The sequence below is a fragment of the Rathayibacter tritici genome (assembly GCF_002932875.1).
GTDB lineage: Bacteria > Actinomycetota > Actinomycetes > Actinomycetales > Microbacteriaceae > Rathayibacter > Rathayibacter tritici.
Genome location: NZ_PSWS01000003.1, coordinates 1 through 57671 on the forward strand (window position 1 = coordinate 1; position 57671 = coordinate 57671).

Here is a 57671-nt window from a genome sequence, read left to right on the forward strand (position 1 = left end):
ACACACTGCCCGCGAAGGCCGCCGCGTGGAAGCCACCCGATCCCGAGTACCAGACGGGATCCGCCACCCCCGCCCGAGCTGCCGCCGCCACCCGCGCCGCCGCTCGACGAGCTCGACGAGGACCCGACGTAGCTCGACGCCGACGACGAGAACGACGACACACTGCCCGCGAAGGCCGCCGCGTGGAAGCCACCCGATCCCGAGTACCAGACGGGATCCTCGCCGGTGCGCTCGTAGGCCGACGCGAGCTCGGCCGACCATTCCTTCTCGAGCCCGAACAGCACGGCCCACGGCAGCAGCCGCTCCGTCACCTCCACCACCTCGACCGGCCCGACGGAGCGCCGGTTCGCCCCGCGAGGCGACTGCACCATCGCGAACCGGTCGGCCTCGGCGAGGCGGAGATAGAACTCGAGCCCGCGCAGGTGGTCGCGCAGCTCCGCTCCCACGGCCGTGAGCGGCACCCTGGACACCAGCACCACCCCGACGATCCCCGCCGCGAGCCCCACCACCAGCAGCACCAGCGGCAACGGACCACCGAAAGATCGGGTCAGCAGGACGATCGCGCTGACGAACACGGCCAGCACACCGAGGAGCAGCACCGCGACCACGGCGACACTCCCACCGACCGTCCCCGGCCGCCTCAGCCCCGCCTCGGTCACTCGCTTGCCGAGCGCCGTCTGGAACGCCGCGACCTCCTTGCCGAACTCCCTGTCCTTCCCCGAGAGCACGCGCACCGCACCCGGCACCCGGCCGACGGCAAGGTCGAGGAAGCGGCGGTCGTCGGAGGAGACGGGTCGCGGCCGCTCGGCCCGTCGCGGCGGCGTCGTGGCCGGGTCGAGGACCCGCACAGCGTAAGCGGGCTTGCGCCCGTCCCCCGTCTCCTCGATCCGCACGAGACCACGGACCGCGGCGTCCAGCAGGCCGGCCGCGGGCGCCCTCGTCGTCCTCCGAAGCAGCGCCGCCGAGAGAAACAGCCCCTGCTCCGGCGGGTCGTACTCGGCCACGATCGCCGACCGGCCCGGAGCGTCGCGCAGCACGGTGCGACGTCGCCGCACCGCGAACCCGAGGGCGACCAGCACCAGGGCAAGGCCTGCGAGCTGCACCCACGACCAGCCCGAGGCGACGTAGCGGTCGTCGCGCGGTGTGAAGGTACCCGGCGCGAAGCCGATCGCCACGCTCACGTTCTCCCCCGGAGCCAGCGACTCCCCCACCGCCGTGACGACCCCACCGTCGCGGCCGATCGAACACGGTGTCGTCGAACCGTCCGGCCCGCGAGAGCAGCTCACCGTCCCCGTCGCGGCAGAGGCCAGCGAACCGGCGAGCTCGACCCGGACGTCGTAGCGGTCGAACGGTTGACGCCAGGCCGTGCCGTTCACGTCCCAGTAGAACTCGTCCTCGCCGCTTCTGGTGCCGGAGCCCGGAAGGGTCGTGTTGTGCTGGGTGTAAGTGAAGACGTACGTCTGACTGCCGCTGACGAATTCGTCCGCCGCGCTAGTGACGAGGAGGAAGCCGTCCTCGCGCTCCGTGTCGATAGGGCGCGGCGATCCATCGCCGTCGGTGACGGACACCAGATCGAGGTCGGTCGGGTGCCCCTCGTACTCGAGTGGGATCGCCCGCTGCATGCCCCGGTTCTGCGAGGGCGGGAAGTCGGCGACGAAGGTCTCGACGGTGCTCAGGATCGAGTGGCCCTCTGCATCGCGGTCGAGGCGGAAGTCGGCCGAGTACTGCGAGAAGCGGAAGTCATCGACCCCGGCGCGCACGACAGAAGCCACGGGCTGAGCCGCCACGGGCTGAGCGGCCGCGCCCGCAACCAGGAGGGGAACGGCGAGAGCGAGTACCGCCGCTCGCCTCGCGATCACCACCGCCCGGCCGGCCGAGGCGGACAGGATCGTGCCGAGCAGCCCGCACATGGCAGTGATGCTACGCCGCACCGCTCATCCGACACGTCCCCCGGGCGGACTACTGAAGCAGGAACTGCGTCGGCGACCCCGAGGCGATCCCCGCGACCGACACCGACAGATTGTAGGCCGCGCCGCCCGCGGCGACCGCCTCGCGGCCACCCGAGCAGGTGTCGGCGGAGGAGCGGGTGCGGTCCCAGGTCAGCCCGCTCCCCGTCACCGAACGGCCGGCCTGGAGGAGCACGGAGAGGTCGGCGGCGCCGGTCTGGCAGTCGGTCGAAGTCCAGATCTGCTCGGAGCCGCTGGTGATCGTGAAGACCTGCGTGCTGGTGCCCGCGTCGATCACGCAGTCGGTGCTCGAGGTGTTCGTCAGTGAGAGGGAGAGCTGCGGATCCTCGCCGGGCGCGTAGCTCGTGGCATCGGTGACCGCGGTCACGGCGACCGAGTCGGCCGTGCAGGCCGGAGCCGCACCGGGCGAAGCGCCGGGCGAGCCATCGGGCGAGGTTGTCGGGTAGAGCGTCGGCAGGGCAGCAGTCGGCGTGGAGCTCGACTCGGCGTCGGACGCGCCCATCCGCGGAAGCATCGAGAGGAGGACCGCCAGGCCCGCGACGATCACGACGAGCGCGAGCAGCGCGGCGGCGCGGCGTCGCCGGTAGACCCGGGAAGGCAGGCGGCGGGGCGGCGGAGTCACCGGGACAGGCTACGACGTGCCGACGGTCACAGCGTCTTCAGCATCCGAGTGTTGCCGAGCGTGTTCGGCTTGACGCGGGCGAGGTCGAGGAATTCGGCGACTCCCTCATCAGGTGAGCGGAGCAGCTCAGCGTAGACATCGGGATCGACGACCTTCTCGCCGATCGGCTCGAAGCCGTGCCGGGTGAAGAAGTCGACCTCGAAGGTGAGGCAGAACAGGCGCTTCAAGCCGAGCGCGCGGGCATCGTTCTCGAGGCGCTCCAGGATGTGGTGGCCGACCCCCTTGCCGAGCCAGTCCTGCGCGACCGCGAGGGTGCGCACCTCCGCGATGTCGTCCCACATCACATGCAGCGCTCCACAGCCGATGGCGGTGCCGTCGCCGTCCTCCGCGATCCGGAACTCCTGAACAGCGCCGTACAGCACCACGCGGTCCTTGCCGAGGAGCACACGCTCGTTCACGAGCGGCTCACTCAGCTCCTGGATGAACGGGACATCGCTCGTGCGCGCCCGGCGCACCGGGTACTTCCAATCAGCCACCCGTCCAGCCTAGGGGCGCGGGACACCGACCCCATCGCGAGGCGCCGCCGTACGAGCGGTGTCTTGCTACACAGGGTGATCTCGACCGCAGCGGACCCGGGAACGACGCCGTGCCCGCCCCTTCGCGAGCAGGGACGGGCACGAATCGGTCGGGACGCCGCTATGACATCAGGTCGGGCGTCGCCGGGCCGGCCGTGGCCGCTCCGGTCGATGCACCGGCGCTGATCGAGATCAACCGCGGAGTGGTGGTGAACACGAAGCCGTTGTCGACGAAGTCCACGTGGATGTGGTCGCCGGCACCGAGCTCGCCGTGCAGGATCCGCTCGGACAGCTGGTCCTCGATCTCACGCTGGATGGCGCGGCGCAGGGGGCGTGCTCCGAGGGCCGGGTCGAACCCGACCTCGATCAGGCGCTCCTTGGCCGGCTGCGTCAGCTCGACTGTCATGTCGCGGTCGAGCAGGCGGTCGCCGAGGCGCTTGATGAACAGGTCGACGATCTGCAGCAGCTCGGGCTTGGACAGCTGCGGGAAGACGATGACGTCGTCCACGCGGTTGAGGAACTCGGGCTTGAAGTGCTTCTTCAGTTCCTCGTTGACCTTGCCGCGCATCCGGTCGTAGCCAGTCGCGCTGTCGCCCTCGATCTGGAAGCCGACGGGACCACCGGCGATGTCACGAGCACCGAGGTTGGTGGTCATGATGATGACGGTGTTCTTGAAGTCGACGACACGGCCCTGACCGTCGGTCAGGCGCCCCTCCTCCAGGATCTGCAGGAGCGAGTTGAAGATATCCGGGTGCGCTTTCTCGATCTCGTCGAAGAGAACCACGCTGAACGGCTTGCGCCGCACCTTCTCGGTGAGCTGGCCGCCCTCTTCGAAGCCGACGAACCCGGGAGGGGCGCCGAACAGCCGCGAGACGGTGTGCTTCTCGCCGTACTCCGACATGTCGAGCGAAATCATCGCGTTCTCGTCGTCGAAGAGGAACTCGGCGAGCGCCTTGGCCAGCTCGGTCTTTCCGACGCCGGTGGGGCCGGCGAAGATGAACGAGCCGGAGGGGCGCTTGGGGTCCTTCAGGCCGGCACGGGTGCGGCGAATGGTGCGGGAGAGTGCCGCGATTGCCTCCTCCTGACCGATCACGCGCTGGTGCAGAGCCTTCTCCATGAAGACGAGCCGCGAGGACTCCTCCTCGGTGAGCTTGAACACCGGAATGCCCGTCGCCTGGGCGAGGACCTCGGCAATCAGGCCCTCGTCGACCACACCGGTGGCCTTGACGTCGCCGGACTTCCACTGCTTCTCGAGGCGCAGGCGCTCACCGAGCAGCTGCTTCTCCTCGTCACGGAGCGAGGCGGCCTTCTCGAAGTCCTGGTCCTCGATGGCGGCCTCCTTGGCCGCGCGGACGACGGCGATGCGGTCATCGAAGTCGCGCAGCTCCGGCGGTGCCGACAGGATCGAGAGGCGCAGGCGCGCGCCGGCCTCATCGATCAGGTCGATCGCCTTGTCGGGGAGGAAGCGGTCGCTGATGTAGCGGTCCGCCAGGTTGGCCGCCGAGACGATCGCGCCGTCGGTGATCGACACCTTGTGGTGCGCCTCGTAGCGGTCGCGCAGTCCCTTGAGGATGTTGATGGTGTGGGGCAGCGACGGCTCCGCGACCTGGATCGGCTGGAAGCGACGCTCAAGCGCTGCGTCCTTCTCGAAGTGCTTGCGGTACTCATCGAGCGTGGTCGCGCCGATGGTCTGCAGCTCACCGCGGGCGAGCAGCGGCTTGAGGATGGAGGCGGCGTCGATAGCGCCCTCCGCGGCCCCTGCGCCGACAAGGGTGTGGATCTCGTCGATGAAGGTGATGATGTCGCCGCGGGTGCGAATCTCCTTCGTGACCTTCTTCAGGCGCTCCTCGAAGTCTCCGCGGTAGCGGGACCCGGCGATGAGCGAGCCGAGGTCGAGCGTGTAGAGCTGCTTGTCCTTGAGCGTCTCGGGCACGTCGCCGCGCACGATCGCCTGGGCGAGGCCCTCGACGACGGCGGTCTTGCCGACGCCGGGCTCGCCGATCAGCACGGGGTTGTTCTTGGAGCGGCGGGAGAGGATCTGCATGACCCGCTCGATCTCCTTCTCGCGCCCGATGACCGGGTCGAGCTTGTTGTCGCGCGCCGCCTGCGTGAGGTTGCGTCCGAACTGGTCGAGGATCTGCGATCCTCCCTGAGGCTGCTGCTGCTCACCGCCCACGGCGACCTGCTCCTTGCCCTGGTAGCCCGAGAGCAGCTGGATGACCTGCTGGCGCACGCGGTTCAGGTCGGCGCCGAGCTTGACGAGCACCTGGGCCGCGACACCCTCGCCCTCGCGGATGAGGCCGAGCAGGATGTGCTCGGTCCCGATGTAGTTGTGGCCGAGCTGCAGCGCTTCGCGCAGGGACAGCTCGAGGACCTTCTTCGCCCGAGGCGTGAAGGGGATGTGGCCGGTCGGCTGCTGCTGCCCCTGGCCGATGATGTCCTGCACCTGCTCGCGCACTGCATCGAGCGAGATGCCGAGGGATTCGAGCGCCTTGGCGGCTACTCCCTCACCCTCGTGGATCAGGCCCAGCAGGATGTGCTCCGTGCCGATGTAGTTGTGATTGAGCATCTTGGCCTCTTCCTGGGCCAGGACGACGACGCGCCGCGCGCGATCGGTGAATCTCTCGAACATGCTGTCACTCCCTACGGAACCCGCAGGGGTGGGCTCCGATACGTCGACTGTAGCCAGCGCTCCCCTCGGTGCGGAGGGCTGTTCGCCCTGGGCGTGCAGTAGGCGAGGAAGACGAGTGTCCGGCCGGCGGAACCGGCAGGAAACGACACGTTTGCGGCGGCAGAAGAGTTTGCGCCACGATGACTGAGCGCCCTCGCAGTGAGGGTGCCTCGACACTCTCTGAGGACGCACCACGTGACAGCACACCCACGCCCCTTCCGCGCCGCGGCCGTAGCCGCAGCAGCGCTCGGTCTCCTCCTCGCCACCGCGGCTCCGGCGTCGGCCGGTTCGAACGTCAGCGAGGACATCCTCCAGTACAACGGCGGCGGGATCACCGTCGACGCGGGCCCCGCCTACGCGGGCTACGACGTCTTCGTTCAGTCGCAGACGCCCCGCTCGGCCACCCGCTCGGGCGGCGTCTGGACGGTACAGAAGGCGTCATTGGACGCCGAGGGCTCAGCCCGAGTCGTCAACCTGGCCGGCCCGGTGAACCTGTACTTCTTCAGCCCGAGCGCGGTCAAGCCCTCGCTGGAGCTGCCGCCGGCGAACGCGACGGCGGCGATCTACCGCGGCCAGGAGGTCGAGTACACCGTCGACCCCGCCGCCGGAACCGCTGTCCTCGAGGGCGACGTGCCGACGGCTGTCGCGCCTGATTTGCGCGACTACCAGTCCTCCATCATGCCGTTCACGCCCGCCGATATCGCGCCAGCGACGTACACGAAGGGCGAGCCCTTCGACCTCACCTTCTCGAACCTCTCCTGGGCGACCGAGAACGATCTGGACGGGCTCTCGACCAGCGTGGTCATCTACTCCGACCCGACCACGCTCGGCACGCCGACGATCACCGACGCTGCCGTCACCCAGACCATCGGCGCCGAGTGGACGACGGATCCGCACACCGTCGCCCTCATGGACTCCTACGGCCGGATCCTCGCCGTCGCGACGCTTGACGGCGGGGCGACCGCCGAGGAGACCCCGGCCGCCACTCCGGCCGAGACGCCCGCGGCCGCGGTCCCTGTCGTCGACACCGGCTCGAAGCCGACGTCGGCCCAGCCCCACCTCGCCGAGACCGGAGTCGAGGCGGGCGGTCTCGCCCTCGTCGCCTCCGCGCTGCTCCTGGCTGGAGCCGGCGGACTCGTGATGGCGCGTCGCCGCCGCGCGAGCGCCTGAGGCTTCGGAACGTGACTGAGGGAACGGGCGGACCGGGGAGCACCTCTCCCGGCTCGCCCGTTCCTGCGCCCGGCCCGACGAGCACCAGGCGGATCCTCGCCGCGGTCGTCGTCTCGGTGCTCGTCCCGGGGCTGGGGCACCGCCTCCTCGGCGCACGCCGGTCGGGCACGACGCGCCTGGGCATCGCGGCGGCCGCAGTCGTCGGCGTCCTCGTCTTGGGCGCCCTGATCGCCTCCGACCCGTCCTTCCTCGTGCGACTGGCCACCGACCCTGCCGCTGTCGCCGTCGCCGGCGGTCTCGGGGCCGCGCTCGGCCTCTTCTGGCTCTCGGGCCCTATCGCAGCAGCGTTCCTCGCCCGTCCTCCTCGACAGGCGCGAGCAGCGCTCGCCCTCGTCACCGCACTCGCGGCGGCCCTCCCGCTCGCGGGGACCGCCTGGTGGACGTCGACCGCTGTCGCTCAGCACGACCTGCTCACGTCCGTGTTCGCCGCGGGCCGAGGTCCGGTGCCGATCGACGGACGCTACAACATCCTCGTGATGGGTCTGGACGCCGATCCGATCCGCGACCAGATCCTCCTCCCCGACTCGCTCACTCTCGTGAGCATCGACGCCGTCACCGGCCGCAGCGTCCTCTTCGGCATTCCGCGGACCGCGTCGAACTACCGCTACCCCGAGGGGTCCGCCCTGGCCCGGGCTCTGCCCGAGGGCACCCGGTGCCTCGTCGGCTGCGGCGTGAACCACCTCTACCAGTACGGTGCGACGCACCCGGAGCTCTACCCGGACGACACGGATCCGGGCGCCGCAGCGATGCGCGACGCCGTCGAGGGATACACGGGCCTGCCCGTCTCCGCCTCCGTCTCGATCCGGATGAGCGGCTTCATCGACCTCGTCGACGCGCTGGGCGGAGTGTCGGTGATCAACACCCGCCCCGTGCTGCGAGCGGGAGTGCCCGATGACGGCAGCGGACGTCCGGTCGATTACGGGCCGCCGATCCCCGCCGGTCTCCACCATCTCGACGGCTCCGAGGCCCTGTGGTTCGCCCGATCGCGGGTGAACACCTCCGACGCCGACCGCTCGGAACGCCAGGCCTGCCTCCAGGCGGCGCTGTTCCGCCAGGTCGACCCGCTGAGCGTCCTGACCCGCTTCACCGCGATCGCGCGGTCCGGCTCCGAGAACGTCGCGACCAGCCTCCCGACGAGTGCTCTCCCATCCCTAGCCCGGCTCGCGGAGGCGGCGCGCACGCACCCCTTCGTCCGTGTCGAGCTCGGAGAACCGCTGACGCTGCCGGAGCAGCCCGACACCGCCCTGGTGCAGCGCACAGTCGCGGCGGCGATCGCAGGCGGCGACGATCCCGATGCGCTCCAGATCAACGTTCCCGACCCGGAGACGCCGATGAGCGGACCCGCGGTCTCGTCACCGCCGGCCGAGGCGGCTTCCGAACCGGCCTGCACCGTTCCCTGACCCGTCGAGGGTCCATGCGAAGGCATACACTTCCCGCATGAGCAACCTGGAGGAGCATCCCGACGAGCTCTCCGTCGCCGCAGAGCCGGCCCTGCACGCGCCCGGCGCGGTGGAGATCCTCACGGCGCGGCTGGTCCCGCTCGGCGGTCCGCGCGCTATCGAGGTGCGCCGCACCCTCCCCCAGCGCTCGCGCTCGACCATCGGCGCGTGGTGCTTCGCGGACCATTACGGCCCCGTCCGGCTGGGCGAGGAAGCGGGGATGGACGTCCCACCGCACCCGCACATCGGCCTGCAGACGGTGAGTTGGCTCTTCGAGGGCGAAATCGAGCACCGCGACAGCGTCGGCAGCCGGGCCGTGGTGCGGCCGGGCGAGCTCAACCTGATGACGGCCGGGAGCGGCATCTCCCACTCCGAGGTCTCGACCGGCTCCGCCCCGGTGCTGCACGGGGTGCAGCTCTGGGTCGCGCTGCCCGAGGAGGCGCGGCTCATCGATCCGTTCTTCGAGCACCACCGCGGCGTGCCCGTGCCGCTGACCGGTGCGCTGGTGCGCGTCTTCATGGGAGCGATGCTGGGCGCCTCGGTGCCCGCGAGCACTTTCACTCCGCTGGTCGCCGCGCAGATCGACTGTGAGCCCGGCGCCCGGATCGAGCTGCCGGTGGAGGAGGCGTGGGAGTACGGCGTGCTCGTCGACGCGGGGCCGGTGTCGGTGGAGGGCACCGAGATCCCGCGCTCGGATCTCGCCTACCTGGCGCCCGGCCGTTCCCGACTGGGGCTGACGGCCGGCGCCGAGGGCGCGCGGGTGGTGCTGCTGGGCGGCGAGCCGTTCGCCGAGCAGCTGGTGATGTGGTGGAACTTCGTCGGCCGCAGCCACGACGACGTGGCCGCCGCACGCGAGCGCTGGCAATCGGACGTGATCGCCGGCGCCAACCCGACGGGTCCGTTCGGCACCGTCGACGGCTACGACGGCCGCGCGCTCCCCGCCCCCGTGCTGCCGACAGTGCGGCTGAAACCCCGCCGCCGGATCTGAGCCGGATCCGGAGCCGGAGCGTCAGGACCCGTCGGACTCCTTCTTCTTCGCAGCGGCGGCAGCGGCGGCCGCGCGGTCGGTGGCCTCGGCGCTGTCGCGGAAGGCGCGCCGTGGATCCTGCAGCGCACTCATCGGCGAGAGATCGCGCGGAGTGACGGCGTCGACGAGCCAGCCCGAGATGATCCGCCACTTGCGGTCCAGGGTCGGCATCGCCGCTCCATGGTAGGCGCGGTGGGCCAGCCACGCCGGGAGGCCGCGGAGTTTCACTCCCTTGATCAGGCCCGCACCCTTGCCGATGCCGTACTCGGCCACCGTGCCGACGGAGGCGTGCCGGTACTCCTCCACCGTGCCGCCGGTGAGGTCGGCGATGATGTTGCGCGCCACCAGCTTGGCCTGCCGGACGGCGTTCTGCGCGTTCGGCGGGTAGTAGGCGGGCTGCTCGTCGGCGGTGAGATCCGGCACCTGCGCGCCGTCGCCGGCTGCCCAGGCTCCGCCGACCGGCTCGCCGTCCTCGCGGATGACGCGCAGGCGGGCATCGGCCATGACGTGGCCCTTGGGTCCGCGCGGGGCGTCGGTGGCATCGAGGATCGGGTTAGGCTTGACGCCCGCGGTCCAGACGATCATCGCGGTCGGGATGCGTTCGCCCGACGAGAGCTCGACCACACCGTCCTCGCAGGTGGGCATCGTGGTCTTCAGGTGCACGTGCACGCCGCGCGAGCGGAGGTGGTCGAGCGTCCACGACGAGAGCTCGGGGCCGACCTCGGGAGCCACCCGATCCAGGGCCTCGACCAGATGCCAGGTGACGTCGCCCATGGAGAGCGAGGGCTGCACCGCGAGGGTCTTCCGGCTGAGGTCGAGCAGCTCGCTCAGGGCCTCGACGCCGGTGTAGCCGCCGCCGATGAAGACGAAGGTGAGCAGGCGGCGGCGCTCGGCCGGGTCGGTGGTCAGCGCGGCCTTCGCGATGTTCTCGATGACGCGGTCGCGCAGGTGCGCCGCCTCCTCCACCGTCTTGAAGCCGATGCCGTGCTCGGCGAGGCCCGGGGTCGGGAAGGTGCGGGTGACGGCTCCGAGTGCGAAGACGACCTGGTCGAACTCGATCGTGCGGGTCGTGCCGTCCATCGCGGCTACGGTGGCGCTGCGCTCGGCGAGGCTCACACCGGTGATCGCGCCGCGGACCACTCGCGTGCGCTTCAGTGCGGAGACGAGCGGAACCGTGACGTGACGCGGTTGCACATGTCCACCGGCGACCTCGGGCAGCAGCGGCTGGTACGTCATGTAGGGGTTCGGCTCGACGACGGTGACGTCGATCGGCGCCTCCCCCCGCCGCTTCTCCAGCCCCCACGCCGTGTACAGGCCGACGTAGCCCCCGCCGAGGATGAGGATGCGCGTCGTACGGGATGCCGTCATGTCCGTTCCCTTCTCGCACCCGGCGCCGGACAGGCGGAGCCGGATAGTACTGAGGACGCTCTGACGCTACGCGCGCCGCGGTGGCGCGCACAGGGACTTGCGTGGCGCGGCGGGTCGCGACACTCTCCGCACCTCGGCCAGACCCGCCGCGGCCGCCGACCGCTCAGCCCACCTCGCGCCCGTCCGGCTGGAGTCGCCTGCGGTACTCGGATGGCGACAGACCCGTCTCGGTGACGATCGCGCGCCGGAGCCGGTCCGGCGAGGTGAACCCGGTGTTCCGGGCGATGTCCGCGAGCGGGATGTCCTCACCGGCCGCTTCGACGAGGCGGAGGGCGTTCCTCGTGCGGACGCTCTGCAGGAGGTCGCGCAGGGTGGTGTGACGCTCCTCGGCCACGGCTCGTTGCAGAGAGCGGAGGCTGACCCGGCAGCGCTGCGCGATCACGCTCGGGTCGAGCCGCGGGTCGGCGAAGTCGGCGAGGACCACCTGCACCGCCGCCTCGACCATGTCGCGCGGGCCCGGCCGGCCGAGCGCGTCGTCCTGCCGCTCGGCGCCGAGGACCCGGCCGAGGCGCAGCAGCGTGCCCTGGAGGTACTCCGCCTGCCCCGCGTGGTCGATATCGAGGTCGGCGAGGAACGCTCGGAGCAGGGTCCGCGCGGTTGCCGTGACGGGTGAAGGCGGTAGACGCCGCGACGCCTGATTGCGGTGCATCCGGTCACCTCCGATCTCGTCGATGCAGAGCACGAGGAATCGCACCGGCCGCTCGGCCTGCAGCACCACGGGCTCCTGCTCGGAGAGGGCGAGCGCACCGTCGCTCACCACGACGACGCCCGCCTCGGCCTCGACCGTGAGCGCCCCTTCCATCGGCAGCACGAACACGGAGACGTCGCCGCCGGCACGATCGCCAGGCCAGCACGCCGAGAACGCGGTAGAGGCCACGTGCAGCACGCGCACGCGATCCACCGAGCCGACCAGAAGGTCCATCCGGAACCCCTGCGGCGGCTCGGCCGTCAGATCGAGCGTGCGCCGCACCGAGGCCAGCCCGTCCGCGCCGCGCAGGCGCACCGAGCGCACTCCCGTGCCCATCGGCACGCTGACGGGGTTGAGCAGGGTCGAGCGAGGGATCACCGTGACTCCGTTCCTGATGCGGAGCCCCCTGCGCCGCGCAGCGAGCCTACAAGATGTGAGGCTTGCTCGCGACATCCGTTGTGGGGGTCTACTGCAACGCGGAGGTGAGTCGCGCCAGATTGTCGAGCAGGGTCGAGCGGAGCGGCTGCTGCCGCCACTCGCGCAGAGTCAGCTCCCGGGAGTGCTCGCGGTAGTCCTGCTGCACCTGCCGCAGGTCCTCCACGAACTCCGAGCCGCGCACCATCAGCGAAACCTCGAGGTTGAGAGTGAAGGAGCGCATGTCCATGTTGCTCGAACCGATCACGGCGACGTCCTCATCGATGGTGAAGTGCTTCGCGTGCAGGATCGTGGGCTTGCGGTACATCCAGATCCGCACGCCCGCCGTCAGTAGCGTCTCGTAGTAGGAGCGCTGCGCGTGATAGACCACTGCCTGGTCGCCGATCTCGGAGACGAAAAGCTCCACGTGCACGCCCCGCCGGGTTGCCGTCGTGATCGCGTAGAGCATCGCCTCGTCCGGCACGAAGTACGGGCTGGTGATGATGATCGACTTCTGCGCCGAGTAGAGCAGCGTCAGGAACAGGCGCAGGTTGTTCTCGCCCTCGAACCCCGGCCCGCTCGGCACCACCTGGCAGTCGATCGTGTCGCGCTGCTGCAACGCCTCCATCGGCTCCGACTCGCGCAGCAGCAGTTCGTCGGTCTCGCTGTACCAGTCGGTGATGAAGATGGCGTTGATGCCCTGCACCACCGGCCCCTCCAGGCGCACCATCAGATCGTGCCAGTGCAGGCCGCGGCGGATATTGCCGCGCTTGTTGTAACTGGAGTCGACGACGTTCTGCGACCCCATGAATGCGGCGTTGCCGTCCACGATCAGCAACTTGCGGTGATTGCGCAGGTCCGGCCGCTGATACTGCCCGCGCCACGGCCGCACGGGCAGCATGTACGACCACGTCGCGCCCGCCCGCTCGAGTGCGCGCAATCGACGGTGCGTCCCGCTGTAATAGCCCGGTACGCGGATCGACGCGATGTGATCGAGCAGGATTCGCACCGTGACGCCGCGGGCCACGGCGCGGTCCAGGGCGTCGAAGAAGGGCGCCGTGGTCGAATCGGCGGCAAGGATGTAGAACTCGCAGTGCACATAGCGGCGGGCCCGATCGATCTCGTCCGCCATTGCTCGGATGGTCTGCTCGTAGTCGCCCTGGAGGCGCGCGTCGTTGCCGCCCACCAGCGGCATCGCGCCGAGGTTGCGATTGAGGGTGACCACCGACTCCAGCCATTGCGGCCACGGGTGCTCCCGGGCGACCCGGTCGATGCCATCCGTCGACTCCAGAATGAACCGGTTGATCTCCTGCTGCTTCCGGCGGCGCTTCCGCGGCAGCCGGTAGCTCCCGATGAAGAGGAAGAGCAGGATGCCGAGGTAGGGGATCAGGAAGATCGCCATCAGCCAGGCCAGGCCCGTCGTGGGGCGGCGGTTGCGGGGAACGACGATGACGGCGATCACGCGCACGACGAGTTCGACGACGACGGCCGCGATCGGGAGGATCACCGCCCAGTCCGGTGCGCGCACCGCGCCTCCTCGTTCGTCGTGCGGAGCCGTTCAGGTGGCGCGGGAGGCACCCGTGCGGCGGCGGTGGTCAGGACACGTCGCGCGGCGGCAGGCCGCGGCGTTGACGCTCGCGGGCCTCGATCCGGTCGTAGGCGCGACGCTCGTTGCGATCCGAGCGCAGGACGGCGCGCATCACGAACCAGAAGATGAGTCCGACGGTGATCGTCGGCACGAGGGCCCACAGCCCCTGGTTCCACAGCTCCCAGTCCATGCGGCGATCCTACCCGCGGCATCGGCGCGGCAGCCGCGTGCCCGGGGACTCGTGCACGCAGCGGCCTTCGCAGGCGCTGCCGGCTACTGGCTCTCGACCGACTTGTTCAGCGCCGCCGCGTCCGAGTTCAGACCCTCCAGCTCCGAGCGCAGGCCGTCGTAGACGGCGATGTCGGCGTCGATGGCGGCCCGGGTCGCGTCGAGGGCCTGACTCCGGGCGAGCAGATCGGCACGCTCGGCGTCGAACGCGGCGGTCGATCCGAAGCCGCCGCTGTCGGCCCGGGAGTTGAAGCCGTCGATCTCGACATTCAGCGCGTCGTACTCGGCAGTGTTCGCAGCGATGCGCGCCGTCAGATCGGCGTACATGGTCTCGATCCGGGACACCAGATCCTCGATGCGGTTCTCGAGGTCGGTGAAGACCGCCTCGTAACGCGCGTTCAGCGCAACGACGACGGAGCGGTCATCGAAGAACTCGGCGTAGTGCTCCTCCAGCGCAGGCGGCAGATCGGCCACCTCGGTTCCGAGGATCGAGTGCAGCTCGTTCACGCGCTCGCCGAGTCCCCCGGTGCGGTAGAGCTCGAGGCGCTCCGCGATCGTGCCGTCCTGCGGAAGGGTCGCGTAGACGGCCTCGAGCTCGTCGCCCAACTCGGCCTGCTCCTGCGCGTCGAGCCGCACCCACGCGGCGTGCAGCATCTCGTGCGCGGCCGTGACGTCGCGGACGCCGTCGAGGTCGGGGTTGGTGACGTCCGAGATATAGATGCTGGTGCCGGTGTAGCAGCCGAGCACGATGTCGTCGGACGCGCCGTAGCCGCAGCGGTCATTGAATCCGGTGGTCGGCTCGACCGACGGGCTCGACGCGTAATAGAGGGCCCGGCCCCGCTCGGACATGGCGGTCCGCTCGGCGAACCCGGCGATCGTGGCGTCGGGTGTGAACGCCTCCGCTGCCCGCCGGTCGGCGAGGGCCCTGCCGACGTCACCGGAGGAGGTGAGGGCGGTCGCAGCGACCGCCGTTCCCACTCCGAACTGCGCGATCGTGAGGACGACGGCCGCTGTCGTCGCGACGATGCTCGATGCCCTCACCATGTGTCCCCCTCGCCGAGCCCGCCGCACGCGCGCGACGCCTCACAACCTACTTGACGAGCGGAAACAGGATCGTCTCGCGGATCCCGAGGCCGGTGATCGCCATCAGCAAGCGGTCGATGCCCATGCCCATGCCGCCCGTTGGCGGCATGCCGTGCTCGAGGGCGCGGAGGAAGTCCTCGTCCAGGCGCATCGCCTCGTCGTCGCCCGCCGCGGCCTGGCGGGCCTGCTCCACGAAGCGCTCGCGCTGCACGACCGGGTCGACCAGCTCGGAGTAGCCGGTCGCCAGCTCGAAGCCGCGGACGTACAGGTCCCACTTCTCCACCACTCCGGGGATGCACCGGTGCGCGCGTACGAGCGGCGAGGTGTCGACGGGGAAGTCCATCACGAAGGTCGGGCGCGCCAGGCCACCCTTCACGAAGTGCTCCCACAGCTCTTCGACGTACTTGCCGTGGGTGGGCACGGGCACCTCGACGCCCTCGCGCGCGGCGAGGGTCTGGAGTTCGGCGAGGTCCGTCTGCGGAGTGATCGTGACACCGGCCGCGAGCGACAGGCTCTCGTACATCGAGATGCGGTCCCACTCGCCGCCGAGGTCGAACTCGGTGCCGTCCGCCCAGGTGACCACGTGCGAGCCGGCGACGGCGTGCGCCGCATTCTGAATCAGCTCCTGCGTGAGGTCGGCGATCGAGGTGTAGTCGCCATACGCCTGGTACGCCTCGAGCATCGCGAACTCGGGCGAGTGCGTGGAGTCGGCGCCCTCGTTGCGGAAGTTGCGGTTGATCTCGAAGATCCGGTCGATGCCGCCGACGACCGCGCGCTTCAGGTACAGCTCGGGAGCGATGCGCAGGTACAGCTCCGTGTCGAACGCGTTGGAGTGCGTGGCGAAAGGCCGGGCCGAGGCGCCGCCGTGCATCACCTGCAACATGGGGGTCTCGACCTCGAGGAAGTCGTGGGCCGCGAAGGTGCTGCGCAGCGACGCGTTCACCCGCGCGCGCGTCACAACGGACTCGCGGGCCTGGGGCCGCACGATCAGGTCGAGGTAGCGCTGGCGCATCCGGGTCTCGTCGCCGAGCTCGTTGTGCAGGTTCGGCAGCGGCAGGATCGCCTTCGAGGCGACGGTCCAATCCGACACCCAGACGCTCAGCTCGCCGCGCTTGCTCGAGACGACCTCGCCCTCCACGAAGAGGTGGTCGCCCAGGTCGACCAGCTCCTTCCACGCGGCCAGCGACTGCTCACCGACGTCGCCGAGTGAGACCATCGCCTGGATCCGCTCGCCATCGCCCGCCTGGAGCGTCGCGAAGCAGAGCTTGCCCGTGTTGCGCTGGAACACCACACGGCCCGCGAGACCGACGCGCTCGCCGGTCTTCACGTCCGGTTCGAGGCCCTCGTGGCGCGCGCGGACGGCCGCGATGGTGTCCGTGACTCCGACCGCGACCGGGTACGCGCCAGCACCGAGGTCGTCGCCCGCGAGCTCGAGCAGGCGCTCGCGCTTGGCCAGGCGGACGGCCTTCTGCTCGGACGCCTCCTCCTGCGCGGCACGCTCTGCGGCGGTCCGCTCGGAGTCCGTCGGCTGAGGGTCGGCCTGCAGGGCGTCGGTCGGGGCGTCGGGGGCGTCGGGAGTGTCGGGAGTGTCGGCCATAGCGGGTCGCGGTTCTTTCGGTTCGGGGCGGACGGCCGCGATCAGGCGAGCAGGATCGGGGCGTTGTCGAGGAGGCGGGTGGTACCGACGATCGCGGCGACGAGCACGAGGGCCGGGCCGCGGTGGTCGGCGTCGACCGGGAGGAACGTCGCGGGGTTCACGACGACGAGGTAGTCCAGCCTAACGAGCGGTTCATCCCGCGCGACGGCGCGCGCCGCGTCGAGGGCCGCGTCGGCACCGCCGTCGGCCGCTCTCACTGCGGCGGAGAGGAGGCGCGGCAGCGCGAGGCCCGCGCGACGCTGCTCCTCGTCGAGGTAGCGGTTGCGGCTGGAGCGGGCGAGCCCGTCCTCTTCTCGCACGATGTCGACGCCCTCGATCGCGACGGGCAGGTCGAGGTCGCGGACCATGCGGCGCACGAGGAACAGCTGCTGCGCGTCCTTCTGCCCGAAGACCGCGACATCCGGCTGGGCGATGTTCAGGAGCTTGGTGACGACGGTGAGCATCCCGTCGAAGTGCCCCGGCCGCGCGCTGCCCTCGTAGAGCGCGCCGACCTCGCCCGTGACGACCCGCGTGGAGGACGGGCCGTCCGGGTACATCTCGGCGACCCCGGGGGCGAAGACGAGGTCGGCCGCGGCCGCCTCGAGCAGCGCCGTATCGCCCGCGAGGTCGCGGGGGTAACGGTCCAGGTCCTCGGTCGGGCCGAACTGCAGCGGATTCACGAAGACCGACACGACGACGACGTCGGCCAGCTCGCGGGCCCGCTCCACGAGCGCGAGGTGCCCGGCGTGCAGCGCCCCCATCGTCGGCACGAGCGCGATGCGCCGACCGGCCCGCCGCGCCTCCCCCAGCCGCTCGCGGAGGTCGCCGATGCGCTGGATGGTGCTGATCACCCGTCGATGCTACCGGCGGGGCTGCGATGCCCCTGCCTCCGGCCCTCTTCGCAGGGACACCGCGGTGGCTCTGGTGGGAACCGAGCAGGTGGCCGGAGCGAACCAGACGGCGATGGCGGCGTGACGTGGTGCGCTGATCGGCGGGGCGTCTGGGCGGGGCGGGGCGTCTCGGCGAGTGCCGCTCCCTCTCAGCGAAGCTTGACGACGCGGAGCGCGACGACCGAAAGCCACGTCAGCGCCGCCGCGAGCGCGATCGCGGTCGCAACGAGCGGCACGACATCGTCGGCCGTGAGTCCCCCGGAGCCGACGAACGCGGTGGAACCGAGGTTCAGCGCCCGCGTGGCGAGTGCCTGCGGCAGGACGTAGCCGAGCGGGCGGAGCACCGTGGACGTAAGCGCGGCGACCCCGACGACGCAGCCGATGAGGCAGAGGGCGACAGGCGCCGCGAAGGATCGCAGCAGCATCGACAGGAGTGATTGCACGGCGATAAGAGGAAGAGCCGCGACGAGGGCGACGAGCCCCACGACGGCGAACTCCCACGGGAACGGCCCCGCCAGATGGAGGACGACGGTTCCCGAGATCGCGGTACCTGCGACGAGGACCGCCTGCATGACGGCGGTGGGCAGGAGGACAACGGCGATTTTCGCCAGCGAGAGCCGCGAAGCTCCGGCGGCGGACGTCAGCACGAGATTCCAGTTCGTGCCGCGGTGCTCGACGCGCCAGACCGTGGCCGTCAGCAGGCTGATCCCCAGTGAATAGAAGATCAGTCCGTAGAAGAGCACGACCTGCGAGGTGAAGGACCCCCACCCCGAATCGAGCACCTCGGTGTTGTTTCCGAGGTTGATCGTGCCGGTGACGACAGCGAGGATCGGCAGAATCAGAGCGACGATCCAGGTGCTGGATCGTTTGAGTTTCGTGAGTTCAGCGCGAAACATGGGATTATCCTCCGATGCGATCGAGACGGTGAAGTCCCACCGAGAAGGCGGCAGCGGCGAGGATCAGGAACCCGACGATCCAGTCGTAGGGCGCCTGGAGATAGACCACGGCGTCGCCGGACTGCCCGGCCTGCGAGATAACGGCGTAGTACCCCCAGGGAATGACCCGGCTGACGGAAGCAGGACTCAGCAGCGAGAATGCCGCGAGGAACGCGCCGATCATCCCGACTCCTACGCTGACGAGCTGGTTTTCCAGGCGTGCGGCGAGCCAGATGTGCAGCGCGCAGAACGTGATGTCGAGCAGAAGAACGAGCCCGGTGTACACAAGCCAGGGCAGAGGATCGAGGGGCGCGGTGATCCCGACGAGGAGGCCGATGCCGATCACCAGGAGCGTCTGACAGGTGACGGCAGGCGCCAGCAGGAGAGCCAGAGCGCAGAGTTTGGCGCGACAGAGGCTCGACCGGCTGCGCCCGGAAGTGGCGGCGAGATTCCAGCCGGACCCTGAATGCTCGATGTCGGTCTGTCTACTGGCGAGCACGGCTGCGACGATCGGTGAGGTGAGCGCCACGATCATGGTGTAGCTGAGCAGCAGTGTCGGCCAGGGCGACGCGTCCGGATCATCGAAGGTTGCCCGAGCGCCGCCAGAGAACAGAGAGGCGGAGCTGAGGGCGGCAGCAGCACCGACGAGACCGATCAGGAGCGGGATCGCCCGCAGCCGCCGCATCTTGCGGAACTCCAACGCCACGGAGCCCGTCAGCCGTCGTGTCCGTGGACGCGTCACAGGAGACCACCCCGGCCGGTCAGATCCATGAAGACGTCCTCGAGCCTCTGCTGGACGCGACGGACCTCGTGGATCGGGACGTCGGCATCGACGAGGCGCTTGATGAGCGCGGCGGTGTCGTCCTTCCCGTACCCGCTGACCCGAATCCGCCCCCCTGTCGCCACCGCGTCCGGGACCAGCCGAAGGACCTCCTCCGGCGCGGGGGTATCGAGGACGAGGTCAGGCACGGAATGCGCGAAAAGCTGGTCGCGGCTGCCCTGGAAGATCAGCCTCCCTCCGGCGAGGATGCCGAGGACCGAGGCCATTTTGTCGATCTCATCGAGGAGGTGGCTGGAGACCATCACCGTGATCCCCTGGTCTGCCAGGTGGAGCAGGAGTGTGCGGATCTCTTCGATACCCGCTGGATCCAGACCGTTGGTCGGCTCGTCCAGAACGAGGAGGACGGGATCGCGGGCGAGAGCCACGGCGATACCGAGGCGCTGCTTCATTCCGAGGGAATAGTGACGCACGAGCTTGTCCTTGTGCTCGGTCAGTCGCACCGTGCGGAGCGCATGCTCGATCTGCGCGTCGGCGAGGCCGAGCATGTCTCGCACGATCAGCATGTTCTCCCACCCCGTGAGGTGCCCGTACCCGGGAGGCGCCTCGATCATCGAGCCGATCGAGTCGAGCACCTGGCCCCGTCCCGTGCGGGTGAGGGGCTGGCCGAACACCTCGATGGAGCCGGACGTCGGCTGGGTGAGTCCGAGCAGCATCTTCATCGTGGTGGACTTGCCGGAGCCGTTGGGTCCCAGAAAGCCGTAGACCACACCCGATGGCACGACGAGGTTGAGCTCGTCCACTGCCGTATGGCGCCTGAAGCGCTTCGTCAGCCCGTGCGTGGCAATGACTGTGCTCATGCTGCACTCCTGTCCCTGGTCGGCCCTGTCGTGCCGTGATCGGCCCCCTCCCGGCGCCGCGGCATCCAGATTGATATGGCTTCCATCGTCGCGGCGGGAGAACCGATGCGAATCATGCTGCGGGCGGACATGCGACGACTTTTCTCCTCTGATGGTGGGAGATGGGCCGGCGCGGCAGGTCAGCCGGAGGTACTGATGTCGAGGGACGGCTCGGCCCAGCCGAGCCCCCGACGATGTGCCCAGATGACCAGGTGGACGCGGTCGCGCACGTGCAGCTTCGCCAGGATGTGTCCGACATGCGTCTTGACGGTGACTTCGGCGAGGCAGAGATCCCGCGCGATCTCAGGATTCGACTTGCCCGACACGACGTGCTCGAACACCACCCGTTCGCGCTTGGTCAGCGCGGCGAGAGTCGAATCGTCCGGCGGCGCTCCTTCGCTGTCTCCTGCGGCCATTCGCTTCACCAATCGGACCGCGGTACTCGCCGAGGTCGTGAAGGTCCCGCTGTGAGCGGCACGGATCGCCGTGGCGAGCTGCTCGGCAGTGCTGTCCTTGAGGATGAAGCCGACGGCTCCCGCCTGAAGCATGCGGATGGCGTACACGTCACTGTCGTGGGTGGTGAGTCCGAGAATCCGCGTTCTGGGGCTGATCCGCTCGGAGGTGATGACCCGCGTCGCTTCGATCCCGTCCAAGACGGGCATTCGGACGTCCATCAGCACCAGGTCCGGTCGCAGGTCGCGCACACGCTCGATGGCCGTCGCACCATCGACCGCGTGGCTCACTGTCTCCATGTCCGGCTGCGCGTTGACGATGCGGATCAAGCCGTCGCGGACCAGAGCGTGATCGTCCACCACCATCACCGTGATGCGGGCTCTCGCCGCCGTCACGCGGAGGCTCCATCAACGCCCGCACGCAGCGGCCAGCACGCCGTGATCACGAAGACGTCACCGTGCGAGTAGCAGACGCTGCCGCCGTAGAGCTCACAGCGACGACGCATCCCGGTGATCCCCCGCTGCTCACGAAGTGGCGCGGCCGGAGCCGAAGCGATCGGATTCGTCGTGACAACGGTGAGTGTCCCCTCCGCCCAGGCCACCCCCACCCACGCCTGGTCGCCGCTGCCGTGCCGCAGAGCATTGGTCAGAGATTCCTGGACCACTCGGTAGACAGACAGGGACAGCTCCGGAGTCAGCGGCTGCGAGACGCCGACGACATGAAGAGTGACGGTCATCCCCGATTTCGCGAAGCCCTCGACCAGCTCTGCGAGGTCATCGATTCCGGGCGTCGGCAGCGCCGCTGACGCGATCTCGGCGGAGAGCAGCCCACGGATCTCGCGGAGGGCCGAACGGCTCGTCGCGGAGATCGTCTCGAACACGTCGGCCGCCCGCGGATCCGACGTGTCCGCCCTGCCGCTCTCGGCCTGCACCACAACGCTCGTCAACGTGTGCGCGAGCACATCGTGCATCTCGGCGCTGATGCGCTCGCGTTCTTCATACGCGGCCAGCCGGCTCCGGATCGCGACAGTGCGCTCCGAGAGTTCGTGCCGATGGCGGGCGGCGCGTAATGCCTCGACCTTCCGGCGCTCGAGAAGCCCGAGCGCCCACGCCACCACCATGCTGGACGCGACCAGCCCGACGATCGGACTGGCCGCCCCGAGGCTCGACGACGCCCCGACCAGGGCCCATCCGCCCAGAGACACGGCGTAGCCGATTCCCAGGAAGAGGCCGATGGTGCGCGCCTGCTCCGGTGCGTGTGCGGCGACGGAGAAGACGGCGACCAGCAGGACCGCGTCCCCCGGCAGGAGCAGTCCGCCATTGAGGAGGAGGTGGGCCACCGACACCGCTGCGGCCAGCACGGCGAAGACGACCGGACGGGTTCGACGCACGATCAGCAACGCGGCCATCAGTACCGACCACTGCCACTCAGTCCCACCGAGCAGACCCGGCGCGGCGCACACCAGGACGGCGACAGCAGCGACGATCACGTCGCCTGCCCACCACTCAATCCTCGTGTCCCGCACCACCCGAAGATAAGCCGGGCGCCGCGGAAGAGACGCGAAGTGGCGCCCGCTCGCGGTCCGCCTCCTCCGACCGGATGAGGCAAGCACACCGACCGGATCACCCCGTCGCCAGAGATCCCACCATCGGATAGTTCCGACGTACACCCGCGACGTCTTACAGTCGCGGCGCACCCGGAACCGAGATGCCTTCGACAATCAGGTCACTGACGACGGCATCTCTGCAGAGATCGGATCTTTTTTCCCGTCGCTGCGTGCTCGATTCTCCGTGACTCTTCCGGTGTCACGCGGTTCTCGACGTCCGGTCGTCCCGCGCACCCCGCGGCGCTTCGTCGTCGCTCCGTGCGCCCCCCTACCCCTCGGCGAGGCCGAGCGGCGAAAGAAAACGAAGGAAAGGAAGAGATTATGCCCGAGATTCTCGAGAGAGAGGCCACCGTCGTGAGCCCCCACTGGGACCTGACGGCTCGTGCTGGTCACGGAACCAGCCCGTCGGTTCAGGCACAGATCGACGAGGCGTTCGAACGCGTCGTCAGCCCGTACATGGGCAGCAGCGGCTGGATGTGCACACTCACGATCGAGTGCGGCACGGTCGTCTGCGCCTGTCGCTGACGTCATCCGCACGGCGGGCGACCCGGGCCTCGTTCCCGGGTCGCCCGCGATCCTCACCTCAGCGATCGACCCGAAGGCTGGCCCGCCATGCTCCGTCACGAAGATTCTCTCGTCTCCCCGCAGGCGGACGCCTCGCCGGCCTCTCCCGCGTCGGCCGAGTCGCCGGAGATCGCCGCCCTGCGGGTCTGCCTCCTCCAGGCCGCCGCTCTGCGTGAACGCCGACCCGACGGCGGTTCCCTGCACGCAGGCGACCCCTCGATCGTGCGCACCTGGTCGGATCGGGCGCTCGCCCTCGACACGACCCTCGAGAGCTATCTCACCGTTCAGGGCCTCGACCGCGAAGGACTCACCGCGCTCCTCACCGGGGGACCCTGGTCGCCCCGCGAGCGAAGTGCCGAGTGGATCGACTCGGTCGAGGACTGGCTGATCACGCCCGTGGACACCCCGCGGAGCCCGTTCGGACCGCTGATCGTTGAGGGCACCCGCCTCGCCGAGCTGCCGTTCGACGGCTTGCTCGCCCCTGTCCTGCATGCGCAGCGGGTCCGCTTCGATCGGCACCCCGATCTCGCGCCTGCTGCGCGGACCGATCTCCTCACCGGCCTCGCCGAGATCCTGGCCACGCTGGCCCTGCGCTGTCTGCTCGCCGAGCTCGCGGACGACGACGTTTCCGGAGCATACGCGCGACTGAACACGGCGCTGTCTGCTCCCGACGTCCGGCGGGCGTTCTTCTCCCGCTACCCGGTCCTCGCTCGGGATCTGGTCGCCGCGATCAGCGCCTGGGGCGACCACGTCGAGCGCATCCTCACCCGTCTGAGCAGTGATACGCGGGCACTGAGTGACGCCGGTCTGCTGCCGCGCGGAACCGACGCGCTCGAGGCGGTCCACTTCGCCGGCGACGCTCACGACGACGGACAGTCCGTCGCGATTCTGCGGTTCGTCAGCGGCCATCGACTCGTCTACAAGCCGCGGGACTGCGGCGTGTTCACGCTCTACGAGGCGGTGAACGCCGTGCTTGCCGAGGTGCTTGAGCCCGATGCTTCCCTATCCTCGCCCCGCTCCCTCGTCAGGGACGGATACGGATGGGTCGAGTACGTGAAACGTCCGGACGACGCAGCCGGCACTCCTCTGACGCATTTGCGCAAGCTCGGCGGCCTGCTGGCGGTCACCTCTGTCCTCGGAGCCTCGGACATGCATCTCGAGAACGTCATCGCTACCGCAGCGGGCCCGGTACCGATCGACCTCGAGACTCTGATCCAGAACAGAAGTCACCGCGAGAGCGCGATGACGGCGAGCACCCGCGCCATCGACGACCTCAACAGCTCGGTCCTCGGGACAGGCATCCTGCCCGTGCGACTCACCACGGGGGAGAGTTCCAGCATCGACGTCAGCGTCGCCACGGGCGGACTCGGCTCCGAGGGCAGGACGGCCGTGATCCACCAGGTGGTCGGTGCCTGCACTGACGACATGCGCATCAGCGCAGTGGACACGCCGGTCGGCACCTCCCAGAACCAGCCGCCAGGGATGACGCTGGCGCTGGTGCGCGCTCAGAGGGAGGTGGTCGCGGCAGGATTCGCTGAGACCGCTCGAGCGGTGATCCAGCGCCGAGCCCAGATCATCGACCTCATCACGACCGCACCCGCGATGACCGCGCGACACATCCTGCGCGCCACGCGCTCCTACTCGCTGCTGCTGACGGAGATGCGCCAGCCGGGCCGTCTGTGCACCGGCATCGACAGGGACCACCTTCTTCGAAGCCTCTGGACCAGGCTCGCCGACCATCCCGACCAAGCAGAGCTCATCGACGCCGAGGAGCAGTCGCTCCGGCAAAGAGATGTGCCCCTCTTCACCACCGCGCTGGACTCGCGCACTCTCACCGCGCACCACGGTCGGGCACTCTCCGACTACTTCACGAGAACGCTCCGCGATGACGTCATCGCACGCCTCACTGCGCTTAATGAGGCGAGCATCGAGCGGTCGATCGCCCTCATCCGAGAATCGATCCTCGCAGCCACGCCGGGAGAGCAGGAGGACGACGAGGCGCAGGCAGTCACGCCCTCTGCGCGCGGCACGGTCAGAGAGCTCGCGCGGGCACAGGCGGGCCTCCTCGCAGACACCGCGATTCTGGGGGAGGACGACGTGACGTGGATCAGCGTGTGCAGCAGCACGGACAGCACCGGACTGGAGTACCGGCCGGTGGGCCCGACACTCTACGACGGCCTCGCCGGCATCGCGTTCTCTGCGGCCTGCGCGCACCGCGTCGTCCCGCACCTCGGCCTCGACGACCTCGCCGGACGCGCCTCCCACGCCATCGCCGCCATCCTCGACGACTGGAGCGCGTCCCGCGTCTCCCTCCCGATCGGCGCCTTCAGCGGTGCCGCCGGCCTGCTCTACTCGCTCGCCCGACAGGACAGCCTGCTCGGCACTGATCGATACCGGCCGACCCGGTTGGCTGCGATCCGTCGGCTCACCGACGAAGCACGATCCGACACCTTCTTCGACGTGATGGCGGGCAGCGCAGGAGCTCTCGCCGTCGTGACGGCCCTCCCCGAATCCCAGACGGAGGAGGGGCGGACCGCTGTGCGGACTCTAGCGGCACATCTCCTCGACCACGGCGTCGATGCCGGCGACGGCTCGCTCGCGTGGGAGAGCGGAACGGCACGGGTGCGTCTCGGCGGGTTCTCGCACGGTGCCACGGGAATCGGGTGGGCACTCGCCAGAGCAGCGGACGCACTGGGCGACGGGGAGATCGGCGACGCAGCGCTCGCAGCTCTCCGATTCGACGACACGCTCTTTGATCCGCAGCGAGGACGCTGGTTGGACGCCCGCACGGAATCGCTCGAGCAGGGCCGCCTGTTCCCGGCCCACTGGTGCCATGGCACAGCCGGCATCGCGATGGCTCGTGCAGCGTCGGCAGCACTGCTCGACGCGCCCGATCTCCTCGAACGCGCCGTCATCGGAGCAGATCAGACGACCGACGACCGACTGCCCGCCGACGATTCGCTGTGCCACGGTGCGCTGGGGAACCTGCTAGCCCTCCGGGCAGTCGACACGCACGCACCCGGCCGCGTCGACGTCGCGTCCTTCGCCGAGCGCACCCTCGACAGGATCGGACGCTCCGACGCCCGGAGCGGTCTTCCGAGGGGAATCACGACGGTCCGCGGTCTCCTGCTCGGGACCGCCGGTGCCCTCTACGCGCTCTGCCGCGAAGTCGACCCCGATCTGCCGAACGTCCTCCTCCTCGAGTGAGCCGTGCAGAGACACCGCGGTGTGAGGCACCAGTGTCAACCCGACGCGCGGCGCAGCGCGTCGTCGACGGAGGAGCGCACGAGGCTGGAGAGGAAGAAGCCCGGCTTGTCGACGCCGATGCCTGCCAGCAGGCCCGCCGCCTGGTCCACGATCGCGGTCGAGAAGGTGGTGGCGGTCGAAACGGCCTCCGCGTAGGCGGCACGGTCGGACTCCGCCACGGTCACCGGCTCGCCGCCCATCTCGACCACGAGCGCCTGCGCGATCGGCAGCACCGGCCCGGGTGCCGAGACGGCGAAGTAGGTCTCGGCGAGGCGGGCGAGGTCGAGGCTGGTGCCGCTGAACGCCATCGCCGGGTGCACGGCGAGGGGGATGACTCCGGAGGCGAGCGCCGGAGCGAGCACGCCGTAGCCGTGCTCGGGCGCCGTGTGCAGCACCAGCTGGCCGGGCTGCCACCCTCCGGTCGCGGCGAGCCCCGCGACCAGCGCGGCGATCTCGCTCCCGGGGACGGCGATGATCACCAGCTCGCTGCGCTCGACGAGCTCGGGGATCGCCAGCACGGGCACGCCCGGGAGCAGCGCGTCGGCGCGTTCGCGGCCGCTCTCGCTGGTGGTGGCGACTCCGATCACGGCGTGACCGGCGCCGGCGAGCGCGGCGCCGAGCACCGGGCCGACGTGTCCGGCGCCGATGACGCCAACACCCAGGCGTCCGTCGCGGCGGTTCTCAGGCATGCGGTTCTCCCTCCGGAGCGGGCCAATCGGGCAGGGCGGCGGGTCGGCGGCCCCACCGGTGGCTCGCGTCGCGGTCGGCGGCCCGCACCCCGGCCGTCGCGAGGCTGTCGAAGAAGGCGAGTCCGTCGGCTGCGCTCATGACGGGAACGAGCGCAGTGACGGGGCCGGCCACGGTGTGCACCCGCGCCGAGGCCAGCCCCAGGAGGCGCTGGAGCGGCCCCTGCTGGACCCCGACGCTCTGCATCCGCGCCAGGGGCACCACGGCGACCCGCCGCCAGACCGCCCCGCTGCGCAGGATCGCGACCTCGTCCGTCAGCCGGTACCCCGTCCGCCGGAACGAGAACGGGCGAAGCCATACCGCCGAGCGCGGGGCGCGGGTGAAGCCGGCGGCGTCGCGGTGCCGGAGCGCGTCGCCCACGGGGGTCGACTCCGCGCCCTCGCTCGCGCCGGGCAGCAGGAGCCCGAGGACGCGCTCGACGGCTGCGAGGTCGCCGACGGGGAGGATCGTGGTGTTCGGCTCCCCGTTCGCTCCGCGGGAGGCCGCGTGGCCGGCCCGGTCGATCCGCACCTGCCACCAGCCGAACGGACGCCAGAGCAGCGGCTGAGTGATCTCGACGGCGTGGATCCGCCCGGGCGGGATGGTGTCGCTGCTGGTCGAGAGCACGCCGTAGCCGACGCGCACGCCGTCGGGTGTCGCGGCGATCGAGTAGCGGAGCGAGCGCACGAACTGGCGGAGGTAGTAGCTGCCCGAGCCGATCAGGCCCGGCAGGATCGCGAACAGCACGAAGGGCGAGCCGTAGACGGCGACGACCACTACGGCGACGGCCGAGGCGGCCAGGAACAGTGTGAATCCGCTGAACACGAGCGAGCCGAGGAGCCGACCCGCGGGGATGGAGACCACCGAGTCAGGTGACGCGTCGTCCTGCGGCTCGCTGAACTCCTCCAGCCGCCGCGCGAGGAACCCGCCCGCCGAGGCGTGGCCGTCGACCTGCGCCTCCCGCTCGCGCACTCCCGAGGCGAGGCGCAGGATGTCGCGGCGCAGCGCGTCCACCAGCCGCGAACCGAGGTAGGACAGCTGGACGTTCGCGTCCTGCCCCGCGACGCTCACCTCGAGTTTCGCCGCGCCGAACACCCGCGCGAACAGGGGACGCTGCACCGCGATGCCCTGGATGCGGTCCAGCCGCGCCCGCCGGTTGGTGCGGAAGAGCACGCCGGAGCGCACCTCGACGACCTCGTCCGTGATCCGGAAGGTGTGCATCCGCCAGGACAGCCAGAACGCGACGACGGCCACCGCGAGGCCGACCATCACCACCAGCAGCGCCCAGCCCAGCAGCCCTCGGCGCAGCAGCTCATCGACCGGGTCGCCGCTCTCGAAGCCCTCCGGCCCGGGCAGGAACAGCTCGACCAGGCGCTCTCGAAGGTTGGTGATCACGATGCCGAGCACGACCAGGAGACCGATCCCGCCCTTGAGGACGGGGGTCGCCGGGTGGAGGCGGTGCCACTGCCCGTCGGCGAGGTCCGTCTCGACGGTGCGGAGTCCGGTCACAGGCCGGCCCGGCGCGACTCGGCGAGCTCGACCAGGCGGTCGCGGAGCTCCTCCGCCTCCGCCTCGGCCAGGCCCGGGATGCTGACGCCGGTCGCCGCGGCGGCCGTGACGAAGCGCAGATCGGCGAGGCCGAGTACCCGGGCGAGCGGCCCGCGGTTGACGTCGATGAGCTGCATCCGCCCGTACGGCACCGACACGAAACGCTGGAACATGATGCCGCGGCGAAAGAGCAGGTCGTCCTGGCGCAGGAGGTAGCCGTAGGCGCGTGCCCGCCGCGGGGCAACGATCAGGAGGGTGACCGCCAGGGCCGCGGCGGCCAGCATCGGGATCCAGCCCCAGGACACGCCGATCAAGAGCAGCACCACGGGCACGGCGAGCAGGAACGCGCTGGACACGACGGCCGACACGATCTCGACGGCGACGTACTTGGGCGAGACGCGCCGCCACTCCCCCGTGACGTCGAGGCGGTCCCGTCGGCGCCCACTCGCGCGTGTGCGGGTCTGCGGCGTCGCGCCCTCGGGGTCGGCGGACATGGCGTCGTCCTCACTGCCCGCGGCGGTCCGGGCGTCGGCGTCAGGCGTGGTTCACCTCGCCGACGGCGCTGTCGTCGTCGTCGCTCGGCGGGATGGTGCACAGGTGCTCGGCGACCAGGCCGGCCACCAGCAGTACGACCGCCCCCACGATGGTCGCGATGTCCTGCCACACGGAGCCTAGCGAAGGGATCGCGCGGCTCAGCAGGTACACCAGGATGCCGCCGGAAGCTCCGAGCAGCAGCGCGCCGACGTGGCTGGACGCCTTCGCGAGCACCACGACGCGCATCGCACGGAACGGGTCGATGGGCCGCAGCAGCGTGCCCTTCGTCGCGCGGTGAATCGGGATCGCGAAGCCCAGGACGAGTGCGGCGACCACGACCAGAGTGAGCGGCACCGTCAGCGGTGGGATGAGCACCGGGCGGCCCGCGGCCGCGATCGCGAGGTCGAGGAGGAAGCCGGCGACGGCCCCGGCGAGGCCGAGCCCGAGCAGGGTGCTGATGCGGGTGCGCCTCACGGGGTCCTGCTCTCGGGGTCGGTGGCACTGTCGCGGGCCGCGCCGGCTCCGGAGTCGCGCAGCGGCCAGGTCAGCCCGACCGGGTGGTCGGCCACGCGGTCCGTCGCCCGCCCGCGCAGCTCGGCGACGGGTCCGACTCCGGGCAGCACCGCCGCCGGCTCCACGTCGAGCCACGGGTCGAGCACGAAGGCCCGCTCCGCCGCGCGCGGGTGCGGCAGCGTCAGATGCGCGTCGCTCCGAAGCACTCCGCCGAGCACGATCACGTCGATGTCGATCGTCCGGTCACCCCAGCGCTCCTCACCCTCGCCGCGGATCCGGCCGCCGGCGAGCTCGACCGCCGCCGTCGCCGCGAGCAGGTCGTCGGGCTCGAGGACGCTCGAGCCGGTGACCACCGCGTTGAGGTACGCGGGCGCCTGCTCGTCGACGCCCTCGGGCTTCCACACGGGCGACTCGACCACCTTGGATACCGCCTCGATCCGTAGCCCCGGCGTCGTCGCGAGCGCCCGCAGCGCCTCCTCGAGGTGCGCGCGGCGGTCGCCGAGGTTGCTGCCGAGTGCGAGCACCACGTGCCGCACCGGGCGGATCCGCTCCTGCCGCGGCCTCATGAGCGGGCCCTCGTGATCTGCACAGCGACGTCCGCGAACGGCAGCGGAATCGGCGCGTCCGGCTTGTGCACGGTGATGCGGACGACGTCGGCGGCGGCGAAGCCCAGAGCGACCCGGGCGAGCCGCTCCGCGAGGGTCTCGATGAGGTCGACCGGATCGCGGCTGACCGCATCCGCCAGCGCAATCGCGAGTTCGCCGTAGTGCACGGTCTCGGCGAGGGCATCGCCCTGCGCCGCGAGCGCGGTATCGAGCCAGACCGTCGCGTCGATCAGGAAATCCTGACCATTCTCGCGCTCGAAGTCGAAGACGCCGTGATGCGCGCGTACGCGCAGCCCGGTGAGGGTGATGGAGTCGCGCACGGCGAGGGCGGCGGGGTCGATCGCGGTCACAGGGTCTCCTCCTGAAGTCGGGCGGCGAGCGCCAGGGCGCGGGCGGACGAGCGGACGTCGTGGACCCGCACGCCCCAGGCGCCGCGCTCGGCGGCAACGAGGCTCAGCATGGCCGAGACCTCGTCGCGGTCGGCGGCCGGAGCGCCGGCGGGGGCGAACGGAGCGAGGAACCGCTTCCGCGAGTGCCCGACGAGCACCGGGAACCCGAGCGAGACGATCGCGTCGAGCCCGGCCAGCAGAGCCCAGTCGTGCGCGCCGTTCTTCGCGAAGCCGAGCCCCGGGTCGAGCAGGAGCAGGTCATCGCGGATCCCCGCGGCGCGAGCGGCGTCGATCCGGCGCTCGAGCTCGCCGCGCACGTCCGCGACCACGTCGCCGTAGGAGGCGAGCGCGGTCATCCCCGCGCTGTGACCGCGCCAGTGCATCGCGATGTAGACGGCGCCGCGCTCAGCGACCAGCGGCAGCATCCGCGGGTCGGCGAGGCCGCCGGAGACGTCGTTGACGACCACGGCTCCGACGTCCAGGGCCGCCTGCGCAGTGGCGGCACTCATCGTGTCGATGCTCACGCGCACTCCCTCCGCCGCGAGCGCGCGAACGACGGGTAGCACGCGACCCTGCTCCGCCGCGGTGTCGACGCGGGCGGCGCCCGGGCGGGTGCTCTCACCGCCGACGTCGACCAGGTCGGCTCCGAAGGAGGCAGGCCCGTCGCCGGCGGGCCGGGTCAGGTCGAGCCCGTGGCGCACGGCATCGTCGACCGAGAGCCAGTGGCCGCCGTCGCTGAACGAGTCCGGCGTGACGTTGAGGATCCCGAGGAGCGCGGCGCGGCCGGTCGGCGTGAGCTCGGCGACGGAGGTGCCCACGTCACTCCCCCCGCGCGGCGCCGATCAGCGCGATGATCTCGGCGCGGGCGGCCGGGTCGGCGAGGGAGCCGCGGGCGGCGACCGTGACGGTGGAGCTGTCGGTCTGGCGCGGACCGCGCATCCGCACGCAATCGTGCTCGGCGTCGACCACGACCAGCGCGCCCTCGGGGTCGAGCCCCTGCTCGAGCGCGTCGGCGATCTGCTCCGTCATCCGCTCCTGGATCTGCGGACGCGACGCGACGGTCTCGACCATGCGCGGCAGTCGGCCCAGTCCGACGACCCGCTGGCGCGGCCGGTAGGCGATGTGCGCGACGCCGAGGAACGGCAGGAGATGGTGCTCGCAGACGGAGCGGAAGGCGAGGTCGCGCACGATCACCGTCTGATCCACCGGCGACTCCTGACCGCCCTCGACGACCGCGAACGTCTCGCTGAGCTGGGCGGCGGCGTCGGCGTCGAACCCGCCGAAGAACTCCTCGTACGCCTCGGCACATCGGCGCGGCGTGTCGATGAGGCCCTCGCGGCCCGGGTCGTCCCCGATGGCCGCGAGGATCTCGGCGACGGCCGCCTCGATGCGCGCCTTGTCGACGGGCACGCGCGCGCTACGCCGTCGCGGGGCGCGGGTTGATCAGCGGCGGGCGCTTCGGCGCGACCTCGTCGGCGCCCGCGGAGGAGACGCCTCCGTCGGTCGCGGCGGAGTCGATCGGCGCCTTCGCGACCGGGACCGCGATCGGCGGGAGGTCGGATAGGGGGCGCTTGTCGCTCGAGAGCCACTGCGGGCGCTCGTCGATGCGGCGGATGTCCGTGAAGATCTCGGCCAGCTGGTCGTGATCGAGCGTCTCCTTTTCGAGAAGCTCCATCGCCAGGCGATCGAGGATGTCGCGGTTGGCGTTGATGACCTGCCACGCCTCGTCGTGCGCCTGCTCGATCAGCTGGCGCGTCTCGGCGTCGACCTTCTCGGCGATCTGCTCGGAGTAGTCCCGCTGGTGGCCCATGTCGCGGCCGAGGAACATCTCGCCCGAGGACTGACCGAGCTTGACCGCGCCAACATTCGAGGACATCCCGTACTCGGTGACCATCTTGCGAGCGATGGCGGTCGCCTTCTCGATGTCGTTCGACGCTCCGGTCGTCGGGTCGTGGAACACGATCTCCTCAGCGACCCGTCCGCCCATCGCATAGGCGAGCTGATCGAGCAGCTCGTTGCGAGTGGTGGAGTACTTATCCTCCAGCGGGAGCACCATCGTGTAGCCGAGGGCGCGTCCGCGCGGCAGGATCGTGACCTTGGTCACCGGGTCGGTGTGGCGCATCGCCGCCGCCGCCAGAGCATGCCCGCCCTCGTGGTAGGCGGTGATCAGCTTCTCCTTGTCGCGCATGACCCGCGTGCGGCGCTGCGGGCCCGCGATGACGCGGTCGATCGCTTCGTCGAGCGCGCGGTTGTCGATCAGCTGCGCGTTGGAGCGGGCCGTGAGCAGCGCCGCCTCGTTCAGGACGTTCGCCAGATCGGCACCGGTGAAGCCCGGGGTCTTCCGAGCGACGACCTCGAGGTCGACCCCTCCGGCGAGCGGCTTGCCGCGGCCGTGCACCTCGAGGATCCTCTTGCGGCCGAGCAGATCCGGAGCATCGACGCCGATCTGGCGGTCGAAGCGGCCCGGGCGCAGCAGCGCCGGGTCGAGGATGTCGGGGCGGTTCGTCGCCGCGATCAGGATGACATTGGTCTTGACGTCGAAGCCGTCCATCTCGACCAGAAGCTGGTTGAGGGTCTGCTCGCGCTCGTCGTGCCCGCCGCCCATACCGGCGCCGCGGTGACGGCCGACGGCGTCGATCTCGTCGACGAAGATGATCGCCGGCGAGTTCTCCTTGGCCTGCTGGAACAGGTCGCGGACGCGGCTCGCGCCGACACCGACGAACATCTCGACGAAGTCGGATCCGGAGATGGAGTAGAAGGGGACGCCCGCCTCACCCGCGACCGCGCGGGCCAGCAGAGTCTTGCCGGTGCCGGGAGGGCCGTACAGCAGGACGCCCTTGGGGATGCGCGCGCCGACCGCCTGGAATTTCGCGGGCTCCTTGAGGAACTCCTTGATCTCGTGCAGCTCCTCGATCGCCTCGTCGGCGCCGGCGACGTCGCCGAACGTGACCTTGGGCGACTCCTTCGAGACCAGCTTCGCCTTCGACTTGCCGAACTGCATGACCCGGTTGCCGCCGCCCTGCATACCCGAGAGCATCAGCCAGAAGAACGCGCCGATCAGGAGGATGGGGAGCAGGAAGCCGAGGGCCGAGAGGAACCAGTTGGTCTGCGGGACCTCGTCGTTGTAGCCGGTGCTGCCGAGGTCGGCCGCGGACACCGCGTCGACGACCTCGGACCCGCGGGGGGCCACGTAGTAGAACTGCACCTGCGTACCGTTGTCGCCGTCGGCCTGCTTGAGCGTGAGGTCGACGCGCTGCTCGCCGTCGACGATCTTCGCCGAATCGACCTTGCCGCTTTTCAGGAGGTCGAGGCCCTCCTGCGTCGTGACCGGTCGGAAGCCGGACATGGTGATCAGCGAGGAGCCGATCCACACCGCGACGATCGCCAGGACGACGTAGAGGATGGGACCCCGGAAGATGCGCTTCACGTTCATGCTTGTTGCGGGTGCGACACCCGGCACCTTTCTGACGAGGAAATGTGAGTGACAGGCTACCTCCCGCGCTCTGAGCGACGCCCGCGCGTTCGCCGTGGGCTGAGCTGGATGGCGGGGATGCGGCACGCCGCACTGCCGGGGAACGCTGGCACGCGTTTCCCGGTCCGCGTCCTCTTCCTTGCTGGAGCGGCGCGGGCGGTCAGGCGGGCTCGAGGAGGGGCTCGGGGTCGTGGAGGGCGGGGGTCAGGCCGCGGCGGCGGCGGGCGGCGGCCAGCACGGTGACGGCGAGAGCGCCGATGAGCCAGAGCACGAGCACCAGGACCGCGTGCGCGACTCCGATGGTGCCACCGGCGATCAGCGAGCGGAACGCCTCCACGGTGCCGGTCAGCGGCAGCACCCCGTGGACCGCCTGGAAGAAGGCGGGCGCCGTCTGGACGGGATAGGTGCCTCCGGCCGAGGACAGCTGGAGCACGATCATCAGCAGCGCCAGGAAGCGGCCCGGGGCGTCCAGGAGCGCGATCAGCGCCTGATTGATCGCCACGAAGGTGAGGCTCGTGAGCACAGCGACCCCGATCAGCCCGGGCAGGTTCGACGCCTCCACGCCCACTCCGAAGCGGATGACCAGCGCGGCCAGGACACCCTGGGCAACGGCCATCAGCGCACCGGGGAGGTAGCTGCGCAGGGCGATCACCCAGGCCGGCCGCCGGGCGGCGAGGAGGCGGGCGCTCAGCGGGGCGCTCATCAGGTAGAACGCGAGCGCGCCGACCCAGAGCGCGAGCGCCATGAAGTAGGGGGCGAGGCCGTAGCCGTAGGACGGCACACGGTTCAACCGCTCGGCGTCGATCCCGACCGGAGCGGCTGCGACGGTACTGAGCTCCTGCGCCTGCTCGTCGGTGTAGCTGGGGACATCGGCCGCGCCGTCCGAGAGCGTCGTGCCGAGGGTGCGCGACCCGGAGGCGAGCGAGTCGATGCCGTCCTCGAGGCTCTGCGAGCCGGTGGCCGCGTCGGCCGAGCCGGTGGCTGCGGTGTCGGCGCCGGCGGCGAGGTCGGCGGCGCCCGTCGCGAGCGCGGCCGTTCCCGAGGCCAGATCGGCGGCGCCGGACGCCGCGGAGGCGATGCCGGTGGTGAGCGGGCCGACGGCGCCGGAGAGGGTGTCCACTCCGCCCGCGACCGTCGCTGCTGCGCCGTCGAGGGTCGCCGCTCCCCCGGCGAGAGCCTGCGCGCCGCTCTGGAGCCGTTGCGCGCCCTCGGCGGCGGGGCCGGCTCCGGCGGCCAGCGCCGACGTGCCGGTCGCGAGGTCCGACGCTCCGTTCGATACCGTGGCGGCGCCGGCGGCGAGCGCCGTCACTCCGCTGCCGTCGCCGCCGACGAGCGTGGTCGTACCGGCCGCGAGCGTCTGCGCGCCGGCGTCCGCCGCGGCCGCCCCACCGGCGAGCGTGGCCGCGCCCTTCTCGAGGGCGGTCAGCTCGGCCACGCGCTGGGCGTCGGAGAGCGAGTCGTACCGCGAGAGCAGCGAAGCGAGGCCGGAGTCGACACCGGTCGCTCCAGCGGCGAGATCCGGAGTCGCGGCCGCAAGCGCCCCTGCGCCGGTCGCGAGATCCCGGGCTCCGGCGAGCGCCTTCCTCGCCCCCTCGGACACGGTCGCCGACCCGGTGGCGAGCGCCTGGGCACCGGTGGCCGCGGATGCCGCGCCGTCCCGAAGCGCTGAGGTCCCCCCGGCGAGGTCGGCGGCGCCCGAGGCGAGCGTCGCCGCTGCGCCGTCCAGCGTGTGCGCGCCGTCGGCGACCGAGCGGGCACCGGAGTCGAGTTCCCTCGCCTGCTCAGGCAGCCCGCCGGTCCCGCTCGCGATCTGCTGGAGCCCGGAGGAGAGCGTGGCCGCCCCGGTCGCCGCAGCCCCTGCACCCGAGCGGAGGGAGTCGGCACCCGTGGCGAGCCGCGCCGTGCCGTCCTGCAGCTGCGCGAGCCCGACGACCAGCTCGGAGGAGCCGGACGCGGCCGTGTCGGCGCCGGCCGCCAGCTGCGCGGCTCCGTCGGCCGCCTGCTCGAGGCTGGAGTGCACGGTGGTGAAGCCGAGGTAGACGTTCTGGAGGTAGCTCGCGCCGACCTCCTCCTCCAGGGTCTTCGTCACGGTGGTGCCGATGGTGGAGGCGATGGTGCCGACGATCAGGTTCGCTCCGTCGTTCGTCTCGATCGACAGCTTCGCCTGGACGGCGGCGGCGGGGTCGGCGCCGCCGACCGAGGCCACGTCGGTGGAGAAGCCGGCCGGCACCGTCAGCACGGCGAACACGTCGCCCGAGGCGAGTTCGCGCGCCGCCTCGTCGGCGCCGGTCGCCGTCCAGGCGAAGTTCGAGTCGGACCTACTGGCGGTGAGCTCGTCGGCCAGATCGCGGCCGAGAGCGAGCGTCGAACCGTCCGCCGCCGTCGCGCCGGTGTCCTCGTTCACGATCGCCGCGGGCACGGTGCCGAGGTGATGGGTGGGATCGAGGGTGGCCGAGGTCAGCAGTCCCGCGTAGATCAGGGGGATGAGAGCGATCGCAGCGAAAACGACGACGAGGCGCGGGTTCACGGCGCGCAGGGCGCGGCGGAGCGGGGAGGTGGTCATGGTCCTTTTACTTCGTGGAGTGCAGGGCGGCGAGCCGCTGCGACGCGACTCCGGTGACGAGGAGCTCGGCGATGTCGGCGGAGGCCCGGGCGGCCGAGCGGCGGGCGTCGCCGTCCAGAAGCCAGCCGACGACCAGCCAGATGGTGCCGGCGGCGAGGAGGACGGCGAAGCGCTCGACGCGCGCGTGGTCGCCTCCGCCCGGCGCACGCTCGGCGAGGGGCGAGAAGGTGAGAAGCCGCTGGGCGAGGAACGCGACGACCGACTCCTGCACGGCGCGGGCCGTGCCTCCGCTGAGCACCCTGCGGTAGAAGTCGGCGTGCACGAGCAGACCCTCGAGCAGCGCGCGGACGATGCGCGGGACCGCCTCCTCCCAGTCGGCGGGGGCGAGGCCGGTCGCGACGTCGCCGAAGAGCGCGTGCATCCGCTCGATCGCGGCGGCCTCGATCAGCGAGGGGACATCGCCGAAGTGCTGGTAGAACGTGGGTCGGCTGACCCCGGCCGCGGCGCAGAGTTCGGTGATCGAGGGCTGGTCGTCGCCGGGGTGATCCAGAGCGGTGGTGATCGCGGTGACGAGAAGCTCGCGGGAGCGGGCAGGCCTCGGATCGCTCATGGCTCCTCTTCTCCGGCGCAGCGGCGCCTTTCTTGACGGTCGTCAGATAACTTACGACCGTAAAGAAGTTAGCGCAAGCGTCAGGAGGCGGACTCCCGCGGTAGCAGCGTCGCAATCGCCGACGTGTCGATGATCACGGAGTCGCGCGGAGTCAGCCCGGGACTCTTCGGCGTCGGCACCGGCAGGCGCACGAGCAGGGCGCCCGGATCCACGCCGAAACGGCCGGAGCGGGTGCGGCCGATCGGATCGCCGTCCAGCTCGGCGAGCACCGGCTGATCCAGCTCGAAGGAGAACTCGCGACCCGGCCACTGTCGCAGCGACGCGAGCCCATTGCGGTTACCGGTCGCCACGTCCAGCGCGAGGCCGAACCGGCGCCGCAGCAGCACCAGCTCCAGGTCGCCGTCATCGAGCACGGCACCGGCCGCTAACTCGATGTTCGCCACCACCGAGCTGCAATTGCAGGCGAGCACCATGTAGCAGCGCTGAGCAGGCTCACGAGCACCGTCGATCGTGAGCGTCACATCGAAGCCGGCCTTGAACATCGCCGGCGCCCCCGCCGCGAAGTAGGCGCCCCAGCCGACGCGCCTTTTCAGCTCCTCGTCCGTCTTATCCATGATCTCGGCGTCCAGGCCCACCCCGCCCATCACCATGAACACCCGCTCCTCGCCGTCGTCGAAGGTCGCCGTGCCGACGTCGATGGCGCGGTCCTGGCCGAGCAGGGCGATCTCGACCGCCTCGGGCAGCGAGTTGAGCGGGATCCCGAGGTTGCGTGCGAGCAGGTTGCCCGTGCCGCTGGGCAGCAGGCCGTAGGGCAGGCCCGTCCCACGGAGCACGGTGGCGACCGCGCGCACAGTTCCGTCGCCGCCCATCGAGCAGACCAGGTCCGCGCCGGCCGCGAGGGCGGCTCGGGCCGCGCCGACCCCGGAGTCCTCGGGGCTGGTCTCGAACCAGAGCGGCTCGTTCCAGCCGTGGCGGCGCGCGATCGTCGCCACGAGATCCTCCGCGGCGCCGACGTCGTCGAACTTGCTCGGATTGATCACGACGGCCGGCGTGCGCTTCTGGGGTGCCTTCACTCGGTCAGTCTGACGGCAACGGCGAGCGGTCGAGTCTCGCTGACGCCTCCACGGCGAGCACAGCACCGATCTCGGCGGAGAGAGTGGCGGGCAGCGACGGCGGCGCGTCCCAGCGCGGCCCGGCCAGCAGCACTCCGCCGCGCAGGCTGGAGCGCTGGAGTGCGGCGACGCTGCCCGAGACGAAGTCGCTCACTCGCGTGGCGACGGCTGGCGCGACTCCGCTGGTCGTCGCGAGGTCGACGAGGTGCCGGTAGGCGATACCGCCGAACAGGGCGCCGTCCCCCGTGCCCTGCTCGACGAAGACACCGTCGGACCCGAGCCGGTCGAGCAGATCCTCGGCGGTGCGGGAGGCGTGCGCGAGCAGGCGGGGGTCGGGCCGGAGGCGGTGCAGAGCGAGCGCGGCGCCGATGTAGACCGCGTGGTTGTAGCTGAAGGCCCAGTCGTCGCGGGCGGAGCCGCCCTCGCGCCCGATACCGTCGGCGATGAAACCGGTGTCGTCGTCGCGCAGGCGCACGTGCATCCAGTCGAAGGCGGCGCGCACGAGCACCTCGCGGCCGTGCGGGCGCAGCCGCTCCAGGTGGGCGCCGAGGATCACGAACGGGCCGTTGGCGGGAGCGTTCTTGTAGTCCAGTTGGCGGCGACGCCAGGCGAGGCTGGCGCCGTGGCGGAGGTTCCAGCCCTTCTCGACGGCGAAGCGCCAGAGGCGATCGGCGCGCTCGAGGAAGCGCGCCTCCCCCGAGGCCTCCCCCAGGCGAGCCAGAGCACAGCCGAGCCACATCATGTCGTCGAAGTAGCCGTTGACGAGGCGCCCGCCGTTGCGCAGGCGGATCGCGCGGTGGATCCGGCGGGCGCGCTGGAGGTGCTGTGTGTCCCCGGTGCGCTCGAAGGCATCGACGGCCGCGTCGATCGCGTGCGCGAGCCACCAGTAGTTGAACTCGAGATCCGCCCGCAGCGAGGTCGGATAGCTCATGTGGTAGCCCAGCAGCGGCACCGCGAAGAGCCGCTCGAGGCTCTCCTGCGCAGTGTCGGCGGCGCTACGCGTAGACGTGCGGGGCGAGGACGGCGACATCGCGCAGGTTGCGGTAGCGCTCGGCGTAGTCGAGGCCGTACCCGATCACGAACTCGTTCGGGATATCGAAGCCCACGTAGGCCACCTCGACCTCGACCTTGGCGGCCTCGGGCTTGCGGAACAGCGCGCAGATCTCGACCGACTCCGCGCCGCGGCTGCGCAGATTGCCCTGCAGCCAGGAGAGCGTGAGGCCGGAGTCGATGATGTCCTCGACGATCAGCACCTTGCGGTTCGTGATGTCGGAGTCGAGATCCTTGAGGATTCGCACCACGCCGGAGGACTTGGTACCGCTGCCGTAGGAGGAGACGGCCATCCAGTCCATCACGACGTCGAGCTTGAGCTCACGGGCCAGATCGGCCATCACCATCACGGCGCCGCGGAGCACCCCGACGATGAGCAGGTTCTCGCCCGCGTAGTCGCGCTCGATCGCGCGGGCCAGGGCGCGGATCCGCTCATGGATCTCGGCCTCGGTGTAGAGGACCTCGGTGATGTCGTCGGCGATGTCGGCTGCTTCCACCCGGCCACTCTACGGGCGCCCGGCCCCCGCCCGCCCTCCGCGAGATGCCACTTACGCCCCCCTCCGTCGGCGTGTCGGGCGCATAAGTGGCATCTCGCGGAGAGGGATTAGGAGGGGTGCGGCGCGGGGGCGAAGACGAGGGTGGGGCCGGAGCGGGTGGCGAGGACGCCGGGGAGGTCGACGCCCCTTTGGCCGTGCCAGTCGGTGACCAGGGCGGCGACGGCCAGGGTCTGCGCGCGCGAGAGCGCGACTCCGAACTCGTTGGCCACCACCAGGCGGATGATGCGCTGCCGCAGCGCCGGCGGGTCGGCCGCCAGCCCGCGCGCGTCCACCGTGACGTGCCCCGCTTCGTCCTGCCCGACCAGCTCGAGCGCCCAGTCCAGGGCGAGCGCGTCCAGCGCGTCGCCGTCCTCCCGCAGCTGCTCGGCCGTGCGCGCCAGAGCCTGCGCCACCCCCGGCCCGAGCTCGTCCTCGAGCACCGGTAGCACCCGGCTCCGCACCCGCACGCGCGAGTAGCGGGGGTCGTCGTTGTGCGGGTCGTCCCACGGGGTCAGCCCCTGGTCGGCGCAGGCGCGGTGGGTCTGCTCACGGCGCAGGCCCAGGAGCGGTCGCCGCAGCGGTCCGCTGACCGGCGCCATCCCGTGCAGCGAGGCGGCACCGGCACCGCGGGCCAGGCCCAGCAGTACCGTCTCGGCCTGGTCGTCGAGGGTGTGGCCCAGGAGGATCGCGGCGGCGCCGGTCGCGGCCCGCGCGTCGTCGAAGGCCCGGTAGCGCGCGGTGCGGGCCGCCGCCTCCGGACCACCCTCGGCCGACACCGTCACCACCTCGCGCAGCACCGGAGCGAGCCCCAGCCCGTGCGCCTGCTCGGCCGCCCGCCGCGCGACCTCGGCCGACCCCTCCTGCAGCCCGTGATCGACGATCACCGCGCCTGCCCGCCGGCCGCCGCGAGGCGCCTCGAAGGCGACAGCCGCCGCGAGCGCGAGCGAGTCCGCTCCCCCGCTCAGCGCGACCAGTACCAGCGCAGCGGGCTCGAGCCCGTCGAGGCTCGCGCGCACCGCCCGCCGCAGATCGGCGACAACGGGAGTCAGGCGGGGGCGATCGGGCACATCAAGTAACGTAATGCCAGCGATCCGCCCCTCCCGTGCGCGCACCCGCGCGAGCGTTCCGGAGGCCGATCCGTCCGCCGATGCGCCGCTCACGGCGCCACCGACTCAAGGAGAGAGCATGGCCGCATACGACGTCGTCGTCGAGATCCCCAAGGGGAGCCGCAACAAGTACGAGGTCGACCACGAGACCGGTCGCGTGTACCTCGACCGCGTGCTCTTCACCTCCTTCGTCTACCCGACGGACTACGGCTACTTCGAGAACACCCTCGGCCTCGACGGCGACCCCGTCGACGCACTGGTGCTGCTCGAGTACCCCGTCTTCCCCGGCGTGGGCGTCTCGGTCCGCCCGGTCGGCGTGCTCAACATGAGCGACGAGGCCGGCTCCGACGCGAAGGTGATCGTGGTCCCCGCGAAGGACCCGCGCTGGCAGCACATTCAGGACATCGGCGATGTCCCGGAGCAGACCAAGAACGAGATCAAGCACTTCTTCGAGCGCTACAAAGACCTGGAGCCCGGCAAGTGGGTGAAGGTCGACGCGTGGGGCGACGCCGCCGAGGCGGAGCAGATCGTCCAGGACGGCATCAAGAAGCTGGCCGAAGAGGGCCACTGACCCCTCGCACCTACGAAGGAACCCCCTCCCGTCGACTCGACAGGAGGGGGTTCTCTCGTGACAGGAAGCGGCTCAGGCGGCCGGGCGGCCGACCATGCCGGCGGGCGAGCCCCAGGTGTTCCAGATGCGCACGGGCTTGCCGTAGTCGGCGGCCTCGAGGATCTGGTTGTTCCCGAGGTAGATGGCCACGTGGTAGTAGTCCCCGCCGCCGCCCCAGAAGATCAGGTCACCGCGCTGGCGCTGGCTGTAGGGAACGAGCTTGCCGACGCTCGCCATCGTGTTGTACTGATTCGTCGCCGAGTGGGTGCCGATGTAGATGCCCGAGGAGGCGTAGGCCGCCTTGGTCAGGCCCGAGCAGTCCCACTGGTCCGGGCCCATGCCGCCGAGGACGTACTCCTCGCCGAGCTGCGCCATCGCGTACGAGATCGCGTTCTCGACGGCGTTGCCCTGCGGCACCAGGGCCGGAGCGGCCACCGGCTGCGGGAGCGGCTGCGCGGGCTGCTGGGGCGCGGGCTGCGCGGCCGGCTGAGCCGGAACGGGGGCGGGCTGCGGAGCGGCGGGCTGCGGGAGGGACGTGGCCGGGCTGGGCTGGGCTGGAGCGGCGGCCTGCGACGGCTCGGAGGGCTGCTGCGCGGAGCGGGCGGCGGACTGGGCGTCCTCGGCGGCCCGAGCCTGCGCGGCGGCCTGGGCCTCGGCGGCGGCCCGAGCCTGCGCGGCAGCCTGGGCCTCCGCGGCGGCCCGAGCCTGCGCGGCAGCCTGAGCCTCGGCGGCGGCCTGAGCCTGCGCGGCAGCCTGAGCCTGCGCGGCAGCCTGAGCCTGCGCGGCGGCCTCCGCGGCGGCCTGCGCGGCCTGCGCCTGAGCCGCGGCCTCGTCCGCCTGGCGCTTCTGCTCGCCCGCGAGGTACTGGGTCTCGGCCTCGACCGTGGAGTCCTTGAGCAGCGCGAGCTGGGCGACCAGCTCCTTCGACTTCTCCTCCTGAGCCGCGAGCGAGGCACGGGCGGACTCGGCTGCGGCGTCGGCGTCCTTGCGGGCCGCGTCGGCTTCGCCCGAAAGCCGCTGGTGCTCGGCGACGGCCCGATCGGCCTGCTCGCCCAACGACTCCGCGTTCTGCTTGTCGGCGAGGGCGTCGGCGTAGACCTTCTGCGACTGCCCCGAGAGCTGCGACATCGCACCGAGCTGGTACAGCAGGTCGCCCGCGTCCTTGCCCTTGGCGACGAGGCTCGCGGAGAGGTCGCTGCCGGCCGCGCGGGAGAGGTGCGCGGCGAGCAGGCCGGCGCGCATCTTCGAGGTCTGCGCCTTGGCGGAAGCGATGGTCGCCTTGTTTTCGAGATCCGAGACGGACTTCGCGGCAGCGTCGAGGGCCTCCTTGGCTTGGCGCCAGGCCTCGGCCTTCTTCATCGCCGTGATCGACTTCTCGTCGACCGCGGACTGGAGGTTCGCGATGAGGCCAGTGATCGAGTCGATCTCGGCCTGCTTGCTCGCCTCGTCCTTCTTGGCGTTCTGCACGTCGTCCCACGAGGGGTACTTCGCGTCCTCGGCGAGGGCGGGGGTGATGCCGAGGGACGCGGTGACCGCCGTGACCGCGAAGGCGGCGGATATCGCGAGCGGGAGGCGTCCCTTCCAGGCGCGCTCCCGGGGCGCGGGAGTGAAGGTGCGGGCGGTCGTCTGTGCGTCAGCCAAGGGTGACTCCTCGTTGTGCCATGAACGGTTGTGCGTCGACGGCGGAGCCATTGACGCGGGTCTCGAAGTGCAGGTGGCAGCCGGTGGAGGCCCCGGTCGTTCCGACTGCGGCGATCTGCTGGCCCGCCTGGACCTGATCGCCGACGCCCACGTAGATCCCACCGGGCATGATGTGCGCGTAGCCGGTGCTGATGCCGCTCCCGTGATCGATCAGCACCCAGTTGCCGTAGGTCCCGTTGGGCCCGGCATAGGTGACGGTGCCGCTGTGCGCCGCGAAGATCGGGATGCCGCACCCGCCAGCGAGGTCAGTGCCGCGGTGGAAGGACCCTGAGGACCCTCCGCCGGTCGAGATGCTGTCGCGCGGGCCGAAGGTGCCGCTGATGCGGCCGCTGGCGGGTCGAACCCAGCCGGAGTCGCTGACCGCGCTCGAAGAGCTCGCCCCGGAGAAGGCGCTGTAGCCGCCACCGCTCGACTCCCGCGCGGCGGCGGCACGCTCGCGCTCCGCCTGTGCCGCGGCCTCGCGCGCCGCCGCCTCCTCCGCGAGGACACGCTGGCGCTCCGCCTCACGGGCTGCGACGCCGGCCTCGTAGTCGGCGATGGTCTTCGACTCGGTGTCGCGGAGCGCGGCGAGCTGCTGCTCGAGCACGACGCTCTGCCGCTGCTGCTCGGCCAGCGCCGCCTCGGACGCCTCCTGTGCCGCGGTCGCCTCGGCGAGCTTTTGCTCGGCGGCGATACGGAGCCGCTCGCGCTCGGCCTTCGCGACTTCAGCCTGAGCGGCAAGGGAGGAGGCGGTGTTGCGAGCCGTGCTGGCCTGCTCGTAGATCGCGGAGGAGCGCTCGACCAGCTTGGTCATGTTGCCGATCTTCGACAGCAGCTGGTCCGCCTGGCCCGCCTGCTGGTCGAGGAAGATGTTGACGGAGAGGTCGGTGCCGGTGCTGCGGTAGAGCTGAGCGGCGAGGAGGCCGGCCTGTTGCGAAGCCTTGTCCGCCTCCCCTGCGCTGGCGGCGGCCCTGTCCTCGAGCTTCGTCGACTCGTCCGAAGCCTCGTCGAACGCCTGCTGCGCCGCGAAGTGCTCATCGCCGCGCTGCTGCGCGAGCTGCTGGGCGGCGGCGACCTGGCCCTGGAGGTCGCTGATGAGCGACGTGATCCGGTCGACCTGAGCGGCCGCCGCGGCCGTGTCGCCCTTCGCCGCCTCAACATCGGCCCAGGTCGGGTAGTCGACCGCCTGGGCGGGAGTGGCGACGAGAAGGCCGGCGACGAGAGCGAGCACCGCGGAGGCCAGTGCCGCACCGCGGAGTCGCCCGAGTCGCGGCGCGCCTTCAGAGCGGGCGGAACGCGGACGGCGCAGGAAGTAGGGCATGGGACCTCGGGGTTGGGGGATCTCCGTCCACGGCGGTGCGGCGCCGGCTCGCGGAAAGAGAGAAAGATCGATTCCGCCCCACCCTAACCGCGGCCCTGCCCGATCTCCTAGACCCGGGTCGACCCCGGACGGGGTGCACACGACCCGCGGAAGCATCGATTTTGCATCCGGGGCCGCGTCCCCCTATGCTTGCGTGTCGGTAGTGATGGGGGTCGGCCGCAGGGTCGCCCGCGAGCTCCCGGCCCCATCGTTTAGTGGCCTAGGACACCGCCCTTTCACGGCGGCAGCACGGGTTCGAATCCCGTTGGGGTCACGGGTGGGTCCAGTACTACCGGCAAGTGCACCGGCTCGAGAGGGTCGGGGCGTGACAATTCAACAGCCTCGAAGGCAGTATGCTGGTCTTCGCAACGAGGCCCTGTAGCGCAGTTGGTTAGCGTGCCGCCCTGTCACGGCGGAGGTCGCGGGTTCAAGTCCCGTCAGGGTCGCAAAGGGGCCCTTCCGAGAGGAAGGGCCTTTTTCAGGAGATCACCTCTCCGGCGGCGTCTCGCCGCAACGGCTCTGTAGCTCAGTTGGTAGAGCGCACGACTGAAAATCGTGAGGTCACGGGATCGACGCCCGTCGGAGCCACGGGAACCCTCGCCTAGCTTCTACATGGCGGGGGTTTCTTCGTATCCGGATGTGCCCGCGTGTCGGCATCTCCGCGCGCGGAGGCGCCGCCGCCGCTCCTCCTTCGATCGTGACCCGCGCGAACCGCGGCCGCGGTTCCGTCTCGTCTACCGACTCCGGCCGTGCGACATCCGTCCCACCACCGTCCAAGCCGTCGCCGTGGGCTATCGAGTCGGTCTCGACGCCTCCGTGCGAGCAGCCCGGATCCTCTGGAGACTGTGAGGAGTCCTCCACCGAAGCGGACGCGATCGCCTCGCCCCGCCGAGCTTCTCCCGAGCTTCTCCCGAGCGGGGTCTCTTCGTATCCGGAGGCCTTCGCGGGAAGATCGCCGTTCTCCGAGAGTGCGCTCCGGCCGCCGGGCGGGACCTCTTCTCGACCGCAGCACGACCGGGCGTGCGCCGGACGGCGTCCAGGCGGCCTGCGTAGGCTGGCCCAGTCATGGAACCCGCCGCTTTCCCGCCGCCCGATCCCGCGACACTCGCGCCCGACTCCGCGCCGCCGCCGGCATCGTCCGCGCCGGACGCTCTGCGGTTCGCGCCACCGACGGGAGCGCCGTTCGACGCGGCGGACACCGGCCGGCCCGTCGGCGAAATGCCGCCCGCCGAGCCGCGACCCTCCATCGAGGCGCCCTACTCCTCCCTCCTCTACCTGCCCGACCCGCGGGTGCGCTGGGGCCTGCCGACCGCCGTGCTCACGATCGTCGGGATCGTCCTGCCGTTGGCCGTCCTCATCCTGCTCTTCGGATTCGGCGTGCTCCCCTACTCCCCCGTGTTCGCTGTCGCGGGAGCGCTCGCGAGCTACCTCGTCGCGATGATCGTGCCGTTCGCCGCGTCGCGACTGCGCGGGCTGGGCACGATGGCGGCCGACTTCGGTCTGCGCTTCCGCTGGGTCGATGTGCCGATCGGGATCGGGCTCGGCTTGGGCGTGCGCTTCGTGATCCTGGTGGTGCTCGCCGCCTTCGCTCCCTTCCTCCAGGACGCGCAGGGAAACCTCGACATCGACCCCGACCCGCTGTGGTTCGTGCTGAGCTCGGTCCTGATCCCGGTCGTCGTCGCGCCGGTGGTCGAGGAGGTCCTCTGCCGCGGCGTCGTGATGCGGGCGGTGCGCAACCGGATGCTGCGCGGTAGCGCCCGGTCGGCGCGGCCCTCCCGGGGGCTCCGGGTGTGGGCGATGGTGTTCAGCATCGTCGCGTCGACCGCGGTCTTCGCTCTGCTGCACGGGCACCAGATGATGAACCCGGCGACGGTCGTGACGCTCGGCGTGACGACGGTCGTCGCGGGGCTCGCTCACGGCTGGATCGCGACGCTCACCGGGCGTCTCGGCGCGGCGATCGTCTCGCACGCGACGCTGAACGGCTCCGCGGTGCTGCTGCTGGCGCTGCTGCCACTGCTGACCCCTTAGGCCGCGCCCGCCTCACACGTCGTAGGTGCGCGCCCCCGGCAACTCGCCGCGGACCTGGCGGTGCAGGCGCTCCATGTCGGCGTCGAGGGTGGCGGCCGTGCGCGCCGCGCCGGCGAGACCGTCGAGCAGCTCCTGCGGCACCTGCCGGTCGTACTTGTAGTAGATCTTGTGCTCCAGGCTCGCCCAGAAGTCCATGGCGATCGTGCGGAACTGCACCTCAACGCAGACGTCCACCGATCCGCCCGAGAGGAACACCGGCACCTCCACGATCGCGTGCAGGCTCTTATAGCCGTTCTCCTTCGGCTCGGCGATGTAGTCCTTCACGTCGAGCACCGTCACATCGGACTGCGAGGTGAGCAGGTCGAAGACGCGGTAGACGTCGGAGACGAAGCTGCACGTGATGCGCACGCCCGCGATGTCGGTGATCGCGCCGGCGATCCCCTCGAAAGTCGTCTCGCAGCCCTTGCGCTCGATCTTCTCGATCAGGCTGTCGGCCGACTTCAGCCGACTCGTGACGTGCTCGATCGGGTTGTACTCCTGCAACTCGCGGAACTCCTCCTGCAGGATCGACACCTTCGTGACGATCTCGTCCATCCCGAACTTGTACTGGAGCATGAACCGCGCGAAATCGTCCCGCAGGGCGCGGATCTCGGCGACGGTGCTGGCGTCCAGCGCCTCCGCGACGGCGTCCGTCAGCGCAGGGACGGCAGTCGCGGGGTCGGGGATGGGGGATTCCACAGTCGGACACCCTACGCGCGGACACATTCGGACCCGATGGGAAGCGCCCGGCCTAGCCTGGGAGGGTGATCACCGAGCCCCACCCCCTCCGCTTCTGCGCATTCGTCATGAACACCGCCTCCCATATCCAGCACGGGCTCTGGCGCCACCCCGACGCGCGGCAGCACGACTTCGACGACGTGCAGCTCTGGATCGATCTTGCCCGGACGCTGGAACGCGGCCGGTTCGACGCGATGTTCTTCGCCGACGTCGCCGGGCTCTACGGTCCGGCCGACGGCGACTGGGACATCAACGCCCGCGAGGGGTTGCAGCTGCCCAGCAACGATCCGTCGGTGCTGCTCTCGGCCCTGGCGGTGAGCACCGAGCACCTGGGCTTCGCCTTCACGAGCTCGGTGCTGCAAGCGCATCCGTTCGACTTCGCCCGCAAGGTCTCGACGCTCGACCACCTCTCGAAGGGTCGGATCGGCTGGAACATCGTCACCAGCGCGCTGGACGGCGCGGCCCGCAACTTCGGCTACGACCGCCTCGAGGAGCACGACGAACGGTACGCCTGGGCACAGGAGTACCTCGACGTGGTCTACAAGCTGTGGGAGGGCTCCTGGGATGACGGTGCGCTCCTGCGCGACAAGAGCGGCTCCTTCGCCGATCCGGAGCGCATCCACCGCATCGACCACGTCGGGAAGCGCTACCGCGTGCAGGGGCCGCACCTCTCGGCTCCCTCGCCGCAGCGCACGCCCGTACTCTTCCAGGCCGGGTCCTCTCCCGCGGGTCGACGCTTCGCGGCGCGCAACGCCGAGGCGCAGTTCGTCTTCTCGGGGTCACCGGAGAAGACCCGCGAGCTGATCGAGGACACGCGCTCCCTGGCCGTGGCGGCCGGACGCGAGCGGGGCGTTCCCTCCTTCTACCTGGGCCTCTCCTTCATCACCGGCGACACGGAGGAGGAGGCCCGGCGGGCCGAGCGCGAGATCGACGAGTACCTCTCCTCCGACGCGTTCCTGGTGCACTCGAACCTCGGCTTCGACCCGGCGACCGGCGAGAAGCTCGACCCCGACCTGCCGCTCTCGGCGATCGAGACTTACGCCGGCCAGAGCCACCTGCAGTGGATCCGCGACGCGTCGCCCGACCGCGAGCCGACGGTGCGCGACCTGGCGCGACTCTCGGCGAAGCTCCGCGGCCGCGTGGTCGGCACACCCGAGCAGATCGCCGACCATCTGGCCGGCTGGCGGGACGCGGGGATCGATGGGATCAACGTCGTGAACTGGATCCTGCCGGGTAGCTATGAGGAGTTCGTCGACCGGGTGATGCCGGTGCTGCGCGAGCGCGGCCTCGCTCAGACGGAGTACGCAGAGGGCACCCTGCGCCGCAAGCTGTTCGGCACGGACGAGCTGCCGGCGACGCATCCGGCACGGGTATACCGCGGGGCGTTCGCGGCCTGTCGTGAGGGGGACGCGAGGGCGGGTGCGGCTCCGTAGCGTCGGAGGATGATCCAGACCTGGGGTGTCCTGACCGCACTGTACGGAGTGGTCGTGACGGCGGTCGCGATCCTGGCGATCGTGCTGCTGGTGCTGCTGTGCCGCCTCGTACTGACCGCGCGCGAGCACCTGCAGACCTCGACCCGGCTGCGCGAGCTGCAGATCGAGCAGATGCTGCTCGAGAGCGAGTAACGGGCGACACAACGTCAGCTGAGAGTGGGTCTCATCCACGATGGTGGATGACGAGGGCTCTCAGCTGACGTTGTGCGGGACGGTCAGGGCAGAGCGGGTCGCGCGTCCGGGCGCGGCGCCCGCGGGATGAGCAGACCGAGCGCGACGGCGACCGCCGCTCCGATCGCCCCGATCACGAACGTGGTCTCGAAGCCCTGCGGGCTCGGCAGCTGCACGCCGCCGACCGGAACCGTCAGCTGCGCGAGCACGCCAGCGGTCACGGCGGAGGAGAGGGTGGTGCCGAGGGTGCGCATCAGCGAGTTGAGGCCGTTCGCGGCAGCGGTTTCTGAGGCCGGGACGGCGTGCATGATCAGCGTGGGCATCGCAGCGTAGGCGAGGCCGAGACCGACGCCGATGAGGGCGTTGATCACCAGGATCTGCCAGACCTCACTGCCGAAGGGGAGGATCAGCAGGTACGAGACGGCGATCAGCGCGGAGCCGGCGATCAGCACGAGCCGCGGCCCGGACTGCGCCGAGAGGCGGGCGGCGACCGGCGAGGTCGCCATCATCGCCAGGCCGGAGGGCGCGAGCACGAGACTGGCCACGATCAGGCTCAGGCCGAAGCCGACGCCCGAGGCCGCGGGCAGCTCAAGGCGCTGCGGCAGCGTGATCTGCGCGCCGAAGAAGGCGAAGCCGACCGCCACAGAGGCGAGATTGGTGAACAGCACGGCGGGCCGGGCGGCCACCCGCAGGTCGACGAGCGGACTCTCCTGCCGCAGCTCGAACCAGCCCCAGAGGAGCAGAACGGCGATCCCGCCGAGGCCGGAGCCGAGGATCGCGGGGCTGGTCCAGCCCGCATCGTTGCCTCGGGAGACCGCGATCAGCACGCCGCTCAGCCCGATCGCGAGTCCGATCGTGCCGACCACGTCGAAGGTGCCCGGCGAACGCAGAGTCGACACGGGGACGACCAGTAACACGAGGGCGATGTCGACGACGCCAAGACCCGCGGACATCCAGAACAGCACATGCCAGTCGGTGTTCTGCGCGATGACGGCGCTGAGTGGCAGGCCGAGCGCCCCGCCGATGCCCAACGTCGCGCTGACCAGGGCGATCGCGCCGGGGAGCCGGTCGCGGTGCAGGGTGTCGCGGAGGATCGAAATGCCGAGCGGGATGACACCCGTCACGGCGCCCTGGAGGGCGCGGCCGACGACCAGCGTCCAGACATCGCCCGCGAAGGCGCAGACGACCGAGCCGATCACGAGCACGACCAGCGCGGCCACGGCCATCCGGCGCTTGCCATAGAGGTCGCCGAGGCGGCCCGAGACGGGGGTCAGGATGCAGGCGCTCAGCAGTGTCGCGGTGATCACCCACGCGGTCTCGGTGCGGTCGGCGCCGAGCAGGGTCGGCAACTCGGACTGGATCGGGACGACCAGTGTTTGCATGAAGGAGGCGCTCATGCCCGCGAAGGCGAGGACGGCGGTGATGAGGCGCGGATTCGGTGAGCGGGTCAGGGCGCGTCTGTCGGAGTCGGGCACGGCGGTCCTTCACATCGGCGGCGGACGCGCACCCGGACCGCAGCGGCGGGCGGGCCGTCGTCGGCGGGAACGTATCGCTCGGCTCAGCCTTCCTCCGGCTCGGGACACAACGTCGGTGCCGGCGTCTTTGTTCCCGCGGGCTCCTTCCGGCGCGCGCCGGGCAGGACGAGGATGGGCGGATGATCGACATCGAGAGCTGGATCGCCGGCTACGAGAAGGCCTGGGCCACGGACGACGCGGCCGACGTGGCTGCACTGTTCACGGAGGACGCCGAGTACTTCACGGCGCCGCACCGCGACGCCATCACTCCGCGCGACGCGATCGTGGAGTGGTGGCTGGCGGAGGAGGAGCCCGCCGATCCGACGTTCGCATGGGGGCTGGTCGCGCTGACGGAGGAGACCGCGGTGGTGGAGGCGCGCACGGTGTACCCGGGCGACCGGACCTACCTGACTCTGTGGGTGATCCGCTTCGCGCCGGACGGGCGCGCACGCTCGTTCACGGAATGGTTCATGGAGGAACCGGCCGAGTCCGTGTCCTGAGGGCGGGGGCGGGGGCGTCGCCGGGTGACCGTGCGATGTGCAGGACACCGTACGATTCGCAGGAGACCGTGCGATTCGCAGGAGACCGTGCGATTCGCAGGAGACCGTGCGATTCGCAGGGGACTCTCTCCGACCAGGGCGGTCATCTGCGGAGGAGAGCGCTCTCTTCGGCGGAAGTCCTGCACATCGGACCGGGTCCTGCACATCGGACGGGGGCCTGCGCATCGGACGGGGGCCTGCACATCGGACGGGGGCCTGCACATCGGACGGGTACCTGCACATCGGACGGGGGACGGCGGGGTGTACGCGGGCCGGCGGGGTGGCAGCGCCGACGGGTCAGAGCTGCGCGGCGGCGAAGGTGTCGCAGCTGGTGGCGTCGCCCTCGAAGCCCGCCTGGAACCAGCGCTGGCGCTGCTCGGCCGATCCGTGCGTCCATCCCTCCGGGTCGACGGTGCCCGTGGCCTGCTCCTGGATGCGGTCGTCGCCGACGGCAGCAGCGGCGCCCAGCGCGTCCTGGTACTCCTGCGCGGTGACCGGCCGGAGATAGGGCGTCCCGGTGTCGTCGGGCACGGTCGAGGCGTCACCGACCCACGCGCCGGCGAAGCAGTCGGCCTGCAGCTCCAGGCGCACCGAGTCCGACGCGGGGCCGGTGCCAGAGCGGTCCGCCGACTCCATCGCCCCGGTCAGGTTCTGGATGTGGTGGCCCCACTCGTGGGCGAGGATGTACATCTGCGCGAGCGATCCACCCGAGGTGTCGAACCGGGTGCGCAGCTCGTCGAAGAAGTCGGTATCGAGGTAGATCGTCTGATCCGGCGGGCAGTAGAACGGACCGACCGCGGCGCTCGCGCTCCCGCAGCCGGTGGCGGTCTGGTCCTCGAAGAGGTCGACGCCGGTCGGGGTGCGGTACGCGACTCCGAGGGCCTGGGTCGCGGTCCCCCAGTAGCGATCGAGCGATTCAGCGGCGCCCTCGAGGCGGCAGTCGACCTGGGCGTTGGCGTCGGCGCCGCTGTCGCAGGCGACTGCGGTGCTGGTGACGCCCTCGGGCGAGGAGCCGCCTCCGACAAGGCCGCCGAGGCTCGAGAGGTCGACGCCGAGCAGCTGCGACAGCAGCGCGAGCACGATGACCCCCACCGCACCTCCGCCAACCGCGACGCCGGTGGTACGGCCGCGGCGGCGGACCTTGCCGCCGCTGAGCCGGGAGTCGTCGTTGAAGGTCATGCCGTCGAAACTAGCGCCCGCCACGAGGGTCCGCTCGGGCTTGCGATCAGCCCCAGCGGGATTCGCTGGCCGAGCGGATGATCTCCAGCAGCGCCTCGCGCAGGGGGCCGTGCTCGAGGGCGCCGGGGAACATGTCGACCTCGAGGCGGTGCGCCCGGCGCCACGCCTCGCCGCCGGCGTCGGTGAGTGCGACGAGCTGGCGGCGGCGGTCGGAGGGATCCGTCGTGCGCGAGACGTGGCCCTCGCGCTCGAGCCGTTCGATGGTGCGCGACATGGTCTGCACCTCGACGTGCGCCGCAGCAGCGAGTTCCTTCTGCGCGACGGGGCCGGCCTGCAGCAGGTGCAGCACGACCAGGCCCGCGTGGGTGAGGCCGATCTCGGCGAGGGCGCCGTGCCAGGCGTGCTCGACCATCCGGGAGGCGGTGGCGAGCAGCCGGCCGGTGGGCCAGTCCTCCATTCCGGAGGCGTCGTCCGCGCGCATCTGATCAGGGTAGACCCGAGCCCGGAATGCGAGAGCGCTGTCCACCCCGCGCATCCGCATCCGGTGGTCGTTACTGTGGATCGGACCTGCACGCCCCCGTCGAAGGAGCCCCATGCCCACCACTGTGCGCGGCGTCATCGCCCGGTCGAAGGGCGCTCCCGTGGAGCTCGTCGACATCGTCGTCCCCGACCCGGGCCCGGGCGAGGCGGTCGTCGACATCGAGACCTGCGGGGTCTGCCACACCGACGTCCACTACCGGGAGGGCGGGATCAGCGACGACTTCCCGTTCCTGCTCGGACACGAGGCGGCCGGACGGGTCAGCGCGATCGGCGAGGGAGTCAGCCACGTCGCGGTCGGCGACGTCGTGGTCCTCAACTGGCGCGCGGCCTGCGGCGAGTGCCGGGCCTGCACGCGCGGCGAGCCCTGGTACTGCTTCGACACTCACAACGCGACCCAGCGGATGACCCTCACGGACGGCACCGAGCTCACCCCTGCGCTGGGGATCGGCGCGTTCGCCGAGAAGACGCTCGTGCACGCCAAGCAGTGCACGAAGGTCGACCAGGAGGCGGACCCCGCGGCGGTGGGCCTGCTCGGCTGCGGTGTCATGGCTGGCCTCGGCGCCGCAATGAACACCGGGAACGTCGGGCGCGGCGACTCCGTCGCGGTCATCGGCTGCGGCGGAGTCGGCACGGCGGCTGTCGTCGGTGCGGCCCTCGCGGGCGCCGGCACGGTCATCGCGATCGACCGCGACCCGAAGAAGCTGGCCGCTGCCCAGAGGCTCGGCGCCACCCACGTGATCGACTCGAGCGGCCTCGACGAGGCGGGCGTCGTCTCGGCGGTGCAGGCTCTCACGAACGGGTTCGGAGCGGATGTCGTGATCGACGCCGTGGGCCGCCCCGAGACCTGGCGCCAGGCGTTCTACGCCCGCGATCTCGCTGGGACCGTGGTGCTCGTCGGGGTGCCGACCCCCGAGATGATGCTCGAGATCCCCCTCCTCGACGTCTTCGGCCGCGGCGGCTCGCTGAAGTCGAGCTGGTACGGCGACTGCCTACCCGAGCGCGATTTCCCCATGCTGACCAGCCTCTACCTCCAGGGCCGCCTGCCGCTGGACGAGTTCGTGAGCGAGCGGATCGGGATCGAGGACATCGAGCGGTCTTTCGCCACGATGGCCGGCGGCGACGTGCTGCGCTCGGTGGTGGTGCTCTGATGGGCGCGCGGATCGACCGGCTGGTCACCAGCGGCACCTTCAGCCTCGACGGCGGCACCTGGGACGTCGACAACAACGTGTGGATCGTCGGGGATGACTCCGAGTGCGTGGTCATCGACGCCGCCCACGACGCGGAGGCGATCGTCGCGGCCGTCGGCGAGCGCCGCCTCCTCGCCGTGCTGCTGACCCACGGCCACGTCGACCACCTCAATGCCGTCGACGGCGTGCGGGCCGCGACCGGCGCCCCGGTGCTGCTGAACGAGGGTGACCGGATGCTCTGGGACGCCGTGCACCCCGACACCGCACCGAGCGGCGCACTGATCGACGGGCACGTGGTGACGGTCGCCGGCGTCGACCTGGAGGTGCGGCACACCCCGGGTCACACGCCCGGCGCCGTCTGCTTCGTCGCCGAGGCGCTGGGCACGGTCTTCACGGGTGACACGCTCTTCGAGGGCGGACCCGGAGCCACCGGCCGCTCGTACAGCGACTTCCCGACGATCATCGAGTCGATCACCGAGCGCCTGCTGACGCTGCCCGCCGAGACCGTCGTGCGGACCGGCCACGGCGATTCGACGACGATCGGAGCGGAGGCGCCGCACCGCGAGGAGTGGATCGCGCGCGGGCACTGACGGGCGTCCGGCGGATGTCGCGGCGGCCGGCGGCGCTCAGCGGTGCTGGTCGGACGCGCTCTCCTCGGGAGCGCGAGCGGGAGTAGGAGCGTCGGCGGGACCGACAGCCGCGCGGATCCCCCCGTCCCCGGACTCCGCGGGCGCACCGGCAGACGACTCCTCCCGAAGGTACTGCGCCGAGATTATCCGGTACGGCCGCGTGAGCAGCGCCGCGCAGGCCGCCACGATCATGATCACTCCCCCGACGAGGAACACAAGGGCGATCCCCCGGCCGACTCCGTCGCCGAGCAGCCCGCCGAACGCCGACCGTCCGGCGGGCGACTCCATATACGGGATGAGCGCGAATTCGGCGATCGGCGCGATGAGGAACGCGGTCACCGGAGCCGCGGCCGATTCGCATGCCGCGGCGAAGCCGAAGACACGCCCCTGGGTCTCGAACGGCACAACCTTCTGGATCACGGTCTGCTCGGCGGCCTCGATGGCGGGGATCAGCGTCATGTAGATCCAGATGCCGCCCGCGTAGAGCCACCACCAGTCGCGGAGCGTGAAGACCGCGCCGATCAGACCCATCGCCGCCACGAGGAGCAGCATCGTCCGGATCGGGTTCCGCCCGAGCCCGAACCGTGCGACCAGCAGTCCGCCGATGACGAATCCGGTCGCCGTCACGCCGAGCACGACTCCCCACAGCTCGACCGGGAACAACTCGAGCCCGTACGGGTCCATCAGCGCCAGGTAGACGCCGCCGATCAGGTTGTTGAATGTCGAGAAGACGATCAGCGCGAACAGGCCGGTCGCCGCCCGCACCGCGGTGATGCTGCCGCGCAGGTCGATCAGTGGCGCCCGGCCTCCCTCCGCTGCGGGCTTCTCCTCCGGGATGCGCAGGAACAGCAGGTGCACAAGGGCGGCAGCGGACGCGCCGATCGCGATCGCCATCGTCCACCCCATGCCGAGCAGGCCGATGGACAGCCCGCTGAAAACGCTCGTCACCACGAAGGCGAGGCCCTGGACGGTGCCGACCAGGCCGTTCGCGCGGGCGTGCCGCTCGACCGGCACCAGCAGCGTCACGGTCGTGGAGAGGGCGATGTTGCGCATGTTCTCGATCACGGCGCCGAAGAGGATCGTGCCCGAGAACAGCCAGAACCACGCACCGCCGAAGTCGAGCAGCGCGGCCTCGGGGAGGGCGAGATACAGGCCGCCGGAGACGCCGAACGAGACCAGCGTGACCGCTCCGGCGACCAGCATCACCCGGTACTTGCGGTGCCGGTCCACGATCGTGCCGAAGGCCATCGCGAAGATCGCGATGAGCAGCATGTAGGCGCCGCCGATGATGCCGGTCGCGAGCACGGATCGCGTCTCGAGGTACACCCAGAAGGTGAGGGCGAACCAGAGGAAGCTCGTCGTCACGTTCGCGACGGCGGTGTTGAGGAGGATCTGGTGGAAGGAGCGCAGATCCGCCGCGTTCTCGGGTGCGGGTGCGGGCATCCTCTTCCCTCCGCTCGGCAACGGTGCCGTCGACGTCTCAGCAGGACGCGAGCGCCGTCGGAGCCACTGTAGGACCGCGGCGTCGGCGCGTCGAGAGCAGGCGGCCCCCGGCCGACGGCGGCGCCCGTCTCAGGTCGCACGTTCTCCTCGATGACCGGTTCTCACGCTCGCCGTCTCGGATCTCCCGCAGTTCCTCGCCGGATCGACACCGGGCTGTGCAAGGAGTTCTACGAGCTGGCCGGCGAGGACGTCGTCTGGCGCAGGGAGTGAGCGCTGTCGCCATACAGCCGACGGATCAGAACCGGGCCGCCGATTCCGTGCAGGAGCAGGCTCCCGACGATGACGAAGCTGGTGGCCGCCAGGACGTCCAGGCCCTCCTCGGCGGAGAGCGCGTTGACCGCGATCAGAGCGAACACGATCGACGCCGCACCGCGCGGCCCGAGGAGGGCGATGATCAGGCGCTCCTTCCGCGTGGCCCTCGTCCCCAGCAGGGCGATCAGGACAGGAACGATGCGGCCGACCGTCAACGCGAAGAATGCGAGGAAAAACGCCGGCCACCAGTCCCGGTAGCCGGTGACGAGGATGATCGCGGCGATCCCGAACGTGAACCACAGCAGCAGGGTCAGGAACGAGGTCACATCCTCGACCAGCGGTATCTCCACGTGGTCGTCCCACCCGCGACCCCGGGCCAGCCGGAAAGCGATGCCGCAGACGAAGGCGGCGACGAAGCCGTTGCCGCCGACCGGGACCGCGGCGGCGAAGGTCAGCACAGGCAGCGCGAGCAGACCGATCCGGATGCTCTGACCGTCCGCCCATCCCGCTGATCGCGCGAGACGGAAAAGCCGCCCGGCGACCACGCCCAGCACGGCCCCGACGACGATGGCGACGAGGCCGGCCGGCGCCGCGGTGAGAAACGCGTCGACGGCGTCATGTCCGGGCTGGGCCGACCCGGCGGCCAGAGCGAGAGCGGCGAGGAACACCGGTGCGACGAGGCCGTCGTTGTAGCCGCTCTCGATGCTGAGCCAGCGCCGGACCCTGGCGGGGATTCGCGTATCTCGGACGATCGACAGGTCCGGTGCGAAGTCGACCGGTGTCGCGATGCAGGCGATGGCGACCACGACGGGGACCGAGAGCCCGAGGGGAAGGGCCAGACCAACGGCGAGGATGCAGGCGAGGGAGAGCGGCAATGCGATGAGCAACAGCCGCAACGGGACAGCAGTGAGCACCGCGCGAGGGGGGCCCTTGACGTCGACCGCGTCCACGAAGAGCAGGAGAGCGAGGATCACCTCGGCACCGAGAAGAGCTGCGTGCGAGTCGAGGAACAGCACGCTCTCCCCCACAACGAACCAGCCGGCGACGGCACCGAGCAGCGTCATCAGGAGAGGCCCGCTGACAGCGAGTCTCCGCAGCCTGCGGTGGGTCAACGCCCAGACGACGGTGGCTCCGGTCACGAGTAGCAAGGCAGTCACGGACCGACCGTAGTCCGCCTCACGGCACGCGCCAGCGCCGGGCCAGCAGACGCGCCACGACCACCTCCGGCTCGCAGAAACACGTCCGGCTCGCGGAAGGTGTCCACTCCCACGAGCCGAACACGTTTCCGCGAGCCGGAGATGCTCAGCCCGTTACGAGCAGGGGCGTGCCGCGTACGGTGCGCTCACCTGCGTGGAGACAGCCTTCCCCTCGATCGTCGCGGAGGCGGCGACCGTCACCGCACCGGCGGCCAGGTCGGCCTGACGGGTGGTGAAGGCGTGCGACACGGTCTTGCCGGCGGCCACCGAGGCGACCGTCTT

At 70.8% G+C, this 57671-nt stretch carries 52 protein-coding genes and 3 tRNA genes (1 of these 55 running past the window's edge); 15 read left to right on the forward strand and 40 right to left on the reverse strand.

Annotation, left to right across the window (positions count from 1 at the left end):
* The 4 genes from C5D07_RS00980 to C5D07_RS00995 all read right to left on the reverse strand — a co-directional run.
* On the reverse strand, positions 1–1910 hold a 1910-nt coding region (locus C5D07_RS00980), incomplete at its 3' end, for a DUF2207 family protein (RefSeq protein WP_104258422.1).
* A gap of 49 nt (positions 1911–1959) precedes the next feature.
* A complete protein-coding gene (locus C5D07_RS00985; protein ID WP_104258423.1) occupies positions 1960–2589 on the reverse strand; it encodes a hypothetical protein in 630 nt (209 codons plus the stop codon).
* 26 nt (positions 2590–2615) lie between these two features.
* Positions 2616–3125 carry an amino-acid N-acetyltransferase gene (locus C5D07_RS00990; protein WP_068255590.1) on the reverse strand — a complete coding sequence of 170 codons (510 nt, stop codon included), beginning with the start codon at positions 3123–3125 and terminating at the stop codon, positions 2616–2618.
* A 160-nt stretch (positions 3126–3285) separates the two neighbouring features.
* A complete protein-coding gene (locus tag C5D07_RS00995; RefSeq protein WP_068255592.1) occupies positions 3286–5796 on the reverse strand; it encodes an ATP-dependent Clp protease ATP-binding subunit in 2511 nt (836 codons plus the stop codon).
* 234 nt (positions 5797–6030) lie between these two features.
* Between C5D07_RS00995 and C5D07_RS16005 the strand changes: the two genes are divergently transcribed.
* From C5D07_RS16005 to C5D07_RS01010, 3 genes are read left to right on the forward strand one after another with little or no spacing between them, the layout of a single operon-like run.
* Positions 6031–7005: an LPXTG cell wall anchor domain-containing protein gene (locus C5D07_RS16005; RefSeq protein WP_068255595.1), complete on the forward strand. Its 975-nt coding sequence runs from the start codon at positions 6031–6033 to the stop codon at positions 7003–7005.
* An 11-nt stretch (positions 7006–7016) separates the two neighbouring features.
* On the forward strand, positions 7017–8465 hold the full coding sequence (locus tag C5D07_RS01005) for an LCP family protein (RefSeq protein ID WP_104258424.1): 1449 nt from the start codon (positions 7017–7019) through the stop codon (positions 8463–8465).
* Positions 8466–8502: 37 nt separating this feature from the next.
* On the forward strand, positions 8503–9492 hold the full coding sequence (locus C5D07_RS01010; RefSeq protein WP_068255601.1) for a pirin family protein: 990 nt from the start codon (positions 8503–8505) through the stop codon (positions 9490–9492).
* A 21-nt stretch (positions 9493–9513) separates the two neighbouring features.
* Here C5D07_RS01010 and C5D07_RS01015 read toward each other — a convergent pair whose 3' ends face one another.
* The 12 genes from C5D07_RS01015 to C5D07_RS01070 all read right to left on the reverse strand — a co-directional run bounded on the left by C5D07_RS01015 (position 9514) and on the right by C5D07_RS01070 (position 22076).
* On the reverse strand, positions 9514–10899 hold the full coding sequence (locus tag C5D07_RS01015; RefSeq protein WP_104258425.1) for an NAD(P)/FAD-dependent oxidoreductase: 1386 nt from the start codon (positions 10897–10899) through the stop codon (positions 9514–9516).
* 163 nt (positions 10900–11062) lie between these two features.
* Entirely contained in the window at positions 11063–12025 is a 963-nt protein-coding gene (locus C5D07_RS15585) for an AraC family transcriptional regulator (protein ID WP_068255607.1), read from the reverse strand.
* Positions 12026–12113: 88 nt separating this feature from the next.
* Positions 12114–13589, reverse strand: a complete 1476-nt coding sequence (gene cls, locus C5D07_RS01025) for a cardiolipin synthase (protein ID WP_068255610.1) — start codon at positions 13587–13589, stop codon at positions 12114–12116.
* A gap of 67 nt (positions 13590–13656) precedes the next feature.
* Positions 13657–13839 carry a hypothetical protein gene (locus tag C5D07_RS01030; RefSeq protein ID WP_068255612.1) on the reverse strand — a complete coding sequence of 61 codons (183 nt, stop codon included), beginning with the start codon at positions 13837–13839 and terminating at the stop codon, positions 13657–13659.
* 83 nt (positions 13840–13922) lie between these two features.
* Positions 13923–14921 carry a hypothetical protein gene (locus tag C5D07_RS01035; protein ID WP_104258426.1) on the reverse strand — a complete coding sequence of 333 codons (999 nt, stop codon included), beginning with the start codon at positions 14919–14921 and terminating at the stop codon, positions 13923–13925.
* 46 nt (positions 14922–14967) lie between these two features.
* Complete coding sequence (gene lysS / locus C5D07_RS01040; protein ID WP_104258427.1) at positions 14968–16557, reverse strand: lysine--tRNA ligase; 1590 nt, start codon at positions 16555–16557, stop codon at positions 14968–14970.
* Positions 16558–16598: 41 nt separating this feature from the next.
* A complete protein-coding gene (panC, locus tag C5D07_RS01045; protein WP_068255631.1) occupies positions 16599–17447 on the reverse strand; it encodes a pantoate--beta-alanine ligase in 849 nt (282 codons plus the stop codon).
* Positions 17448–17635: 188 nt separating this feature from the next.
* Positions 17636–18382, reverse strand: a complete 747-nt coding sequence (locus tag C5D07_RS01050) for an ABC transporter permease (protein ID WP_068255633.1) — start codon at positions 18380–18382, stop codon at positions 17636–17638.
* A gap of 4 nt (positions 18383–18386) precedes the next feature.
* Complete coding sequence (locus tag C5D07_RS01055) at positions 18387–19127, reverse strand: ABC transporter permease (protein ID WP_084416057.1); 741 nt, start codon at positions 19125–19127, stop codon at positions 18387–18389.
* Between the two features lie 32 nt (positions 19128–19159).
* The gene (locus C5D07_RS01060; RefSeq protein ID WP_068255636.1) at positions 19160–20059 is read right to left on the reverse strand and encodes an ABC transporter ATP-binding protein; all 900 of its coding nucleotides are present in this window, start codon (positions 20057–20059) and stop codon (positions 19160–19162) included.
* Positions 20060–20238: 179 nt separating this feature from the next.
* Positions 20239–20946 (reverse strand): response regulator, encoded by a 708-nt coding sequence (locus tag C5D07_RS01065; protein ID WP_237358190.1) that lies wholly within the window; start codon positions 20944–20946, stop codon positions 20239–20241.
* Positions 20943–22076 carry a sensor histidine kinase gene (locus C5D07_RS01070; protein WP_068257667.1) on the reverse strand — a complete coding sequence of 378 codons (1134 nt, stop codon included), beginning with the start codon at positions 22074–22076 and terminating at the stop codon, positions 20943–20945. Before C5D07_RS01070 ends, C5D07_RS01065 begins: the two co-directional genes overlap by 4 nt.
* A gap of 402 nt (positions 22077–22478) precedes the next feature.
* Between C5D07_RS01070 and C5D07_RS01075 the strand changes: the two genes are divergently transcribed.
* Together C5D07_RS01075 and lanM are read left to right on the forward strand one after the other, a co-directional pair.
* On the forward strand, positions 22479–22682 hold the full coding sequence (locus tag C5D07_RS01075) for a hypothetical protein (RefSeq protein WP_068255638.1): 204 nt from the start codon (positions 22479–22481) through the stop codon (positions 22680–22682).
* Between the two features lie 87 nt (positions 22683–22769).
* Positions 22770–25928 (forward strand): type 2 lanthipeptide synthetase LanM, encoded by a 3159-nt coding sequence (gene lanM, locus C5D07_RS01080; RefSeq protein WP_104258428.1) that lies wholly within the window; start codon positions 22770–22772, stop codon positions 25926–25928.
* A gap of 35 nt (positions 25929–25963) precedes the next feature.
* Here lanM and C5D07_RS01085 read toward each other — a convergent pair whose 3' ends face one another.
* The 15 genes from C5D07_RS01085 to tilS all read right to left on the reverse strand — a co-directional run bounded on the left by C5D07_RS01085 (position 25964) and on the right by tilS (position 40692).
* Positions 25964–26656, reverse strand: a complete 693-nt coding sequence (locus C5D07_RS01085) for a Rossmann-like and DUF2520 domain-containing protein (protein ID WP_068255643.1) — start codon at positions 26654–26656, stop codon at positions 25964–25966.
* Positions 26649–28202 carry a PH domain-containing protein gene (locus C5D07_RS01090; RefSeq protein WP_068255646.1) on the reverse strand — a complete coding sequence of 518 codons (1554 nt, stop codon included), beginning with the start codon at positions 28200–28202 and terminating at the stop codon, positions 26649–26651. Before C5D07_RS01090 ends, C5D07_RS01085 begins: the two co-directional genes overlap by 8 nt.
* Positions 28199–28735, reverse strand: coding sequence for a PH domain-containing protein (locus C5D07_RS01095; RefSeq protein WP_104258429.1), 537 nt, complete (start codon positions 28733–28735; stop codon positions 28199–28201). Before C5D07_RS01095 ends, C5D07_RS01090 begins: the two co-directional genes overlap by 4 nt.
* Before the next feature lie 40 nt (positions 28736–28775).
* Positions 28776–29249: a DUF3180 domain-containing protein gene (locus tag C5D07_RS01100; protein ID WP_068255651.1), complete on the reverse strand. Its 474-nt coding sequence runs from the start codon at positions 29247–29249 to the stop codon at positions 28776–28778.
* Positions 29246–29854 (reverse strand): 2-amino-4-hydroxy-6-hydroxymethyldihydropteridine diphosphokinase, encoded by a 609-nt coding sequence (gene folK, locus C5D07_RS01105; RefSeq protein WP_104258430.1) that lies wholly within the window; start codon positions 29852–29854, stop codon positions 29246–29248. Before folK ends, C5D07_RS01100 begins: the two co-directional genes overlap by 4 nt.
* Entirely contained in the window at positions 29851–30243 is a 393-nt protein-coding gene (gene folB, locus C5D07_RS01110) for a dihydroneopterin aldolase (RefSeq protein ID WP_068255657.1), read from the reverse strand. The genes folK and folB overlap by 4 nt, the downstream gene beginning before the upstream one ends.
* Positions 30240–31100, reverse strand: a complete 861-nt coding sequence (gene folP, locus C5D07_RS01115; RefSeq protein WP_104258431.1) for a dihydropteroate synthase — start codon at positions 31098–31100, stop codon at positions 30240–30242. Before folP ends, folB begins: the two co-directional genes overlap by 4 nt.
* Before the next feature lies 1 nt (position 31101).
* On the reverse strand, positions 31102–31692 hold the full coding sequence (gene folE, locus C5D07_RS01120) for a GTP cyclohydrolase I FolE (protein WP_104258432.1): 591 nt from the start codon (positions 31690–31692) through the stop codon (positions 31102–31104).
* 7 nt (positions 31693–31699) lie between these two features.
* A complete protein-coding gene (gene ftsH, locus C5D07_RS01125; RefSeq protein WP_104258433.1) occupies positions 31700–33715 on the reverse strand; it encodes an ATP-dependent zinc metalloprotease FtsH in 2016 nt (671 codons plus the stop codon).
* 199 nt (positions 33716–33914) lie between these two features.
* Positions 33915–36317, reverse strand: a complete 2403-nt coding sequence (locus C5D07_RS01130) for a YhgE/Pip domain-containing protein (RefSeq protein ID WP_068255669.1) — start codon at positions 36315–36317, stop codon at positions 33915–33917.
* Between the two features lie 7 nt (positions 36318–36324).
* Positions 36325–36927 carry a TetR/AcrR family transcriptional regulator gene (locus tag C5D07_RS01135; protein ID WP_104258434.1) on the reverse strand — a complete coding sequence of 201 codons (603 nt, stop codon included), beginning with the start codon at positions 36925–36927 and terminating at the stop codon, positions 36325–36327.
* A gap of 80 nt (positions 36928–37007) precedes the next feature.
* Positions 37008–38000, reverse strand: a complete 993-nt coding sequence (locus C5D07_RS01140) for a diacylglycerol/lipid kinase family protein (RefSeq protein ID WP_068255675.1) — start codon at positions 37998–38000, stop codon at positions 37008–37010.
* A gap of 4 nt (positions 38001–38004) precedes the next feature.
* Positions 38005–39069 carry a glycoside hydrolase family 76 protein gene (locus C5D07_RS01145; protein ID WP_104258435.1) on the reverse strand — a complete coding sequence of 355 codons (1065 nt, stop codon included), beginning with the start codon at positions 39067–39069 and terminating at the stop codon, positions 38005–38007.
* Positions 39035–39586: a hypoxanthine phosphoribosyltransferase gene (gene hpt, locus C5D07_RS01150; RefSeq protein WP_068255680.1), complete on the reverse strand. Its 552-nt coding sequence runs from the start codon at positions 39584–39586 to the stop codon at positions 39035–39037. Before hpt ends, C5D07_RS01145 begins: the two co-directional genes overlap by 35 nt.
* Before the next feature lie 107 nt (positions 39587–39693).
* A complete protein-coding gene (gene tilS, locus C5D07_RS01155) occupies positions 39694–40692 on the reverse strand; it encodes a tRNA lysidine(34) synthetase TilS (RefSeq protein ID WP_104258436.1) in 999 nt (332 codons plus the stop codon).
* Between the two features lie 118 nt (positions 40693–40810).
* Here tilS and ppa point away from each other — a divergent pair, with 118 nt between their 5' ends.
* On the forward strand, positions 40811–41302 hold the full coding sequence (gene ppa, locus C5D07_RS01160) for an inorganic diphosphatase (RefSeq protein WP_068255683.1): 492 nt from the start codon (positions 40811–40813) through the stop codon (positions 41300–41302).
* 72 nt (positions 41303–41374) lie between these two features.
* On the opposite strand, the gene C5D07_RS01165 is transcribed toward ppa, so the two are convergent.
* Both C5D07_RS01165 and C5D07_RS01170 read right to left on the reverse strand, forming a co-directional pair.
* Positions 41375–42982 carry a C40 family peptidase gene (locus tag C5D07_RS01165; RefSeq protein ID WP_104258437.1) on the reverse strand — a complete coding sequence of 536 codons (1608 nt, stop codon included), beginning with the start codon at positions 42980–42982 and terminating at the stop codon, positions 41375–41377.
* On the reverse strand, positions 42975–44342 hold the full coding sequence (locus tag C5D07_RS01170; protein WP_104258438.1) for a M23 family metallopeptidase: 1368 nt from the start codon (positions 44340–44342) through the stop codon (positions 42975–42977). Before C5D07_RS01170 ends, C5D07_RS01165 begins: the two co-directional genes overlap by 8 nt.
* 240 nt (positions 44343–44582) lie before the next feature.
* On the opposite strand from C5D07_RS01170, the gene C5D07_RS01175 reads away from it, so the two are divergent.
* The 4 genes from C5D07_RS01175 (at position 44583) to C5D07_RS01190 (ending at position 46409) form a co-directional block, all read left to right on the forward strand.
* Positions 44583–44655 (forward strand) — tRNA-Glu (locus C5D07_RS01175).
* 98 nt (positions 44656–44753) lie between these two features.
* Positions 44754–44827 (forward strand) — tRNA-Asp (locus C5D07_RS01180).
* 69 nt (positions 44828–44896) lie between these two features.
* Positions 44897–44969: transfer RNA gene (locus tag C5D07_RS01185), tRNA-Phe, on the forward strand.
* Between the two features lie 477 nt (positions 44970–45446).
* Entirely contained in the window at positions 45447–46409 is a 963-nt protein-coding gene (locus tag C5D07_RS01190) for a CPBP family glutamic-type intramembrane protease (RefSeq protein WP_068255691.1), read from the forward strand.
* Positions 46410–46421: 12 nt separating this feature from the next.
* Here C5D07_RS01190 and C5D07_RS01195 read toward each other — a convergent pair whose 3' ends face one another.
* Complete coding sequence (locus C5D07_RS01195; RefSeq protein ID WP_237358285.1) at positions 46422–47024, reverse strand: GTP pyrophosphokinase; 603 nt, start codon at positions 47022–47024, stop codon at positions 46422–46424.
* A gap of 230 nt (positions 47025–47254) precedes the next feature.
* Between C5D07_RS01195 and C5D07_RS01200 the strand changes: the two genes are divergently transcribed.
* The gene (locus tag C5D07_RS01200) at positions 47255–48619 is read left to right on the forward strand and encodes an LLM class flavin-dependent oxidoreductase (protein WP_104258452.1); all 1365 of its coding nucleotides are present in this window, start codon (positions 47255–47257) and stop codon (positions 48617–48619) included.
* Positions 48620–48628: 9 nt separating this feature from the next.
* Complete coding sequence (locus tag C5D07_RS01205; RefSeq protein WP_068255693.1) at positions 48629–48811, forward strand: hypothetical protein; 183 nt, start codon at positions 48629–48631, stop codon at positions 48809–48811.
* An 83-nt stretch (positions 48812–48894) separates the two neighbouring features.
* On the opposite strand, the gene C5D07_RS01210 is transcribed toward C5D07_RS01205, so the two are convergent.
* Complete coding sequence (locus tag C5D07_RS01210; RefSeq protein ID WP_237358191.1) at positions 48895–50325, reverse strand: MFS transporter; 1431 nt, start codon at positions 50323–50325, stop codon at positions 48895–48897.
* A gap of 179 nt (positions 50326–50504) precedes the next feature.
* On the opposite strand from C5D07_RS01210, the gene C5D07_RS01215 reads away from it, so the two are divergent.
* Positions 50505–50864 carry a nuclear transport factor 2 family protein gene (locus C5D07_RS01215; RefSeq protein WP_068255695.1) on the forward strand — a complete coding sequence of 120 codons (360 nt, stop codon included), beginning with the start codon at positions 50505–50507 and terminating at the stop codon, positions 50862–50864.
* 336 nt (positions 50865–51200) lie between these two features.
* Here C5D07_RS01215 and ypfJ read toward each other — a convergent pair whose 3' ends face one another.
* Both ypfJ and C5D07_RS01225 read right to left on the reverse strand, forming a co-directional pair.
* Positions 51201–52082: a KPN_02809 family neutral zinc metallopeptidase gene (gene ypfJ / locus C5D07_RS01220; RefSeq protein ID WP_068255697.1), complete on the reverse strand. Its 882-nt coding sequence runs from the start codon at positions 52080–52082 to the stop codon at positions 51201–51203.
* A gap of 46 nt (positions 52083–52128) precedes the next feature.
* Positions 52129–52563: a MarR family winged helix-turn-helix transcriptional regulator gene (locus C5D07_RS01225; protein WP_068257680.1), complete on the reverse strand. Its 435-nt coding sequence runs from the start codon at positions 52561–52563 to the stop codon at positions 52129–52131.
* 112 nt (positions 52564–52675) lie between these two features.
* On the opposite strand from C5D07_RS01225, the gene C5D07_RS01230 reads away from it, so the two are divergent.
* Together C5D07_RS01230 and C5D07_RS01235 are read left to right on the forward strand one after the other, a co-directional pair.
* Positions 52676–53770, forward strand: a complete 1095-nt coding sequence (locus tag C5D07_RS01230; protein ID WP_104258439.1) for an S-(hydroxymethyl)mycothiol dehydrogenase — start codon at positions 52676–52678, stop codon at positions 53768–53770.
* Positions 53770–54399: an MBL fold metallo-hydrolase gene (locus tag C5D07_RS01235; RefSeq protein WP_104258440.1), complete on the forward strand. Its 630-nt coding sequence runs from the start codon at positions 53770–53772 to the stop codon at positions 54397–54399. The genes C5D07_RS01230 and C5D07_RS01235 overlap by 1 nt, the downstream gene beginning before the upstream one ends.
* A 36-nt stretch (positions 54400–54435) precedes the next feature.
* Here C5D07_RS01235 and C5D07_RS01240 read toward each other — a convergent pair whose 3' ends face one another.
* From C5D07_RS01240 to C5D07_RS01250, 3 genes are all read right to left on the reverse strand, one after another.
* A complete protein-coding gene (locus C5D07_RS01240; RefSeq protein ID WP_104258441.1) occupies positions 54436–55881 on the reverse strand; it encodes an MFS transporter in 1446 nt (481 codons plus the stop codon).
* A 227-nt stretch (positions 55882–56108) separates the two neighbouring features.
* A complete protein-coding gene (locus C5D07_RS01245; RefSeq protein WP_068255703.1) occupies positions 56109–57350 on the reverse strand; it encodes a cation:proton antiporter domain-containing protein in 1242 nt (413 codons plus the stop codon).
* A 153-nt stretch (positions 57351–57503) separates the two neighbouring features.
* Positions 57504–57671 carry the end of a family 43 glycosylhydrolase gene (locus tag C5D07_RS01250; protein WP_211286305.1) on the reverse strand. The gene runs 2250 nt beyond the window's last position, so 168 of the gene's 2418 nt are visible here — the last part of the coding sequence; its start codon lies off the right edge, out of view — the gene reads right to left on this strand; it ends in the stop codon at positions 57504–57506.

Coding starts and splice junctions, on each gene's coding strand:
- C5D07_RS00995 (WP_068255592.1), bottom strand. CDS start 5,796: ATGTTCGAGAGATTCACCGATCGCGCGCGGCGCGTCGTCGTCCTGGCC.
- C5D07_RS01010 (WP_068255601.1), top strand. CDS start 8,503: ATGAGCAACCTGGAGGAGCATCCCGACGAGCTCTCCGTCGCCGCAGAG.
- C5D07_RS01015 (WP_104258425.1), bottom strand. CDS start 10,899: ATGACGGCATCCCGTACGACGCGCATCCTCATCCTCGGCGGGGGCTAC.
- C5D07_RS01030 (WP_068255612.1), bottom strand. CDS start 13,839: ATGGACTGGGAGCTGTGGAACCAGGGGCTGTGGGCCCTCGTGCCGACG.
- C5D07_RS01035 (WP_104258426.1), bottom strand. CDS start 14,921: ATGGTGAGGGCATCGAGCATCGTCGCGACGACAGCGGCCGTCGTCCTC.
- lysS (WP_104258427.1), bottom strand. CDS start 16,557: ATGGCCGACACTCCCGACACTCCCGACGCCCCCGACGCCCCGACCGAC.
- C5D07_RS01050 (WP_068255633.1), bottom strand. CDS start 18,382: ATGTTTCGCGCTGAACTCACGAAACTCAAACGATCCAGCACCTGGATC.
- C5D07_RS01060 (WP_068255636.1), bottom strand. CDS start 20,059: ATGAGCACAGTCATTGCCACGCACGGGCTGACGAAGCGCTTCAGGCGC.
- C5D07_RS01075 (WP_068255638.1), top strand. CDS start 22,479: ATGCCCGAGATTCTCGAGAGAGAGGCCACCGTCGTGAGCCCCCACTGG.
- lanM (WP_104258428.1), top strand. CDS start 22,770: ATGCTCCGTCACGAAGATTCTCTCGTCTCCCCGCAGGCGGACGCCTCG.
- C5D07_RS01085 (WP_068255643.1), bottom strand. CDS start 26,656: ATGCCTGAGAACCGCCGCGACGGACGCCTGGGTGTTGGCGTCATCGGC.
- C5D07_RS01095 (WP_104258429.1), bottom strand. CDS start 28,735: ATGTCCGCCGACCCCGAGGGCGCGACGCCGCAGACCCGCACACGCGCG.
- folK (WP_104258430.1), bottom strand. CDS start 29,854: ATGAGGCCGCGGCAGGAGCGGATCCGCCCGGTGCGGCACGTGGTGCTC.
- ftsH (WP_104258433.1), bottom strand. CDS start 33,715: ATGAACGTGAAGCGCATCTTCCGGGGTCCCATCCTCTACGTCGTCCTG.
- C5D07_RS01130 (WP_068255669.1), bottom strand. CDS start 36,317: ATGACCACCTCCCCGCTCCGCCGCGCCCTGCGCGCCGTGAACCCGCGC.
- C5D07_RS01135 (WP_104258434.1), bottom strand. CDS start 36,927: ATGAGCGATCCGAGGCCTGCCCGCTCCCGCGAGCTTCTCGTCACCGCG.
- C5D07_RS01145 (WP_104258435.1), bottom strand. CDS start 39,069: ATGTCGCCGTCCTCGCCCCGCACGTCTACGCGTAGCGCCGCCGACACT.
- ppa (WP_068255683.1), top strand. CDS start 40,811: ATGGCCGCATACGACGTCGTCGTCGAGATCCCCAAGGGGAGCCGCAAC.
- C5D07_RS01170 (WP_104258438.1), bottom strand. CDS start 44,342: ATGCCCTACTTCCTGCGCCGTCCGCGTTCCGCCCGCTCTGAAGGCGCG.
- C5D07_RS01190 (WP_068255691.1), top strand. CDS start 45,447: ATGGAACCCGCCGCTTTCCCGCCGCCCGATCCCGCGACACTCGCGCCC.
- C5D07_RS01195 (WP_237358285.1), bottom strand. CDS start 47,024: ATGCTCCAGTACAAGTTCGGGATGGACGAGATCGTCACGAAGGTGTCG.
- C5D07_RS01200 (WP_104258452.1), top strand. CDS start 47,255: ATGAACACCGCCTCCCATATCCAGCACGGGCTCTGGCGCCACCCCGAC.
- C5D07_RS01205 (WP_068255693.1), top strand. CDS start 48,629: ATGATCCAGACCTGGGGTGTCCTGACCGCACTGTACGGAGTGGTCGTG.
- C5D07_RS01215 (WP_068255695.1), top strand. CDS start 50,505: ATGATCGACATCGAGAGCTGGATCGCCGGCTACGAGAAGGCCTGGGCC.
- ypfJ (WP_068255697.1), bottom strand. CDS start 52,082: ATGACCTTCAACGACGACTCCCGGCTCAGCGGCGGCAAGGTCCGCCGC.
- C5D07_RS01225 (WP_068257680.1), bottom strand. CDS start 52,563: ATGCGCGCGGACGACGCCTCCGGAATGGAGGACTGGCCCACCGGCCGG.
- C5D07_RS01230 (WP_104258439.1), top strand. CDS start 52,676: ATGCCCACCACTGTGCGCGGCGTCATCGCCCGGTCGAAGGGCGCTCCC.
- C5D07_RS01235 (WP_104258440.1), top strand. CDS start 53,770: ATGGGCGCGCGGATCGACCGGCTGGTCACCAGCGGCACCTTCAGCCTC.
- C5D07_RS01240 (WP_104258441.1), bottom strand. CDS start 55,881: ATGCCCGCACCCGCACCCGAGAACGCGGCGGATCTGCGCTCCTTCCAC.